The 57,671-nt window shown below is 67.5% G+C and carries 47 protein-coding genes, 1 other RNA gene, 1 pseudogene and 1 riboswitch (2 of these 50 only partly in view); of the genes and pseudogenes, 16 read left to right on the top strand and 33 right to left on the bottom strand.

The annotated features are described in order from the left end of the window. Together rsmH and mraZ are read right to left on the bottom strand one after the other, a co-directional pair. On the bottom strand, positions 1 to 107 hold the start of the coding sequence (gene rsmH / locus AC5P5W_RS12065) for a 16S rRNA (cytosine(1402)-N(4))-methyltransferase RsmH (RefSeq protein WP_014645936.1). 862 nt of this gene lie to the left of the window's left edge; the window shows 107 of its 969 coding nt (coding positions 1-107); its start codon is at positions 105 to 107; its stop codon lies beyond the left edge, outside the window. Between the two features lie 14 nt (positions 108 to 121). Beyond that, entirely contained in the window at positions 122 to 568 is a 447-nt protein-coding gene (mraZ, locus tag AC5P5W_RS12060) for a division/cell wall cluster transcriptional repressor MraZ (RefSeq protein WP_004143635.1), read from the bottom strand. Positions 569 to 892: 324 nt separating this feature from the next. Between mraZ and AC5P5W_RS12055 the strand changes: the two genes are divergently transcribed. Next, positions 893 to 1,681 (top strand): NRDE family protein, encoded by a 789-nt coding sequence (locus AC5P5W_RS12055; protein WP_014645935.1) that lies wholly within the window; start codon positions 893 to 895, stop codon positions 1,679 to 1,681. 357 nt (positions 1,682 to 2,038) lie between these two features. Beyond that, entirely contained in the window at positions 2,039 to 2,518 is a 480-nt protein-coding gene (locus AC5P5W_RS12050) for a DM13 domain-containing protein (protein WP_049405822.1), read from the top strand. Between the two features lie 88 nt (positions 2,519 to 2,606). Here AC5P5W_RS12050 and rnpB read toward each other — a convergent pair. Both rnpB and rsmI read right to left on the bottom strand, forming a co-directional pair. Continuing rightward, positions 2,607 to 2,958, bottom strand: an RNA gene (rnpB, locus tag AC5P5W_RS12045) — RNase P RNA component class A. Positions 2,959 to 3,084: 126 nt separating this feature from the next. Continuing rightward, a complete protein-coding gene (gene rsmI, locus AC5P5W_RS12040; protein ID WP_014645933.1) occupies positions 3,085 to 3,903 on the bottom strand; it encodes a 16S rRNA (cytidine(1402)-2'-O)-methyltransferase in 819 nt (272 codons plus the stop codon). 81 nt (positions 3,904 to 3,984) lie between these two features. Here rsmI and AC5P5W_RS12035 point away from each other — a divergent pair, with 81 nt between their 5' ends. The 4 genes from AC5P5W_RS12035 (at position 3,985) to AC5P5W_RS12020 (ending at position 8,201) form a co-directional block, all read left to right on the top strand. Further along, positions 3,985 to 5,706 (top strand): penicillin-binding protein activator, encoded by a 1,722-nt coding sequence (locus AC5P5W_RS12035; RefSeq protein WP_032956659.1) that lies wholly within the window; start codon positions 3,985 to 3,987, stop codon positions 5,704 to 5,706. After that, the gene (locus tag AC5P5W_RS12030; protein ID WP_041864068.1) at positions 5,696 to 6,064 is read left to right on the top strand and encodes a YraN family protein; all 369 of its coding nucleotides are present in this window, start codon (positions 5,696 to 5,698) and stop codon (positions 6,062 to 6,064) included. Before AC5P5W_RS12035 ends, AC5P5W_RS12030 begins: the two co-directional genes overlap by 11 nt. A 110-nt stretch (positions 6,065 to 6,174) precedes the next feature. Continuing rightward, positions 6,175 to 6,819, top strand: a complete 645-nt coding sequence (locus AC5P5W_RS12025) for a metal-dependent hydrolase (protein WP_197574520.1) — start codon at positions 6,175 to 6,177, stop codon at positions 6,817 to 6,819. Further along, positions 6,816 to 8,201 (top strand): FAD-binding oxidoreductase, encoded by a 1,386-nt coding sequence (locus AC5P5W_RS12020; protein WP_197574521.1) that lies wholly within the window; start codon positions 6,816 to 6,818, stop codon positions 8,199 to 8,201. The genes AC5P5W_RS12025 and AC5P5W_RS12020 overlap by 4 nt, the downstream gene beginning before the upstream one ends. Positions 8,202 to 8,526: 325 nt before the next feature. On the opposite strand, the gene AC5P5W_RS12015 is transcribed toward AC5P5W_RS12020, so the two are convergent. Further along, positions 8,527 to 10,548, bottom strand: coding sequence for an acyltransferase family protein (locus AC5P5W_RS12015; RefSeq protein ID WP_197574522.1), 2,022 nt, complete (start codon positions 10,546 to 10,548; stop codon positions 8,527 to 8,529). Between the two features lie 192 nt (positions 10,549 to 10,740). Then, the gene (locus AC5P5W_RS12010) at positions 10,741 to 13,989 is read right to left on the bottom strand and encodes an autotransporter family protein (protein WP_495221164.1); all 3,249 of its coding nucleotides are present in this window, start codon (positions 13,987 to 13,989) and stop codon (positions 10,741 to 10,743) included. Between the two features lie 319 nt (positions 13,990 to 14,308). On the opposite strand from AC5P5W_RS12010, the gene AC5P5W_RS12005 reads away from it, so the two are divergent. The 3 genes from AC5P5W_RS12005 to AC5P5W_RS11995 all read left to right on the top strand — a co-directional run bounded on the left by AC5P5W_RS12005 (position 14,309) and on the right by AC5P5W_RS11995 (position 18,105). Further along, positions 14,309 to 16,738, top strand: coding sequence for an autotransporter outer membrane beta-barrel domain-containing protein (locus AC5P5W_RS12005; protein WP_197574524.1), 2,430 nt, complete (start codon positions 14,309 to 14,311; stop codon positions 16,736 to 16,738). A 456-nt stretch (positions 16,739 to 17,194) separates the two neighbouring features. Continuing rightward, the gene (locus AC5P5W_RS12000) at positions 17,195 to 17,605 is read left to right on the top strand and encodes a hypothetical protein (protein WP_197574525.1); all 411 of its coding nucleotides are present in this window, start codon (positions 17,195 to 17,197) and stop codon (positions 17,603 to 17,605) included. Positions 17,606 to 17,733: 128 nt separating this feature from the next. After that, positions 17,734 to 18,105, top strand: a complete 372-nt coding sequence (locus AC5P5W_RS11995; protein WP_142235433.1) for a DUF805 domain-containing protein — start codon at positions 17,734 to 17,736, stop codon at positions 18,103 to 18,105. A gap of 885 nt (positions 18,106 to 18,990) precedes the next feature. On the opposite strand, the gene thiL is transcribed toward AC5P5W_RS11995, so the two are convergent. The 5 genes from thiL to AC5P5W_RS11970 form a co-directional block, all read right to left on the bottom strand. Then, positions 18,991 to 19,953 carry a thiamine-phosphate kinase gene (gene thiL, locus AC5P5W_RS11990; protein ID WP_197574526.1) on the bottom strand — a complete coding sequence of 321 codons (963 nt, stop codon included), beginning with the start codon at positions 19,951 to 19,953 and terminating at the stop codon, positions 18,991 to 18,993. 125 nt (positions 19,954 to 20,078) lie between these two features. Continuing rightward, positions 20,079 to 20,558 (bottom strand): transcription antitermination factor NusB, encoded by a 480-nt coding sequence (gene nusB / locus AC5P5W_RS11985; protein ID WP_005408062.1) that lies wholly within the window; start codon positions 20,556 to 20,558, stop codon positions 20,079 to 20,081. Further along, the gene (ribH, locus tag AC5P5W_RS11980) at positions 20,555 to 21,022 is read right to left on the bottom strand and encodes a 6,7-dimethyl-8-ribityllumazine synthase (RefSeq protein ID WP_005415267.1); all 468 of its coding nucleotides are present in this window, start codon (positions 21,020 to 21,022) and stop codon (positions 20,555 to 20,557) included. Before ribH ends, nusB begins: the two co-directional genes overlap by 4 nt. A gap of 160 nt (positions 21,023 to 21,182) precedes the next feature. Further along, positions 21,183 to 22,283, bottom strand: a complete 1,101-nt coding sequence (gene ribB, locus AC5P5W_RS11975; protein WP_014645922.1) for a 3,4-dihydroxy-2-butanone-4-phosphate synthase — start codon at positions 22,281 to 22,283, stop codon at positions 21,183 to 21,185. Then, positions 22,280 to 22,906 (bottom strand): riboflavin synthase, encoded by a 627-nt coding sequence (locus AC5P5W_RS11970; protein WP_014645921.1) that lies wholly within the window; start codon positions 22,904 to 22,906, stop codon positions 22,280 to 22,282. Before AC5P5W_RS11970 ends, ribB begins: the two co-directional genes overlap by 4 nt. A gap of 77 nt (positions 22,907 to 22,983) precedes the next feature. Then, positions 22,984 to 23,129: riboswitch (FMN riboswitch) on the bottom strand. 301 nt (positions 23,130 to 23,430) lie between these two features. On the opposite strand from AC5P5W_RS11970, the gene AC5P5W_RS11965 reads away from it, so the two are divergent. The 3 genes from AC5P5W_RS11965 to AC5P5W_RS11955 all read left to right on the top strand — a co-directional run bounded on the left by AC5P5W_RS11965 (position 23,431) and on the right by AC5P5W_RS11955 (position 25,614). Continuing rightward, positions 23,431 to 24,051, top strand: a complete 621-nt coding sequence (locus AC5P5W_RS11965; protein ID WP_014645920.1) for a hypothetical protein — start codon at positions 23,431 to 23,433, stop codon at positions 24,049 to 24,051. A gap of 154 nt (positions 24,052 to 24,205) precedes the next feature. Next, positions 24,206 to 25,090, top strand: coding sequence for a hypothetical protein (locus tag AC5P5W_RS11960; RefSeq protein ID WP_197574527.1), 885 nt, complete (start codon positions 24,206 to 24,208; stop codon positions 25,088 to 25,090). A 146-nt stretch (positions 25,091 to 25,236) separates the two neighbouring features. After that, positions 25,237 to 25,614 carry a hypothetical protein gene (locus tag AC5P5W_RS11955; RefSeq protein ID WP_289213861.1) on the top strand — a complete coding sequence of 126 codons (378 nt, stop codon included), beginning with the start codon at positions 25,237 to 25,239 and terminating at the stop codon, positions 25,612 to 25,614. A gap of 36 nt (positions 25,615 to 25,650) precedes the next feature. Here the strand turns inward: AC5P5W_RS11955 and ribD are convergent, their stop codons facing one another. The 7 genes from ribD to AC5P5W_RS11920 all read right to left on the bottom strand — a co-directional run bounded on the left by ribD (position 25,651) and on the right by AC5P5W_RS11920 (position 30,945). Continuing rightward, entirely contained in the window at positions 25,651 to 26,736 is a 1,086-nt protein-coding gene (gene ribD / locus AC5P5W_RS11950) for a bifunctional diaminohydroxyphosphoribosylaminopyrimidine deaminase/5-amino-6-(5-phosphoribosylamino)uracil reductase RibD (RefSeq protein ID WP_197574531.1), read from the bottom strand. Between the two features lie 120 nt (positions 26,737 to 26,856). Continuing rightward, positions 26,857 to 27,378, bottom strand: a complete 522-nt coding sequence (nrdR, locus tag AC5P5W_RS11945) for a transcriptional regulator NrdR (protein ID WP_010481984.1) — start codon at positions 27,376 to 27,378, stop codon at positions 26,857 to 26,859. Positions 27,379 to 27,530: 152 nt separating this feature from the next. Further along, on the bottom strand, positions 27,531 to 27,980 hold the full coding sequence (locus tag AC5P5W_RS11940; RefSeq protein WP_014645916.1) for a hypothetical protein: 450 nt from the start codon (positions 27,978 to 27,980) through the stop codon (positions 27,531 to 27,533). Positions 27,981 to 28,007: 27 nt separating this feature from the next. Next, entirely contained in the window at positions 28,008 to 28,427 is a 420-nt protein-coding gene (locus AC5P5W_RS11935) for a hypothetical protein (RefSeq protein ID WP_046428774.1), read from the bottom strand. A 6-nt stretch (positions 28,428 to 28,433) separates the two neighbouring features. Further along, complete coding sequence (locus tag AC5P5W_RS11930; protein WP_142235430.1) at positions 28,434 to 28,907, bottom strand: hypothetical protein; 474 nt, start codon at positions 28,905 to 28,907, stop codon at positions 28,434 to 28,436. A gap of 125 nt (positions 28,908 to 29,032) precedes the next feature. After that, positions 29,033 to 30,286: a serine hydroxymethyltransferase gene (glyA, locus tag AC5P5W_RS11925; RefSeq protein ID WP_014645914.1), complete on the bottom strand. Its 1,254-nt coding sequence runs from the start codon at positions 30,284 to 30,286 to the stop codon at positions 29,033 to 29,035. A gap of 188 nt (positions 30,287 to 30,474) precedes the next feature. Further along, positions 30,475 to 30,945 (bottom strand): RcnB family protein, encoded by a 471-nt coding sequence (locus AC5P5W_RS11920; protein WP_049408719.1) that lies wholly within the window; start codon positions 30,943 to 30,945, stop codon positions 30,475 to 30,477. A gap of 254 nt (positions 30,946 to 31,199) precedes the next feature. On the opposite strand from AC5P5W_RS11920, the gene ettA reads away from it, so the two are divergent. The 3 genes from ettA to AC5P5W_RS11905 all read left to right on the top strand — a co-directional run bounded on the left by ettA (position 31,200) and on the right by AC5P5W_RS11905 (position 35,361). Then, entirely contained in the window at positions 31,200 to 32,864 is a 1,665-nt protein-coding gene (ettA, locus tag AC5P5W_RS11915) for an energy-dependent translational throttle protein EttA (protein ID WP_005415249.1), read from the top strand. Between the two features lie 92 nt (positions 32,865 to 32,956). Continuing rightward, a complete protein-coding gene (locus AC5P5W_RS11910; protein WP_014645912.1) occupies positions 32,957 to 34,273 on the top strand; it encodes an NCS2 family permease in 1,317 nt (438 codons plus the stop codon). Between the two features lie 83 nt (positions 34,274 to 34,356). Further along, a complete protein-coding gene (locus tag AC5P5W_RS11905) occupies positions 34,357 to 35,361 on the top strand; it encodes a DUF4434 domain-containing protein (protein ID WP_414611731.1) in 1,005 nt (334 codons plus the stop codon). On the opposite strand, the gene AC5P5W_RS11900 is transcribed toward AC5P5W_RS11905, so the two are convergent. From AC5P5W_RS11900 to AC5P5W_RS11865, 8 genes and pseudogenes are all read right to left on the bottom strand, one after another. Beyond that, on the bottom strand, positions 35,355 to 38,189 hold the full coding sequence (locus AC5P5W_RS11900; protein WP_197574529.1) for an NfrA family protein: 2,835 nt from the start codon (positions 38,187 to 38,189) through the stop codon (positions 35,355 to 35,357). The two genes, AC5P5W_RS11905 and AC5P5W_RS11900, sit on opposite strands and share 7 nt — an antisense overlap. Beyond that, positions 38,186 to 40,333 (bottom strand): glycosyl transferase family protein, encoded by a 2,148-nt coding sequence (locus AC5P5W_RS11895; RefSeq protein WP_197574530.1) that lies wholly within the window; start codon positions 40,331 to 40,333, stop codon positions 38,186 to 38,188. Before AC5P5W_RS11895 ends, AC5P5W_RS11900 begins: the two co-directional genes overlap by 4 nt. Before the next feature lie 6 nt (positions 40,334 to 40,339). After that, the gene (locus AC5P5W_RS11890; protein WP_049442175.1) at positions 40,340 to 42,541 is read right to left on the bottom strand and encodes a membrane protein; all 2,202 of its coding nucleotides are present in this window, start codon (positions 42,539 to 42,541) and stop codon (positions 40,340 to 40,342) included. Further along, positions 42,538 to 43,721 (bottom strand): annotated as a pseudogene (gene wecB / locus AC5P5W_RS11885) (non-hydrolyzing UDP-N-acetylglucosamine 2-epimerase). Before wecB ends, AC5P5W_RS11890 begins: the two are co-directional and overlap by 4 nt. A 266-nt stretch (positions 43,722 to 43,987) precedes the next feature. Then, the gene (locus tag AC5P5W_RS11880) at positions 43,988 to 45,025 is read right to left on the bottom strand and encodes a fimbrial protein (RefSeq protein ID WP_049442171.1); all 1,038 of its coding nucleotides are present in this window, start codon (positions 45,023 to 45,025) and stop codon (positions 43,988 to 43,990) included. Further along, positions 45,016 to 47,580: a fimbria/pilus outer membrane usher protein gene (locus tag AC5P5W_RS11875; protein WP_197574533.1), complete on the bottom strand. Its 2,565-nt coding sequence runs from the start codon at positions 47,578 to 47,580 to the stop codon at positions 45,016 to 45,018. Before AC5P5W_RS11875 ends, AC5P5W_RS11880 begins: the two co-directional genes overlap by 10 nt. Before the next feature lie 92 nt (positions 47,581 to 47,672). Then, entirely contained in the window at positions 47,673 to 48,401 is a 729-nt protein-coding gene (locus tag AC5P5W_RS11870) for a fimbrial biogenesis chaperone (RefSeq protein ID WP_014645904.1), read from the bottom strand. Between the two features lie 85 nt (positions 48,402 to 48,486). Further along, the gene (locus tag AC5P5W_RS11865) at positions 48,487 to 49,026 is read right to left on the bottom strand and encodes a fimbrial protein (protein WP_014645903.1); all 540 of its coding nucleotides are present in this window, start codon (positions 49,024 to 49,026) and stop codon (positions 48,487 to 48,489) included. A gap of 459 nt (positions 49,027 to 49,485) precedes the next feature. On the opposite strand from AC5P5W_RS11865, the gene AC5P5W_RS11860 reads away from it, so the two are divergent. Then, the gene (locus AC5P5W_RS11860; protein ID WP_014645902.1) at positions 49,486 to 49,851 is read left to right on the top strand and encodes a hypothetical protein; all 366 of its coding nucleotides are present in this window, start codon (positions 49,486 to 49,488) and stop codon (positions 49,849 to 49,851) included. 16 nt (positions 49,852 to 49,867) lie between these two features. Here AC5P5W_RS11860 and pncB read toward each other — a convergent pair whose 3' ends face one another. The 7 genes from pncB to AC5P5W_RS11825 form a co-directional block, all read right to left on the bottom strand. After that, complete coding sequence (gene pncB / locus AC5P5W_RS11855; RefSeq protein WP_014645901.1) at positions 49,868 to 51,049, bottom strand: nicotinate phosphoribosyltransferase; 1,182 nt, start codon at positions 51,047 to 51,049, stop codon at positions 49,868 to 49,870. A 101-nt stretch (positions 51,050 to 51,150) separates the two neighbouring features. Continuing rightward, positions 51,151 to 51,990 carry a glycosyltransferase family 2 protein gene (locus AC5P5W_RS11850; RefSeq protein ID WP_032962463.1) on the bottom strand — a complete coding sequence of 280 codons (840 nt, stop codon included), beginning with the start codon at positions 51,988 to 51,990 and terminating at the stop codon, positions 51,151 to 51,153. Continuing rightward, on the bottom strand, positions 51,987 to 52,838 hold the full coding sequence (locus AC5P5W_RS11845) for a glycosyltransferase family 2 protein (protein ID WP_046428748.1): 852 nt from the start codon (positions 52,836 to 52,838) through the stop codon (positions 51,987 to 51,989). Before AC5P5W_RS11845 ends, AC5P5W_RS11850 begins: the two co-directional genes overlap by 4 nt. Before the next feature lie 624 nt (positions 52,839 to 53,462). Next, a complete protein-coding gene (gene gspD, locus AC5P5W_RS11840) occupies positions 53,463 to 55,670 on the bottom strand; it encodes a type II secretion system secretin GspD (protein ID WP_014645898.1) in 2,208 nt (735 codons plus the stop codon). Between the two features lie 9 nt (positions 55,671 to 55,679). Then, on the bottom strand, positions 55,680 to 56,468 hold the full coding sequence (locus AC5P5W_RS11835; RefSeq protein ID WP_014645897.1) for a type II secretion system protein, XpsN-like: 789 nt from the start codon (positions 56,466 to 56,468) through the stop codon (positions 55,680 to 55,682). Beyond that, the gene (gene gspM / locus AC5P5W_RS11830; RefSeq protein WP_197574947.1) at positions 56,458 to 57,171 is read right to left on the bottom strand and encodes a type II secretion system protein GspM; all 714 of its coding nucleotides are present in this window, start codon (positions 57,169 to 57,171) and stop codon (positions 56,458 to 56,460) included. Before gspM ends, AC5P5W_RS11835 begins: the two co-directional genes overlap by 11 nt. After that, on the bottom strand, positions 57,146 to 57,671 hold the 3' portion of the coding sequence (locus AC5P5W_RS11825) for a PilN domain-containing protein (protein ID WP_197574949.1). It continues 620 nt past the right edge of the window; only the last 526 of its 1,146 coding nucleotides appear in the window; its start codon lies off the right edge, out of view; its stop codon occupies positions 57,146 to 57,148. Before AC5P5W_RS11825 ends, gspM begins: the two co-directional genes overlap by 26 nt.

Raw genomic sequence — 57,671 nt, 5'->3', positions numbered from 1 at the left:
TTTTCGATCACCCTCAGGCCTTCAAGGACCTGGGTGTACAGGACCGGCAGGTGCACCGCCGGCGACTGCGACACCGGAAGGTGACCGGCCTGCGCTTCTGGGCGCATCCGGGCACCCCGGCTCACAACTTCAGGTCGAGCAACCCATCACCCAGATCCTCGTCAGACAACGTCTGCTGGATCAGGGCCCGATGCGCCTGCTCGCTCCACAATTCGAACTTGTCGCCCATACCGAGCAATACCGCCTTCTTCTCAATGCCCACCGCACCGCGGTGGCTGGCGGGGATGCTGATGCGACCGTTGCCGTCCAGTTCCAGATGGGCGGCCGAGCCGACCAGCTTCTGCTGCAACAGGCGCACGACGCGCTGGGTGTTGGGCTTGGACATCACATCGTCGCGGACCCGCTCCCATTCCGACTCTGCATACAGCCAAAGGCAGCCGGCTTCGAACGGGTTGTAGGTCAGCACGAGACGGTTGTTGCTGGCGCGCGCGACGAGGTCGCGGTAAGCGGTGGGAACCGCCATGCGCCCTTTGTCGTCAACTGTGATGGCCGTCTCGCCCTGGAACACGACGCCTGCACCTTGTCCTTCGCCCGGTGAAACATTGAACCACGAAAACCCACAAAACACCCGGATTTCCCTCTGATGCCCACCTTAGCAGCGGGCCGAGGGTTGTCAACAACTTTTCAGCGGGGAAATCGCCAGCCGCATCAATGGCTTGCAACAACCTTTAGAGAATTGTTCAAGGCTTATCCACAAGTTGCTGATCCGTCTCAATTTTTGAGATTGAACGGAAGTTCAGGGGCGTGGAGAGGGCGTGAAACATCGGCCGCGCATTCATCCGGAACGGGCCGGAAACGGCGCCGGACTGCGCAAACCGTGCACAATGAGGCCATGTGCCTGCTCGCTCTTGGCTGGATGCACCACCCGCGCTGGCGGCTGGTGATGACCGGCAACCGTGATGAGTTCCACGCCCGCCCGACGGCGGCGCTGGCCCCCTGGCAGGATGAGACGTCCGTCATCGGCGGGCGCGATCTGCGCTCCGGCGGTGGCTGGGCCGGGGTTGGCGCCTCGGGCCGGATGGCGGTGGTCACCAACGTCCGCGACCCGCTGGCGGCCCAGACCGGCCCGTCGCGGGGCGCGCTGGTGGCCGACTTCCTGCGCGGCCGCGACCCGGCCGCTGTGCATATCGACCGATTGGCGACCGTGGCTGGCGCCTATGCCCCGTTCAATCTGTTGCTGGCCGATAGCGACAGCCTGGAGTACCTCGGCAACCATCCCGCCGAACGGCAGACCCTCGGCCCGGGCGTGCACGGCATGTCCAACGGCGCGCTGGACGCGCCCTGGCCGAAGACCCGGCGGCTGATGGCGGCCCTTGAAGCCTGGCTTCAGAATGACGGGGTCAGATCCCTTTCGCACAGCGAAAGGGATCTGACCCCGGACCTGACCCCACTCTGGAATGCTCTGGCCGACGAACACCGCCCTGCCGACAGCGACCTGCCCGACACCGGCATCGGCCTGGAACGCGAGCGCTGGCTGAGCCCGGCCTTCATCCGTGGCGATGACTACGGCACCCGCGCCAGCACCGTGCTGCTGATCGACGCCGACGGCCATGGCGAGATCCACGAACGCCGCTTCGGCCCGCAGGGCGCTCCCAGCGGCCAGAGCCACGTCATTTTCTGACCCGGTCATGACGGCCCTTGGCCGGATGCTCTTGGCGGGGGGGTAGTGCCGGCCGCTGGCCGGCAACCTCTGGATCTTCGGATGCAGCATGAAGTTGCCGGCCAGCGGCCGGCACTACCCGCAGCGTGCTGTCGCGATCCACGCGACGGCAGTCGTCATCGCAGCGGGCCTGAAACGTCATTCAGCTTCCAGCCGCGACCGCGATCCGTCCGCGCCACAGCGGTTTCAGCATCACAGCCAGCCGACTGTGCCCTTTTCGCAATCGGCACTGTGTCTATAAATGTCGCCCCTGACCTCCCAGGGTGGTCGCGCCCGGCATCGCGCCGCGCAATCGACCACAACCCCCAAGGAGGCCCCATGCGTCGCATTCTCATCCTGTTCGCCACCCACCTGCTTGCTCTCGGCCTGGGCTTCGGCCTGGGCATCTATCTGCTGCCGATCCTGATCGCCCCCGATGACCCGCCGGTCACGCAGGTGCAGGCCGCGATGAACGACGCCACCTATCGCACCACCTTCCGTCGCGACCTCAAAGGCAGCGACGCGGTGCACTGGGCCGAAGGCAAGGTCAGCGTCAGCGCCACCCAGGTTGCCTTCGACGGCAAGATGGGACCGGGCCCGGACTACAAGGTCTACCTGGTCCGCGACTTCGTCGACAACAAGGCCGACTTCCTGAAGATCAAGGCGCAGGCCCAGCGCATCGGCGAGGTGAAGACCTTCAACCGCTTCCTGGTGGATGTGCCCGCGAACGTGGACGTGGACGACTACACCACGGTGGTGGTGTGGTGCGAGCGCTTCTCGCAGTTCATTTCCGCCGGCCAATACCGCACGCCGGGCTGAGGACAGCATGGGGTCGGATCCCTTTCCTCCGGAAAGGGATCCGACCCCGCAATCACGGTAGCTCCACGCCATGCGTGGAAGAAGAAGGAGGCGGAGCCGGCCGATAAGCCGGGTTCTGTCGTGGACAGTCATTCCTCTAGGCGTTACGTCACCGCAACGCTCAAGCAACCTACCCGGATCCAACGCGGGCCGCGCCAAAGGATCCCTATTTGGTCTTGCTCCAGGTGGGGTTTGCCGTGCCGGTCTGTTGCCAGACTCGCGGTGCGCTCTTACCGCACCATTTCACCCTTACCGGCCTTCCGAAGAAGACGTAGGCGGTATCTTTCTGTTGCACTTTCCGTCGGCTTGCGCCGCCCAGGCGTTACCTGGCACCTTGCCCTATGGAGCCCGGACTTTCCTCGGCACCCCCGAAGGGATGACGCGACTGTCTGGCCGGCTCCGCCAGCGCGTATTCTAGCGTACGCAGGTCCTTCCTGCCGTGCTGATCGCGGCGTCCGGTTCATCCATCCACGCATGGCGTGGATCTACTGCAGTAGCGCCACGCCATGCGTGGCTGCAGCAATCCATCAACTACCGTACAACGCCTTGCGCGGCGCGCCGGTCAGTTCCGCGGCCAGTTTGGCGGCGGTGGACGGTGGCAGGTGCTCGCTCAGCTTCGCGTAGACGCGGCGGCCATGTGCCAGCTGCGCTTGTTCGTCATCACCCGCGCCCTGCACCATCACCACGAACTCGCCCTTGCGCTGGTTGTCGTCGGCCTCGACCTTGGCCAGCAGGCCCGCCAGGTCACCATCGAGCACGGTCTCGAACAGCTTGGTCAGCTCGCGGGCCAGCACCGCCGGGCGTTCGCCACCGAAGATCGCCGCCATGTCGGCCAGCGATTCGGCGATGCGGTGCGACGATTCGTAGAACACCATCGTGCGCACTTCGCCGGCCAGCGCCTGCAGGCGGTCGCGGCGGCCGCTGGCCTTGGCCGGCAGGAAGCCCTCGAAACTGAAACGGTCGCTGGGCAGGCCGGCCACGCTCAGCGCGGCGATGGCGGCACAGGCACCGGGCACCGGGCTGACCTTGATGCCCGCCGCGCGCGCGGCACGCACCAGGCGGAACCCGGGATCACTGACCAGCGGGGTACCGGCATCGCTGACCAGCGCCAGCGACTCGCCGGCCTGCAGGCGCGAGACCAGCCGCTGCGCCAAGGCCTCCTCGTTGTGTTCGTGCAGGGCGACCAGCGGTTGCTGGATGCCAAAATGGGACAGCAGCTGGCCACTGCGGCGGGTGTCCTCGGCACAGATGGCCGCCACCGAACGCAGCACCTCCTGCGCGCGCGGGCTCAGATCGGCCAGGTTGCCGATCGGGGTGGCGACGACGTACAGGGTTGGGACACTCATTTCAGCGGTACTCACGGGGCAAGGGTAGAATCGTAGCGTGTACCCGGCCAAGGCCGCTGCCCTCATCGCATGGACCCGATCATGAACAAGCCCGCCGCACGGTTCTCCGCCCTGTCGTTGTCGCTGATGCTGCTGGCCGGTTGTGCCACCACCAGCCTGACCAGCACCCCCGATTCGCCGGCCCAGGGCCAGGCGCTGGCGCTGATCGAACAGGGCAAGCCGCGCGACGCCGCACTGCAGCTGGAAGGCCTGGCCGCCACGCTGCGTGGCGGTGCCCGCAGCAACGCACTGGCCGATGCGGCCTGGGCCTGGCATCTGGCCGGTGACAGTGCCCGCGCGCGCAGCCTGCTGGGCCAGCTCACCGCCCGCCAGCTGTCCGGCGCCAGCCTGCAGCGCTACCAGCTGACCGGTGCCGAGCTGGCGCTGGCCGACAAGCAGCCGGCGCAGGCGCTGGCCCTGCTGAAGGATCATGCCGACAGCGTTGCGGTCGGCCTGCGCACCCGCTGGCTGCTGGCCCGCGCCCAGGCCCTGCAGGGCACCGGCGATGCCTTCGGTGCCGCCAACGAGCGCGCCCGTGCCCATGCCGGCCTGACCGGCAGCGCGCGCAGCGAGAACCAGGCCGCCATCGCCGGCCTGCTCGGCACCCTCGACGACGCCACCCTGCGCAGCCGTGCCGCCGCGCTGCCGGCCAACGACCCGCTGTACAACTTCGCCGGCCGTGCGCTGATCGCGCGCGGCCTGCCGCTGCCGCGCCCGTTCGACCGCGATGGCGCGGCCCAGTTCGACACCAGCAAGCGCCCGCCGGCGATGAGCGACGGTTACCGCCCGCCGGCCAAGCTGGCCGTGCTGCTGCCGCTCAGCGGCCGCCTGGCCACCGCCGCGCAGCCGGTGCGCGATGGCCTGTTGAGCGCCTACTACGGTGAAAGCCGCCGCCGTCCGGACATCAACTTCTTCGACACCGCCGGCACCCCGGCCGGTGCCCTCGCCGCCTATGACAAGGCGGTCGCCTCCGGTGCCGACTTCGTGGTCGGACCGCTGGGCCGCGACGAAGTGGACGCCGTGTACGGCCGCCAGCAGCTGCAGGTGCCGGTGCTGGCCCTGAACCGTGGCAAGGACGCACCGCCGGCCGGCAGCGCCGGTTTCTCGCTGGCACCGGAAGACGACGGCATCGTCGCCGCCGAATACCTGCGTGGCCGCGAACGCAACCGCGCACTGGTGATCAGCAGCAATGACGACACCGGCCGCCGTTCCGCCGCCGCCTTCGCGCAGCGCTTCGCACAGCGCGGTGGGCAGGTGGTGGCCACCTTCAACGTCAGCGATGCCGTTGGCGATGTCGGCGCGCAGGTGCGCAATGCCGGCCAGGTCGATGCGGTGTTCCTCGCCGTGCGTGCACCGCAGGCCCGCCTGCTGGCGCCGCAGCTGGCGCTGGCCGGTGCCGGTGGCGCCACCCGCGTCGGCACCTCGCAGCTGACCGTCGGCAGCGGCAAGGTGGAAGAAGACGTGGCCCTGGACGGCATCGTCTACCCGAATGAAGCCTGGAACGTGCGCAGCGTGTCCGGCCTGCCCTCGGCCAGCCAGGTGGCCAGCACCCTGCCGAGCGCACGCGGTGCGGCCGGCCGCCTGTTCGCGTTCGGCGCCGACGCCTGGAAGATCACCGCCTATCTGGACAAGCTGTCCAACGAAGGCGGCCTGGACGGTGCCACCGGCACCCTGTTCCTGGACAGCAACGGCAACATCCTGCGCCAGCCGGCATGGTCGACCTTCAATGGCGGCCGGCCGATGCCGATCGTCGGTGGTCGCTGAGCGCAGCCAACGTGGCTCGGCGGTGGAAGCCGCCGCCGAGCAGCATCTGCAACAGGCCGGACTGCAGCCGCGCGCGCGCAACGTGCGTTATCGCGGCGGTGAACTGGACCTGGTGATGGACGATGCCGGCATCGTGGTGTTCGTGGAGGTGCGCTATCGCGCGCGATCAGAGTACGGTGGCGGTGCCGCTTCAGTCGATGCGCGCAAATGCCGGCGCCTGGCGCATGCCGCGCAGCTGTACCTGCAGGACCACCCCGCGCTGGCCAATGCGCCCTGCCGCTTCGACGTGGTGGAAGCCAGTGGCGAACCGCCGCAGCTGCATTGGCTGCGTGACGCATTCCGGCTGGATGATTGCTGATGTGTACTGTCCGCCTTGGTAGAAGCCGACCTTGGTCGGCGCGTCTGTGCCAACCAAGGTTGGCCCCCGCCAGAGCGCAGCCTGGCCGGCGCTACCATGGTGCGTGACTGATGCCTTCGATCATCACCCATGCCGCCGTGCCGCTGGCGCTGTGGTGCGCCGCTGATCGTGGCCGCATCCCGCCGCGCCTGCTGGTTGCAGGCGTGATCGCCGCGATGCTGCCCGATGCCGATGTACTGGCCTTTGCGCTGCACATTCCCTATGCGGATGCCTTCGGCCATCGCGGTGCCAGCCATTCGCTGCTGTTTGCCGGCGTGCTGGCGGCATTGGCGGCGGCGTTGGCATTCTTTGGTAGCGGCCGACCTTGGTCGGAGCAGCACAGCTCCGGTAGTCGCCGACCTTGGTCGGCGGTTTCGTGCCAACCAAGGTTGGCACCTACCAAGGCAGGGCCAACGGTGGCATCGACCGTACAAGCCGCTGTATTCGTCTTCGTCTGTGCCGCCAGCCATCCGCTGCTGGATGCGATGACCTCCGGCGGCCTCGGCGTCGCACTGGCCTGGCCGTGGAGCGAACACCGCTTCTTCGCGCCGTGGCGACCGATCCGCGTTTCACCCTTCGCCCCACAGTTCTTCAGCGCACGCGGCGTGGCTACCCTGCTCTCCGAACTGCGCTGGGTGTGGCTGCCACTGGCCGGCGCCGTTGTCGCCTGGAAACTGATCCAACCCGCTCCTGCTGCCTCTCGAGATCCGTCATGAGTCCTGCCCTGCCTGCTGCCCTGGTCGCCGAACTGTCCACCCTGCTGGGCGCGGAGGGCTGGCGCATGGATGACAGCGCGCTGGAGGCCAACGCGCAGGACAATTCATGGCGCCGCCAGCGTCCGGCAGCCGTGGCGCTGCCCGCCGACGTCGAACAGGTTCAGGCACTGGTACGTGCCTGTCGCGCGCATGGCGTGGCGCTGGTCGCGCGCGGCGCCGGCACCGGCACGACCGGTGCAGCCGTCCCGCAGCCGGGCAGCATCGTGCTGTCGTTCACCCGCATGGACCGCATCGTCGAGATCCGCGCCGGTGATCGCTGCGCGGTCGTGCAGCCCGGCGTGCTCAATGGCACCCTGCAGCAGGCACTGGCCCCGCATGGCCTGTTCTGGGCGCCGGATCCTTCCAGCGCCGAGATCTGCAGCATCGGCGGCAACCTCGCTTGCAATGCCGGCGGCCCGCGCGCGGTGAAGTACGGCACCAGCCGCGACAACGTGCTGGGCCTGGTGGCGGTGACCGGCACCGGCGAGGTGATCCGCTGCGGTGGTGCCTACACCAAGGACGCCACCGGCTACGACCTCACCCATCTGCTGGTGGGCAGCGAAGGCACGCTGGCACTGATCGTGGAAGCCACGCTGAAGCTGACCCCGTTGCCGGTCAGCCAGGCCGGGCTGCGCGTGCTGTACCGCGATGCCGATGCGGCTGCGGCCGCCGTGTCGCGGTTGATGTCGCAGCCGGTGGTACCCACCCGCCTGGAATTCATGGACGCGCGCAGCCTGGAGCTGCTGCGGCTCAATGGTGCTGACGTGCCGGAGGCCGGTGCGATGCTGCTGGTCGAGGCCGATGGTGACCACGACACCCTGCCCTATCTGCTGCAGGCCCTGGCCAGCGCCGCCGAAGGCGACGGCATGATCGAACTGGACGTGGCGATGGAAGGCCGCGCACGCGACCAGCTATGGGCGGCGCGCAAGGCGCTGTCGCCTGCGCTGCGCAGTGTGGCGCCGGGCAAGATCAATGAAGATGTAGTGGTCCCGGTGTCGCGCATTCCGGAGCTGGTGGCCGGCGTGCAGGCGCTGGCACGTGACTACACGCTGACCATCGTCACCTTCGGCCATGCCGGCAACGGCAACCTGCACGTCAACATCCTCTACCACCCGGAGGATGCCGACGAGAACGCACGCGCACATGCCGCGCTGCCAAGGATCTTCGAGCTGACGCTGGCATTGGGCGGCACGTTGTCGGGCGAACACGGCATCGGCCTGGCCAAGCGCGATTTCATGGCGCAGGCCTTCACCCCGGAAACGCTGGCAACGATGCGCGCGATCAAGGCTGCGCTGGACCCGGACGGCATCCTCAACCCGGGCAAGGTGCTGCCGCCGGCATAGACTGCGCGCACTCCTTCGCGCTCCTGTAGAGCCGAGCCATGCTCGGCTGCTCTTCGACCAGATCGCGATGACGCCCGCGCTGTGTGCGCAAGCCGAGCGTGGGCTCGGCTCTACAACGACGTGTCGTTCACCTTCGCGCTCCTGTAGAGCCGAGCCATGCTCGGCTCCTCTTCGACCAGATCGCGATGACGCCCGCGCTGTGCGCGCAAGCCGAGCGTGGGCTCGGCTCTACAACAACGTGTCGTTCACCTTCGCGCTCCTGTGGAGCCGAGCCATGCTCGGCTGCTCTTCGACCAGATCGCGCAAGCCGAGCGTGGGCTCGGCTCTACACCGTCTTGTCGGCTGCGATATCGATCAGGGTCTGCCGGAAGCTGGGCAGCAGCACGCGGTTGCCATGGCCGCTCAGGTGATCGTTGTCGAAGAACAACGGTTCGCCCTCTTCCACCGCCGAACAGGTCTGCGGCCCGCACAGCAGCGGCAGCGGATCCCACACGGTCATTGACGGGTAACGTGCCGCCAGGTCATCCAGCAGTGCCATCTGCGGCGCCCGCAGCATTTCCAGATCCGCACGCGGCATGCTCAGACCGCCGGCACACGCCGGATTGCGGCGGTTGAACCAGTCTGAACAGCGGTACGCACCGGCCTTGAACAGCGGCAGCGGTGCGTCGATCACCACCTGTACGCCCAGCTTCTGCAAACGCCCCAGCACGCGTTCGGCTTCGTCGCGTGCAGCCTGTGCATGCGCGGGCGTGCGCTCGGCCAGCAGCTGTTGATAGATCTGCTGTGCATCCTGCCGCTGCCAGTCGAACCCACGCAGTTCCGGCATGCGCAAGGCCGCCAGCAGCACGATGTCACCCGGGCGCGCCTCGCGTTCGATGGTCGACAGCGTGTCTTCAATGAAGTCCTGGCAGTCGGCCGGGCTGGCCCGCAGCAGGTTGACGAAGCTGCAGCCGCCGCGATCCTGCTGGCGCACCTCCATGCCGGTCTGCCGCGCGACCATGCTGGTCATGGTGCGATACGCCGCCGCATGCGAGTCGCCGGCCACGAACAGGCGCCGCCCTTCAAGCGCCGGCGCACTCACCGGTTCCAGCGGGCGCCACGCCGGGTAGCGACGCGCCTGCCATGCGTAGCCGTTGCGGGTGACGCTGAGCGAGACCTGCTCGTGGTACTCGACCGTGGCCCAGGCGCCGGCACCGCACAGCGCCACCAGCGGAAACGCCATCGCCAGCACCTTGGCCGGTGCCAGCCGCAGCAGCGGCGCCGCACTGCGCAGCGGGCGCTCGATGAAGTGGTAGGACGCGGCCGACACCGCCAGCAGCAGCACCGGATACAGCCACAGCGCGACGCCATGCAGACCATACGTCCAGCGCAGCAGTACCAGCAGCGGCCAATGCCACAGGTACAGCGAATAGGACAGCCGACCCAGGTAGGCCAGCGGTGCGCAGCCCAGCGCACGGGCGATGCGCGATGTCCCCGCTGTCGACACGCCCGCCAACAGCAGCAGGGTACCGGCCACGGTCGCCAGCACGCCCGGCACCGGCATCGCCAACTGCGGGGCGATCAGCACACCCGCGGCCAGCAGCGCCAGGCCCGCCACGGCAGCCGCGTCGCTGCCCTGGCGTGGCGTACGTTTATGCATCCACTGGTAGAGCAGCGCACCCGCGGCCAGCTCCCAGAACCGCGCCGGCAGCAGATAGAACGCCGACGCCGGCGCCGATTGCGCCTGCCAGCCCGCCCACGCCAGCGACAGCACGGTGAGCACCGGCAACAGCCAACGCGACCCCGGCCAGCGCTCGCGCCCGCGCAACCACACGAAGAACAACAGCGGGAAGACCAGGTAGAACTGCTCTTCCACACCCAGCGTCCAGGTATGCAGGAACGGATTGAGTTCAGCGCCGGGCGAGAAGTAATCGTCCTGCTGGCCGGCCAGCACGATGTTGCTGAAACCGACCAGCGCGGCCCAGCCGGTCTGGTCGAACTGTTCATTGCGCCACGCGCGGGGAATGAACAGTGCCGACAGTACGAAGGTGGCCAGCAGCATCACCAGCAGCGCCGGCAACAGGCGCAGCACGCGACGCCGGTAGAAATCGAGCAGCATCGCACCCAGCGATGCTTGGGCGCGCGAGGCCAGCGACTGGCTGATCACGAAGCCGGACACCACGAAGAACAGGTCCACACCGGTGAAGCCGCCGGGCAGCCACGTCGCGTTGGTGTGGAAAAGGACGACGGCCAGCACCGCCAGTGCACGCAGGCCATCGATGGCGGCGTTGTGGGAACGTTCGGGAGAGGACACGCGGGCAACCGGCAGAAGACAGGGCGGCAGCATCGCCACCGTTTGCGCAGTCATTCAATGGACAATCGCGACAGACGTGGACAACGTTCAGGTCCAGTCCCGGATCGGCGCGATTGTAGAGCCGAGCCCTGCTCGGCTGACCTTCGTCCAGATCGCAGTGAGCCGAGCATAGGCTTGGCTCTACAGCAGCAACTGGGGGTCAGAGCCCATTGCCTTGGCAATGGGATCCGACCCCGCTTCATGCGCTTACCAGGCCATGCGCAGACCCAGCTGGCCGCCTACGTTGCGGTAGCCATGATCGCCGCGCTGCACGCTCACGCCACCCCACGCACCCCAACGCTGGCCCAGCCTCAGCTCGGCACCGGCCTGCACTTCATAGCGGTTGCGCGGCACGTCCGCACCCAGCGTGCCGCCGTTGAACTGCAACGTACTGGTGCCGCTGCCACGCAGCCAGTTCACGCCCAGGTACGGCTGCACGGTGTTGCCGGCGGCCGTGCCATGGCCGAACACACGCACGCCCAGGCGCCCGCTAAGGCCACCGGCGTCGGCATGGTCGACCACCGTACCGTTGCTCTCCACGTGGCGATCGGCGCGGAAATCGACATGGCTCAGCTGCAGTTGTGGCTGCACATACAGTGCGCTGGCGGTGTCCTGCCACACATTGAATGTGTAGCCGGACTCCAGTGACGCAGTGGCCATGCGCGAGTCGTAGTGCTCCGGCGCCAGGCCGATGCCCTGCACGCGGTTATCGAAGCGGCCGTACTGCAGGGCTGCATCCACATACGCGCCCCGCGTGCCGTCCGCTTCCTGCATCCAGGTGCCGTACCCACCCACGGCGCTGCCACGCACCCGGCCCTTGGCGCTGTAACCGGTCAGATCGGACACTACGCTGCTGTCGGCGCGGCCGCTGCCCAGCATCACACCGGCAACCGCGTTGCCACGCTGCAGCAGGTCAGTGCCGATCTGCAACATCGAGGTGTTGCCATCAATCGACAGCTGGCCGCCGACCGCGCTGAAATCCGCCTGCTGCCGACCCACGCGTGCCCAGGCCTGGCGCTCGCCGTCCATCGAACGTGCGCCATTGCGCTCGTGCATGCGGTGCGCGAACAGGTTGATCGCCGCCGACTGGTTGGCCAGGTAAGCCCCCGCTTCCGGGCGCAGCACCGGTGGCGGCAGGATCGGATCGCCCGGATCAGTCGGATCAGTCGGATCAGTCGGATCAGTCGGATCAGTCGGATCGGTTGGATCCGGATCCGGATCCGGGCCCGGATCGACCACGCACCCCGGTGCGGCCGGGTCGTCCTGGCAGATATCGAACCACTGCGAACGCAGATACCAGTTGCCATCGGAAGGATCGGCCAGGCCGCCCTGGAACAGGAAGTACTCGTACGATCCGCCCACCGCGCGGCCGCTCAGCGTGTAACTCGCCAGCGATGCACCGTCGATCTCGATCAGCGCGATGCCATCCACTGTAGGTGCGCCTACGCCACCGATGTTCTTCACCGCGATCAGCGCGTCGCCGGAGCTGTCGCCGCGGACGTGCAGGCGGTCCATCGCGCTGTCATCGCCGGCCAGCGTGCCCTGGAACAGGAACGTCGCCCCTGCGCTGTGCAGGTCGCCGTCCACGGTGAGCGTATTGAAACGGCCGCTGCCGTCGGACAAGGCCACGCCACTGTTGAGTACCTGCAACTCGCCCACCGTGGCATCACCGGTCAGCGTCCACTGGCTGCCGTTCTCGATCGCCATCGTTTGCACCAGATCCGACGAACCCTGCCACAGCGAACCATCGGCCAGCCGTACATGCACGTCCGACTGTGGCGGCAGCCCAGCGTCCTCGTCCTCCGGGGTGATGGCGATGTCACCGTCCATCCGCGAGCGGCCCTCCAGCACCACATCGAAGCGCCCGGCCACTGCGGCATCCAGTGCCAAGGCGATGCCATTGCCGCCCGATACCACCGCACCATTGGACAGGGTCAGGCCCGGGTCGCGGCTGCTACGCAGCCATACGCCACCATGCTGGACGCTCACCAGCGAGCCGCCGTCGATACGCATCCGACCGTTGTCATTGATCACCGCCGCCCACGCGCCCTCGCCTTCGGTGCGTACATGGGTGTTGTTCAAAGCGATCTGCCCAGCACCACCGGCAATGACACCGTGCGAGGATCGGCCGACGGTCTGCAAGCGGCTGTCGACCAGCGTGACGGTCCCGCCGGTGCGCGCAATCGCCGCAGCAGACCCATCTCCTTCGGTCAGCACCTGGGTATCGACCGCCTCGATCACGGGCGGCCGCCCCGCGCCGCCCTGCGCATACAGACCATGGGCAGAACGCCCCCCTGTGCGCAGGTTGGTACTGAAAAGCTGCGCGCTGCCGCCTCGTGCATCAAGGCCGAACCCACCGTCTCCCTGGGCCACCACTGAAGACTCACTCAGCACCAGCGTGGAATCGTTCGGCATCCAGATGGCGGTACCTGCAGACGTTGCAAGCGAGCTGCGTTCCACTGTCACGACGTTGCCTCGGCCATTGATATCCAATGCGACCAGCTCGCTGCGGACACTGCTGTCACGCAGGTTCACGCTGCCATTGTCCATCAGCCTCAGTCCCGTATTGCCGGACAGCTCGCTGCTCTGCACGTCCAGCGCACCACCTGACTGATCGACGGCGCGACCATGGGTGCCCTGCACGCTGATGCGGCTGTCGGAAACGTTTACGCTGCCTCCCATCGCCAGACCGACGGCGGCGTCACCGCGCATGTCGATGTCCACACCCTTCATCACCAGGCGCGCGCCGCGATGCGCCGTTGCGGCCACACCCGAATGACCCACGCGTCCAATGCTCGCGTCCTGCAGGACGACCTCGGCCGTGCCGGTCGCCAGGACACCATTGCCCGCGTCACCCGCCATGTCGATGTGGACCCCATCCAGCGTTGCTGTGCCCGCATTCGCATACAGACCGTAAGTACCGTAGCGGTTCACCTGCAACTGAGCGCCCTGAACCTGCAGCGTGCCCCCCATCAACCGCAGCGCATCGCCGCCAGTGCTGCGGACCTGCACGTTTCTCAGCACGGCATCCGCGCCCTGCACCTGTACCCCGTGGGCGCTGTTGCCGCGTGTCTCGATCACTGCATCGGCGGCCTCCAGTCGGGCGCCTGCGGCAACTGACGCGCCTGCTGCGGAGATGCCGGTGGTGCTCACCGATGCACCCTGCAACAAGATCAGACTGCCGGCGCCCTCGGCGTGCGCAGCGTGCGCTCCGCGTCCTTCGGTAGAGAGATTGACCGGCCCTGTCGGAAGAATGCGGCCGCCGTTGATTGCGTAGAAGGCATGCCCCGACGGGTCGCCCGGCAGCACCGGCTCAGTGGTGTGGTAATCGCCTTCGGCAGGCATCTGGTCGTCGCCGTCGGCCACGATCTGCTGGGCCGAGGCGGGAATGCTGGCAAGCAGTGCAATGGCGAGGGCGGCGGCCAGCGCATGGTGGCGTGGGGTGAGTGTATGCATGGGGTTGCTCCTGAAAGGAGGCGCCATGCTCGTCATCTCCTGTCACTGCCTCCATCGAATCACTTGCAACCCGCCTGCGACAGGCTGTCGCAGTGCTGGCTGAAAGCTGAAGGCGCTACCGGTGTTCAGTGTGCTTTACAACTTTTTGCATGGGTTCGGCCGGGCTGCGCACAGAGACTGGCGCCAGTAGAGACACGTGACTTCGCAATTGCCCACCCTTCACGCCATCATCACGGAGATGAAGGATATACGGCACTTCGTCTGAATGCGGTTGCGTCGTGTCGCGTCTCTCCCCCTTCTCCGACACAAGGATTCCCCCATGAAGCGCACCGCCACCGCATCCCATCCTCCGACGCCGCGCCCGCTGTTCCGCAGCCTGTTGCTGGCGCTGGCGTCCCTTCCCGCCGGGGTCGTTTTGGCCGGCGATCTCGATGGCCAGACTGCGGAGGTCGGTGCTGGCGATCCGGTCGAAGCGTGGACGTTGAAGAACGGCTCGCTGCTGACCGTGAACGGAGGAGCGGCCCAGACCATTCTGGCCGATGACTCCCGCGTAACGCTGGTTGCTTCGACGGTCTCGCGCAAGCCATCGGGCGACTACGCCGAACATGCCGTAAAGCTGGATGGAAATTCGCTGCTGGACGCGCGTGACAGTACTTTCGTGGGGAACCTGCGAGTACAAGATCAAGCGCAGGTTACGCTTTCCGGCTCTCACGTTGTGGTCTCGCCCGGTGCAGGCCAGCAACCTAGTGACAGGCAGTCCGTAGGCCTGGACTTTTCCGGGATGAGCGTTGGCAGTGGGCGCATCCTGCTCGACGCAAGTACCGTCAGGGTTGATGCCCTGCTCACGAGCAGTGGCTATCCTCTCTCGGACGGCGTGGGGGCACTCATGACCCATGGCAGTCTCGTGCTGCACAACCGCTCCCGTATCGATGCCGAGAATCATGGTGTTGTCATCTCGCCAGTCGCAAACGGACAGAATTTCGAGGTGCATTTGGACCGTTCAACCCTGTCGGCCAAGAGCGCGGCAGCCATCTGGGTCCATGGCCGTGCCAGTGATGCTCACATCGATGTCGCCGTTGCCAACGGCAGCCAACTGCATGGAGGGGATGGAATTCTCATCCAACTGAAAGGGCGGACCGCTGTCGCAGCTGGCCGCACCACAGTCGATTTCACTGTCGATGACTCGCGCATCGCTGGCGATGTGGTGCTGGACACGACAACGGTCCCCAACGGCATGATCAACGTGGAACTGCGCAACAAGGCACAGATCGACGGCCGCTTCTTCAACGTCACCTCGGCCAGCATCGACGGCGACAGCACCTGGCTGATGTCCGGCGACAGCACTGTCGGTCATCTCGCGCTGGGTAGCACCGGCACGGTGGCGCTGGGCAATGGCAGTACGTTCAACACGCTCACCGTGGATACCTTCGACGGGGCCGGTGGCACCCTGCTGTTCAACACCCAGCTGGGCGACGACAGTTCGGCCACCGACAAGCTGATCATCAAGGGCGACGCCAACGGCCAGGCCAACGTGCGTGTGCTCAATGCCGGCGGCGCAGGCGCCAAGACCGACAAGGGCATCGAGCTGATCCGTGTGGGCGGTGCGTCCAATGCGCAGTTCGACCTGCAGGGCCGCGCGGTGGGTGGGCAGTACGAGTACTTCCTGTTCAAGGACGCGACCAACGGCGGCTGGTACCTGCGCTCGGAACTTGCCGGGGTGCCGGATCCGTGTGTGATCGACCCGACGCTGCCGGAGTGTAAGCCGGTCGATCCGGTGGACCCGGTGGATCCGGTGGATCCGGTCGATCCGGTCGATCCGATCGACCCCACGCCGGTGCTGCGCCCGGAAGCCGGCGCGTACCTGGCCAACCAATTCGCGATGGACCAGCTGCTGCGCCATGGCTGGCGCGACCGCCAGGGCGGCAACACCTCCGCCATTGATGGCGTGCGTGGCTGGGCCCGCGTGGACGCTACACAGATCAAGCTGTCGGCGGTGGAAGACCAGCTGGACCTGCGCGTGGACCGCTCGCGCCTGCAGCTGGGTGCGGACATCGGCGTGTTCGACAACGGCCAGGGCCGCGTGGGCGTGATGGGTACGCTGGCCAAGTCCGACGCCACTTCACGTTCACAGCTGACCGGCTACAGCGCACGCGGCAAGCTCAACGGCGGCGCGCTCGGCGTGTACGGCAATTGGAGCAACGATGCACTGTATGTGGATGCCAGCGTGCAGCGCGGCCACTTCCGCAACCGCGTGCAGGGCGAAGGCCTGGCCGAGGAACGCTACGACTCGGACATCTGGCAGAGCTCGCTGGAAGCCGGCTACCGCTTCGGCATCGGCCAGATCGGCAGCACCGCGCTGAGCCTGCAGCCGGAACTGCAGCTGGTCTACACCGACGCCAACACCGATCGCCACGAGGAAGCCAACGGCACGGTGGTGCGCAGCCTGGGCGACAGCGGTCTGTCCGGCCGCGTGGGCCTGCGCCTGCAGGGCGAAGGCCGCAGTGCCGCCGGCGCGTCGGTCAGCCCGTATGTGGTGGCCAACTGGTACCGCGATGGCGCCAGCAACGGCATGGCGTTCGACGATGAAGCGCTGAAGGCCAGCGTGCCGCGCAACCGCTACGAGTTGAATGCCGGCGCGCGCGTGGACTTCCGTTCCGGGCTGAGTGCGTGGGGTGGCTTCGGCGTGATGCGCGGTGACCACGGGTACCGCGAAGCGACGGCCAATCTGAGCATGTCGTACAAGTGGTGAGGTAGAAGCGCGTTCTACTTTCTGTAGAGCCGAGCCATGGTCGGCTGCTTCTCGATGAGATTGTGATGAGCCGAGCGTCGGCTCGGCTCTACACGAATGTCGCGATCGCCACGCTGTGGCGTGCGCCGCACGATTGCAACGCTTTCGAACTTTCCAACAATTCTCATTGGCGGCACTGGCGCTTCATGCAAATCATGTAGCGCCACCGACAATGGGTGGCACGGGCTTCCAATCCCGTTCGGTTAATGTCGTTTACGCTTGCCTGCCGGCGTCGCCCTTTCCTTGTTGGGTGGCGTCGGCAGGCATTCTGTCCGCGCACCTATGGCGGGCGGTGCGTGGGGGCCTCGTGCCCGCCGGCGTTTGACGACGTTAGCCACCGGTATTGGAACCACGCACCGTCCGCCACCCTCGCTGTTAAGCAGGGTGGCCCCTTGCCGCTTGCACAAGGACGCCGCCATGACCGCTTCCCCTTACCCGCACCTGTTCGCCACCCTGGGCGAGGCCGCCACGCGCCTGCCCGATGACCTGGCCCGCACGCTGGAAGACACCTTCGTTGCGCTGCAGAGCGGCAACAGCGCCGGGGCCATCACCCTGCAGGCGTGCCTGCAGTACATCCGCCAGGGCGATGCCGCCGATGGCCAGCCGTGGCCCGGCAGCAACCGCACACCCGGACAGCGTTTGGCCTTGGCGCGCATCGACCGCGCCAATGCAGGGCTGAGTTTCCTGCTGGAACTGCTGCACGCCACCGAACGTGTGCGCGTGGACGGGGATATCGACCAGCAGATGGGTGACGGCGCGCGCGAAGGGCTGTTGCTGGCCTGCCGTGGGCTGGCCGAGTATGTGGATGTGCAGTTGCGGGCGGTGTAAGCATCCAACGACGAGAAGTGCGGGGAAGCGCTCAGTTCAGTTGCACGCTGCGCGCAATTGCAACGATTCCGATGGCTCATCATCACAGGAGCACCAATAGTGCGCACTTCTTTTCAGGGAGTGCCCGGATGCACAAGATGATGATTCCGCTTGTCCGCTATGCACAGTTCAATGGCCGCGCCAGCCGCGGTGAGTTCTGGTGGTTCCAGTTGTTCATCATGATCCTGTTGATACCGTCGAATGTGCTGGGCTTCATTGCTGGCTACACCGGTTCAAGCACGCTGGCACTGATATCGACGGGCGTGGGCGCGTTGGTGTGGCTGGCGATCATCGTGCCGATGATTGCAGTGACCGTGCGCCGCCTGCATGACACCGACCGTTCCGGCTGGTGGTGCCTGCTGATGCTGGTGCCGATCGTGGGCCTGGTGGTGCTGGTGTTCCTGCTGCTACCCGGCACGCCGGGCAACAACCGCTTCGATACAGCGGTTCCGCACGTGTAACCCGCCCGCGTTGGTGGGTGTCGACCTTGGTCGACACGCTGTTGGCACGGGCGGCTGACGCATTCGTGCCAACCAAGGTTGGCACCTACCAGAGCGCACCGATGCGCCTCCGCTTTGGTAGGTGTCGACCTTGGTCGACACGCTGTTGGCACGCGCGACTGACACATCCGTGCCAACCGAGGTTGGCACCTACCAAAGCAACACCGAGGTGTTCCCGCCTGGGTAGGTGCCGACCTTGGTCGACACCATGTTGGCACGGGCGGCTGACACATCCGTGCCAACCAAGGTTGGCACCTACCAGAGCAACACCGAGGTGTTCCCGCCTGGGCAGGTGTCGACCTTGGTCGACACGGTGTTGGCACGCGCGGCTGGCACATCCCTGCCAACCAAGGTTGGCACCTACCAGAGCAACACCGAGGTATTCCCGCCTGGGTAGGTGTCGACCTTGGTCGACACGGAGTTGCCACGCGCGGCTGACACATCCGTGCCAACCAGGGTTGGCACCTACCAGTGCAACACCGAGGTGTTCCCGCCTGGGTAGGTGTCGACCTTGGTCGACACGCTGTTGGCACGGGCGGCTGACACATTCGTGCCAACCGAGGTTGGCACCTGCCAGAGCAACACCGAGGTGTTCCCGCCTGGGTAGGTGTCGACCTTGGTCGACACGCTGTTGGCACGGGCGGCTGACACATCCGTGCCAACCGAGGTTGGCACCTACCAGAGCGCACCGATGCGCCTCCGCTTTGGTAGGTGTCGACCTTGGTCGACACGCTGTTGGCACGCGCGGCTGACACATCCGTGCCAACCAAGGTTGGCACCTACCAGAGCAACATCGATCTGACCCCACCCCGAAGCTTGGCACCCAGCAGGGCGGTACCGCTGCGGCTACGCGAAGTGCTGGTAACCGCCGTCGGCGGCTTCGCCATCCACATGCACGCCCTGCCCTTCGGCAATCCGACCGATGCGGGTGAGCGGCACGTCCAGCGATTCGGCGAGGTAGTGCAGTGCGTCGCGCTGGTCGGCGGCGGCGGTGAAGCACAGTTCGTAGTCGTCGCCCCCGCGCAGTGCGCAGTCGCGCGCAGTGTCGCGGCCGAGCAGCTCACGCAGCGCGTGCGAGATCGGCAGCGAATCGGCGTCCACATGCGCGGCCACGGTGCTACGCGTGGCGATATGACCGAGGTCGGCCAGCAGGCCGTCGGACACATCCACCGCCGCGTGCGCGAAGGCCCGCAGGCGCAGGCCCAGGGTCACGCGCGGCGTCGGCCGCAGCAGGCGCAGGCGCAGGCTTTCGTAGTCGGCCAGCAGCGTGGCGGTGGCGATGCTCAACGCACCTTGTTGCCACAGGCGCAGCGCGCCGGCGGCATCGCCCAGCGTGCCACTCACCCAGACATCATCACCCACCTGCGCGCGGTCGCGCCGCAGGGCCTGGCCACGCCCGACCTGGCCCATCGCGGTCACCGACAGCGACAGCGGACCACGCGTGGTGTCGCCACCGATCAGCGCGATGTCGTGCTGGTCGGCCAGGGCGAAGAAGCCATCGGCAAAGGCCTCGATCCAATCTTCAGACGCTTCCGGCAGGGACAGTGCCAGCGTGCACCACGCCGGGCGCGCGCCCATCGCGGCCAGGTCCGACAGGTTGACCGCCAGGGTCTTCCAGCCGATGTCGAAGGCAGGCGTCTCAACCGGGAAGTGCACGCCGCTGTTGAGCGTATCGGCGGTGACCACCAGTTGCTCGTTGGCACGCGGCTGCAGCAGCGCGGCGTCGTCACCGATGCCGAGCAGGATGTCGTCGCGCTCGAGGGTGCGGGCGCGGATGCGGTCGATGAGGGCGAATTCGGCCAGGGACATGGGGCGTTCTGCTTTTTTGTAGAGCCGAGCCATGCTCGGCTGCAGTTCGATCACGCGCCGCATTGCCGAACGCAACCGTGCGCTGCACGGTGAGCCGAGCATGGCTCGGCTCTACAGAAATCGGGTCAGTGACCCGATTCGACCTTGCGCCATTCCACGGCGGCACGATCCAGCACGCCGTTGACGTAGGTGTGGCCGTGTTCGGAACCGAAGCGCTTGGCCGATTCGATCGCTTCGTTGATCACCACGCGGTATGGCACGTCCAGGCGGTAGCGCAGCTCGTAGGCGGCCAGGCGCAGCACCGCGCGTTCGATCGCGTCCACTTCCTCGATGCCACGGTCCAGGTACGGGCCGAGCGCTTCGTCGATGTCACGACGGTTGTCGAGCACGCCGTGCAGCAGCGCCTCGAAGTACGCCAGGTCAGCAATTTCACGGGCCTGCTCGTGGGCGAACTGGGCGATCAGCGACTGTGCGTTGCCGCCGGAGATCTGCCAGGCGTAGATGGCCTGCACGGCACGACGGCGGGCGCGCGAGCGCAGCACCGGATCGACGCCATCGCGGCGGACGGGTTTACCGGAGGGCTTGCCCTGGGTGTTCTTGTTCATGGCAGTTGCTCCAGCAGATTGACCATTTCCAGTGCGGCGAGTGCGACTTCCTCGCCCTTGTTGCCGTGGCTGCCGCCTGCGCGGGCCTCGGCGTCTTCAACGCGTTCCACCGCCAGCACGCCGTTCAGCACCGGCACGCCGAAATCCAGCTGCACGCGCATCAGGCCTTCGGCGCAGCGGTCGGCCACGTGTTCGTAGTGGCGGGTGTCGCCACGGATCACGCAGCCCAGGGTGAGGATGGCGGCGTGTTCATGGGCGGCGGCCAGGCGCGCGGCCACCAGCGGCAGTTCCCAGGCACCCGGCACGCGGATCACGTCGATGTTGGCTTCGGTGATGCCGTTGCCGGCCAGGCTCAGGCGCGCGCCTGCGACCAGCGCGTCGGTGATGCGGGCGTTCCAGCGGCTGGCCAGGATGGCGAAGCGCGCCGACTCGGGAGTGCGAAGATCGCCTTCGTAGTGGCTCATATGCGGCTTGGGGACTCGATAAGGGGGTAATTCTAGCGTGGATGGGCCCCGGCCGTGGCTGGCGGGGGCCCGCAGGGTGTGCCGACCAACGGTCGGCACCCACCGGTGGCATGGGGTCGGCACCCACCGGTAGTGCCGGCCGCTGGCCGGCAATCCCCCATTACAGGGTGACCGTCTCCACCACTTCCAGGCCGTAACCGGCCAGGCCAACCTGGCGGCGCGGGGTGCCCAGCACCCGCAGCTTGCCCAGGCCCAGGTCAGACAGGATCTGTGCGCCGGCACCGTTGCGGCGCCACTGGCCCACATCCTTGTCCTTGCCCGGCACCACCGGCGCCGGCTGCTGGCGCAGGCGGGCCAGCAGGGCTTCACCGTCGCGCGGGGCCGACAGCACCACCATCACGCCGGCGCCCTCGGCATCGATCGCGCGCAGGGCATCGGTGGCCGCCACGCCGAAGTCGTCGCGGCGCCAGTGCAGCAGGTCGGCCAGCGGGTTTTCCACCTGCACGCGCACCAGGGTCGGGGTGTCCGCATCCGGCGTGCCACGAACCAGCGCGAAGTGCAGGTCGTGGGCGATGCGGTCGCGGTAGGTCACCAGCTTGAACGGACCGAATTCGGTGTCGATCTCGCGCTCGTCCACGCGCTCGACGGTCTTTTCGGTGGCCAGGCGGTAGGCGATCAGATCGGCGATGGAGCCCATCTTCAGGCCGTGCTCGCGGGCGAACACTTCAAGCTCCGGGCGGCGCGCCATGCTGCCATCCGGGTTCAGGATTTCCACCAGCACGCCGGCCGGTTCCAGCCCGGCGAGCATGGCCAGGTCGACGCCGGCTTCGGTGTGGCCGGCGCGGGTCAGCACGCCGCCCGGCTGGGCGATCAGCGGGAAGATGTGGCCCGGCTGGTGCAGGTCCGACGGCTTGGCATTGGGCTTTACCGCGGTGCGGATGGTATGCGCGCGGTCATGCGCCGAAATGCCGGTGGTGACGCCCTCGGCGGCCTCGATGCTGACCGTGAAGTTGGTCTGGAACTGGGCGGTATTGGCCTGCACCATCGGCGCCAGGCCGAGGTCGGCGGCGCGGCTGCGGGTCAGCGGCAGGCACACCAGGCCGCGGCCGTGGGTGACCATGAAGTTGATGTCCGACGGCTTGACCAGCTCGGCGGCCATGATCAAATCGCCTTCGTTCTCGCGGTCTTCGTCATCGACGATGACCACCATGCGGCCCAGGCGGATGTCTTCCAGGATTTCCGGAATCGGGGCGAAGTTCATGCTGCGTCTCCCTGTGGGTGCTGACCGTTGCTCGGCACACCCATCAATCGCTCGACGTAACGGGCCACCAGATCGATTTCCAGATTGACCGCGCTGCCCACGCCGGTGGCGGAGAAGGCGGTGTTGGCCACGGTGTGCGGGATCAGGGCGACTTCAAAACCGTCGTCGTCCACTTCGTTGACGGTGAGGCTGACGCCGTCAACGCAGATCGAGCCCTTCTTGGCGATATAGCGGCGCAGCGAGGCCGGCGCGGCGAAACGCCAGCGCTGGGCCCGCGCGTCGTCATGGATGGACAGCACCTGGCCGAGGCCGTCGACGTGGCCGCTGACCAGATGGCCGCCCAGGCGGTCGGTCGGGCGCATGGCGCGCTCCAGGTTGATGACCGCCCCTTCGCCCAACTGGCCCAGCGTGGTCAGGCCCAGGGTCTCGGTGGAGGCATCGGCCTGGAAGCTGCTGGCGTCGAACGCGATGACGGTGAGGCAGACGCCGTTGATGGCGATGCTCTCGCCCATCTGCACGTGGTCGAACGGCAGATTCCCGACGTGGAAGGTGAAGCGGACATCGCCGCCGATGGATTCGCGTGCGGCCAGACGGCCGACGCCTTCGATGATTCCAGTAAACAAGTAACGTTCTCCGCGAAAAGTGAGCGAAAAACGCCGCAAGGCAAACAGGCGGGCGCAGGGCCGCGAAGGCCCTGTGGCACCGTCTTCTTTCATCCGGACTATGACCGTCGGCTCCGGCATTGGACCGGATCTGCTGACCCCCGGCCGTGGGCCGGGGCGCTCGCGGGCTCGTGCTTGCGCACCTACCGCCGGTGGGGAATTGCACCCCGCCCTGAAGACGTTTGTGTACCGGCGAACCGGCGCGGCTAGTGTACCAGCCCGTGCTGAACGGGGTGGGATGCCCGGGGTCGGATCCCTTTCCGCTGGACGGGGCTCTGATCCCGGCCCTCTCGAAATCGCTACGGGTCAGAGCCGTTTTCCGACGGAAAACGGATCCGACCCCGTTGCAGGCCGGCTCCAGCCTGTGACGGCCGTCTCTCGCATTTTGTAAAACTTTCATTAAAATCCGCAGCGGGCGACATGAGGTCGCCACGGGCAGCCGCGAGGGCAGGCCCGCCAATGGACTGAAATTCACAGGAATTCCCATGCGCAAGATCCTGATCGTGGCCGCCCTGCTGGCCGCTGCTCCGTTCTCGGCTTCGGCCGACGCCCTGAGCTACACCTACGTGGAAGGCGGCTGGACCCAGGTCCAGGTTGACGACAACGTGCTGGACGACCCGAAGGTCGACGGCGGCTACCTGCGCGGCTCGGTCGCGCTGGCCGAGCAGGTCTACGTGTTCGGTGGCTGGTCGCGCACCAGCAAGACCCGCCACTACGGCGAAGACTCGCTGAAGCTGGAACTGAACCAGCCGGAGCTGGGTATCGGCTACCACATGCCGTGGACCGACCGCCTGGACTTCACCGCCGATGCCGCCTGGGTGCGCCAGAACGCCGAATCGACCCTGCGCTACGACGGCGTGCGTTACCACGGCAAGGACCACACCAACCTGGGCCGCGTCACCATGGGTATCCGCGGCAAGCCGTCGCGCATGACCGAAGCCTGGGCCAAGGCCGGCTACATGGATGGCGGCAACAACTACAAGGGCACCTGGGTCGGCACCGTTGGCGGCCAGGTCAACTTCACCAAGACCTGGGGTGTAGTGGGCGAGATCGCCGGCTACCGCGACGTCACCCAGTACTCGGTCGGCGTCCGCGCCAGCTTCTGATTTACCGATCGCTCCTCGTCGTGCGATCGAACGGGCCCCGCAAGGGGCCCGTTTTTTTTTGGGCCCGCGCGCGCCGGCAGGCGGCCACAGGGCACCATCGGGCCTGCGCAAAGATGCGCTACGCTTGCGCGCCTCTGGAACAGGAAACACCGTCATGAAGACTCCCTTGCGTACCCTGCTGGCCAGCGCCCTGCTGGCGGCCCCGCTGCTGGCCGGCGCCGCCCCGGCCACACTGACGCCCGAACAGGCTTTCGACCTGTACGCACGCGTGCTGCTGGAAGATGACGCCGTGGCGACCCGCGCGCTCAACGATGCACTGAAGCCGGCGTTCGAAGGCCAGGACGCGGTGACCCCGAACCCGGGTGCGCTGGCCAAGGCGCTGGCCGAACCGTGGCAGGTCGTACTAGCCAGCACCGGCGCAAAGGCCGACGCGGCCGCCAGCGAAGCGCTGTATGCCAAGGCCCTGCGTGATTCGAAGTGCCGCGCCAGCAAGAGCGTGATTGAAGACAACGAGTACGTGGAAGACCAGAAGCTGGCGCGCATCACTTTCAGCTGCCAGGTGCCCGACCTCGGCAAGGTGCGCCCGCTGTTCGCCGCCAGCCTTGCAGCCGACGCCAGCCCGGCCGCGCGCAGGCAGTTCACCGACGCCTACACCCAGGCGCTGCAGAGCGGTGCGCGCGTGCCGGTCAGCGGCACCTTCACCCTGTACCCGGCCAAGGACAACGGCTACTGGTACAGCGGCAACTTCGACGATCTGGTGGGTACCGTGACCGGCGCGCTGGCACCGTTCGAGGACTGGATGCAGGACGCGCAGGCGGCCAGCGCACCGAGGGTGACCGGCGTACCCGGCTGTGACCTGCTGTTGCAGCAGCACCGCGCCTGCGTGACGAAGATCGCGCCGGACCAGATCAGTGGCGTGGATGCCATGACCGAAGAACTGAAGGCCAAGGCCAAGGTGAAGTCAGCCGAAGACATGACGCAGGAATGCAAGGCACTGCGCCCGATCGCCGAGATGATGTGGACCGACGAATGCGCGTAAGTGCGATGTAACGCCGAGCCTACGCGCTGCCCAGCGTTGCCGACGGCAAGGGCAACTGCATTTTCAGAACCCTTGCATGGCCCTGCGCGGCCTGCATGGTCAATGCTGTTGCCCTCTTCCACCAGGGCAACCGCATGAAACACCGTATGACGTCGACCGCGCTCATGTTGCTGGCGCTGATGGTGTGCTGGCAGGCCGAAGCGTCCAGGTTCAAAGCCACGAAGATCATCGTCGTCCAACCCTCAGTCGCCTTCGAGTCAGCGCAGCTGAGCGACAGGCACCTGGATGCGTGGATGAGTGAGGATGATCACTGCCGCGACTTCCTGATGTACCACGACCAGTGTGCCGTGCTGGTACTGCCGGATGAGTACGACGACGGTTTTACGCGTCGCCAGTTGCGGTTCAAGGCGAGGCAACTGCCGGGCGAGGCGCTCGGCGCGTACTGCCGCGACCTGCATGTGCTGTGGAAGCAGCAATGGAAAGGCCAATGCCCCGTTGGCGAAGAAGACGACGAAGCGGCCTGACGCCATGGGCGTAGCCCCCTGCCCTGCGTCATTCCTTCATGGGCGCAGCAGCAGCCTGTTGTCCTCGCCGACCTGGCGCTGGTCAACCACGCGCAGGCGACGCTGCTGGTCCATGGCATCAATGCCGAGGCCAGCCAGCAGCGGGCGGCCGTTGTCGCCCAGCAGCGTGGGCGCCTGATAGAGCAGAAGCTCATCGACCCAGCCACCGCGCAGCAGCGCACCGGCCAGTGTCGCGCCGGCTTCGGTGTGCACTTCGTTGATGCCGCGCTCGGCCAGCAGCGCCAGCACCGCGCCCAGGTCCAACCGCCCCTCTGCGCTGGGCACGCTGGCGAATTCGGCGTCGGCCGCGTCCGGTGCGCTCACCGCCGCAGCGTGCAGGTACAGCGTCGGTGCCCCGCCCTCGCGCACGCGGCTGCATTCGAGCGAGCGCAGGCGCGAATCCAGCACCACACGCAGTGGCGCCATCACTTCGGTATCGGCCAGGCGCACGGTCAGCATCGGGTCGTCGGCCAGCACCGTGTCGGCGCCGGTCAGGATCGCACCGGCGCGCGCGCGCCAGTGCTGCACGTCCTCGCGCGCGGCCGGCCCGGTGATCCACTTGGAACTGCCATCGGCCATCGCGGTACGGCCATCCAGGCTGGCGGCCAGCTTCACCCGCAACCACGGCCGATTGCGCTCCACGCGCGACAGGAAGCCCTTGTTGAGCTCGCGCGCCTGCGCCGCCATCAGCCCTTCGGCGACGTCGATGCCGGCATTGCGCAGCAGATCGAACCCACCGCCATCGACCTTCGGGAATGGATCACCCATCGCCGCGACCACGCGCGACACGCCGGCTTCGATCAAGGCCAGCGCACACGGTGGCGTGCGCCCGTAGTGGGCGCAGGGTTCCAGGGTGACGTAGGCGGTGGCACCGCGTGCTTCGGTGCCCGCCTCGCGCAGGGCGAACACTTCCGCATGCGGGCCACCGGCGCGCTGGTGCCAGCCCTGCCCGACCACGCGTTCGCCATGGGCGATCACGCAGCCGACCATCGGGTTGGGGCGGGTGGTATAGGCAGCGCGCTCGGCCAGGCGCAGCGCGTTGGCCATGTGCAGGTGGTCGAGGACGGAGAACGGGGTGGTCATGCGGCCATGGTAACGCTGCCGGTGTTGATCCATGCCGTCAGTGCCAACCAACGGTTGGCACCCACCAGTGAATGCGGCCACCGGTGCCCACCAAGGTTGGCACCCCCAAGGCAGAGGCAGTCAGCCCTTCTTCTTCTTGGTCAGGGCGATCACATCGCCCAGCAGCTGCAGCTGTTCGGTACTGGACGGCAGGTCGCGCTCGAGCTTCTCGATCTCCTCGCGGAAATCGGCCACGTCCTCGAAGCTGCGGTAGACCGAAGCGAAGCGCACGTAGCCGACATGATCGAGCTTGCGCAGTTCGTTCATCACGAACTCGCCGACCTTGATCGAGGGCACTTCGCGCTCGCCGCTGATGCGCAGCTGGTGAACCACCGCACGCACCGCTGCTTCGATCTTGTCTTCGGCCACCGCACGCTTCTGCAGCGCGCGGTCGAAGCCAGCGCGGACCTTGCGCTGGTCGAACGCCTCGCGGGTGCCATCGCTCTTGACGATGGCCGGCAGCTTCAGTTCGACCGTTTCCAGGGTGCTGAAGCGCTCGCCGCAGGCTTCACATTCACGCCGACGACGGATCGTCGCGCCGTCTTCAGAGACGCGCGAGTCGATGACCCGGGTATCGGCATGTTGGCAGAAGGGGCAGTGCATGGAACGCCTGGCTCAGGAAAGTACCTATTGCCACGGTCATGGCAGCGTCGCAAAGGTACCTGAGAAAGGGCGCAGCGGCAAATGCTGTCTGCGCGGAAGTACCTGCATTTCGGCCAACCAGAGCGTCCAGTGAGGTCAGCAGGACCAGACGTTCAACCAGGTGCCGACGGCACCGGGGCCGCGCGTGCCCAGCGCAGCCACGCCAGGTGCCCGGCCATCACCAGCAGCGGCGGGCCGAACCCAAGGAAGGCCAGGGTCGAGATTTCCCCATGCTTGAAGGTGAAGTACAACGCGGCGGCGACCACGGCCAACGCGGCCAGCACCCCCAGCGCAAGGCCGACCCAGGCGACAACCGGTGATTGGCGCAGGCCGGCAACACCGCGCCACAGGAACAGGCCGCTCAGCCACAACCACGACAGCAGGCCGATGATTCCAGCCGACGACCACAGCAGCAACCACGTGTGCTCGTCGCCCGTCAGGTACTTGCCGTCCCATACGACCATCAGCCCCAGCACGGCACCCGTGCCGCCTGCCGCCACGGCGGGCAGGCCCACCAGCAGGCCGGCGATCGCCATCCAGCGTTTGTGCAGACGCTCATCCATGCGTTCGATCTCCTTCCATGGGCCACGTCATGCGCGGCGTTTGATCCACACCAGCATCGCAGCCGGCACCAGCATCGACGGGCCCAGCAGCAACAAGCCGATGCCTTCGGCATGCACGGCGATGCCCCACCACAGCGCCAGCCCCAGCGGGGGCAAGGCGGCGAGACCGCCCGCCAGCAGCATCCACCACCAGAGGCGGTGCACGTGCAGCCCGGCACGCCCCTGCAGCAGAAAACCCGCGCTGAGCCACAACCAGGCCAGGCAGCCGGCAATGCCGGCCAGGCCCCACAGCGGCATCACCGTCACCGAGGCCAGCGTGCCATGACCGAACTGGCCCAGCCCCATCAGCAGCAGCATCGTCGCTACAGCACCGCCCACCACCAGGCTGGGCAGGCCGAAGACCACCGCCAGGATGGCATACAGATACCGGGCGCGGCGCTCATCCACGCGGGCCTACTCCTTTGACCGTGCCGGGCCGGATGGCTCGCCCATGGCGTCGGCACGCAGCCGCAGGAGGATCAACATACCGGTGGGCACCAGCAGGGACGGCCCGGCGAACAGCCCGCTGAGCACGGACGGACCCAGCTCGGCGAAGTAGTACAGCGCCATCGCCAGCAGGGGCAGGCCCGCCAGCACGCCCAGGCCCAGCAGCAGCCACCAGCGGCGTGATGCCATGTGCAGCCCGCGTGCGCCATCGCGCAGCCAGACGATGCTGAGTGCGACCCAGGCCACGAGGCCGGCGATCGCGCACGATCCCCACGCGAACATGCCGGCGGCAAACCACAGTTTGTCCGCGTCCAGCGATACGAGCCCGATCACGCCCATGACCACGGCGATGCAGGCGCCGGCACCGCCGAAGAACAGGCTGGGCAGGCCGAACAGCACCGCCAGTGCGATGTACAGGTACTTGAGGCGGCGCTCATCCATGCGCGGGATTCCTGATGACGGGGTCAGAGCCCTTCCCTGCGGGAAGGGATCCGACCCCTGCGTCGATCCGGAAGGCGGGGTCGGATCCCTTTCCGCCAGGAAAGGGCTCCGACCCCACTCTCCGATCAGCCGTAGACCGGGTACTTGCGGCACTGCGCGCTGACGGCGTCGCGCACGCGGGCGATGACCGCGTCATCGTTCGGTGCGTCGAGCACGTCGGCGATCCAGTTGGCCAGATCCACGCAGTCCTGTTCGACGTAGCCACGGGTGGTCACCGCCGGGGTACCCAGGCGCAGGCCCGAGGTCACGAACGGCGAACGCGGGTCGTTCGGCACCGAGTTCTTGTTGACGGTGATGTGGGCCTTGCCCAGCGCGGCTTCCGCGTCCTTGCCGGACACGTCCTTGCCGATCATGTCCACCAGCATCAGGTGGTTCTGGGTGCCGCCGGAGACGATCTTGTAGCCACGCGCGATCAGCGTATTGGCCATCGCCTGGGCGTTCTTCACCACCTGCTGCTGGTAGGCCTTGAAGCCCGGCTCCAGCGCTTCCTTGAAGGCCACGGCCTTGCCGGCGATGACGTGCATCAGCGGACCGCCCTGGATGCCCGGGAACACGATCGACTGCAGCTTCTTGACCAGGTCTTCGTCGGCGCCCTTGGCGATGATGATGCCGCCGCGCGGGCCGCGCAGGGTCTTGTGGGTGGTCGAGGTGACCACGTGGGCGTGTTCCAGGGGGCTCGGGTAGACGCCTGCGGCGACCAGGCCGGCGACGTGGGCCATGTCGACGAACAGGTAGGCGCCGACCTTGTCGGCGATGGCGCGGAAGCGCGCCCAGTCGATCACCTGCGAGTAGGCCGAGAAGCCGGCCACGACCATCTTCGGCTTGTGCTCCAGGGCCAGGCGCTCGACTTCGTCGTAATCGATCAGGCCCTGGTCGTTGACGCCGTACTGCACGGCGTTGAACAGCTTGCCCGAGGCATTGACCTTGGCGCCGTGGGTGAGGTGGCCACCGTGGGCCAGGCTCATGCCGAGGATGGTGTCACCCGGCTGCAGCAGGGCGAAGTACACGGCCTGGTTGGCCTGCGAACCGCTGTGCGGCTGCACGTTGGCATAGTCCGCATCGAACAGCTGCTTCAGGCGGTCGATCGCCAGCTGCTCGGCGATGTCCACGTATTCGCAGCCACCGTAGTAGCGCTTGCCCGGGTAGCCTTCGGCGTACTTGTTGGTCAGCTGGCTGCCCTGGGCTTCCATCACCGCCGGGCTGGTGTAGTTCTCGCTGGCGATCAGCTCGACGTGGTCTTCCTGGCGCTGGGTCTCAGCGGCGATGGCCTTGGCCAGTTCGGGATCGTAGGATTCGATGCGGACGTCACGCGGGAACATCGGGTACTCCAGCAGGCAGGGAAAAGGGGTACGGCTCAGCCCTCGATTGTAGCTCCGCACTGGCCCGCTGGGGCCGAAACGGACGGGGCCGGCATCCCCGAAGGAATCCGGCCCCGTATGGTTTCGATCGATAGTTGTGGGGTCAGAGCCCTTTCCGTTGGAATGGGATCCGACCCCGGCCGCGATCCTCAGCGACTGAGCACGTACTGGGCGATCACACCGGTGGCGATGGCCACCAGCAGCATGTTGCCGCGATCATCCCGGATCCACTGATGGCCGTACGGTGGGCGGCGCAGGTTGTAGCGCGGGTAGTCGTTCACCACGTAGACCGGGCCGCGGTAGTAGTCGCGGTAGCGGTGGCCGACCTTCCAGCCATAGCCCGGGCCATAGGCCGGGCGATAGACCACGCGCGGCGGTGCCGGGCGGTAGTAGCGATCATGGTCACGGTGCCAGTCGCGGCGGTCGCGTTCCCAGTCGCGCCGGGCCTCGCGGCGGTCGCGCTCCCAGTCGCGGCGGTCCTGGCGCCACTCACGGCGATCCTCGCGCCACTCGCGGCGGTCGTGGTCGCGGCGATGGTCGTTGTCGGCGAAGGCCGGGGTCACGGCGCCCAGCGCCAGCACAGAGGCCACGGCGCCGGCCATTACTCGATTGATGCGCATGTCAGACCTCTGCTTGGGTGGGTGGTGAGCCCATATTGCGCAACCGATCTGAACCGTTTCCGGCTGGAAACGCTTCCCGCTGCAGGACTGTGACGGAGTATTCAGGCCACGGCCAGCCTGCGCGGCTCCGGCCGGGCGCGGGCCGGAACCGGTTCCGGCTATAATTGGCGGTATTCCATTCCAGTCTGTGCCCGCTGCCGCAACGGGATGTTCCCGTGACGGGTCGGGCGCAGGGCCGCGCCTACGGAGACCGCATGTCCTCGCAATACATCTACACCATGAACCGCGTGTCCAAGGTGGTCCCGCCCAAGCGGCAGATCATCAAGGACATTTCCCTGTCCTTCTTCCCGGGCGCGAAGATCGGCCTGCTGGGCCTGAACGGCGCCGGCAAGTCCACCGTGCTGAAGATCATGGCCGGCGTGGACACCGATTTCGAGGGTGAAGCCCGCCCGCAGCCCGGCATCAAGGTCGGTTACCTGGCGCAGGAACCGGAACTGGACCCGAACAAGACCGTGCGCGAGTCGGTCGAGGAAGGCGTGGGCGAAGTGCTGCAGGCCCAGGCCGCGCTGGAGGCGGTGTACGCCGCCTACGCCGAGGAAGGCGCCGACTTCGACGCGCTGGCCAAGGAACAGGAGCGCCTGGAGGCGATCCTGGCCGCCGGCGACGCGCATACCCTGGAAAACCAGCTGGACGTGGCTGCCGATGCGCTGCGCCTGCCGCCGTGGGATGCCAAGATCGCCAACCTGTCCGGCGGTGAAAAGCGCCGCGTCGCACTGTGCCGCCTGCTGCTGCAGAAGCCGGACATGCTGCTGCTCGACGAACCGACCAACCACCTCGACGCCGAGTCGGTGGAATGGCTGGAACAGTTCCTGGCGCGCTATACCGGCACCGTGGTGGCGGTCACCCACGATCGCTACTTCCTGGACAACGCCGCCGAGTGGATCCTGGAACTGGACCGCGGCCGCGGCATTCCGTGGAAGGGCAACTACACCGAATGGCTGGTGCAGAAGGATGAGCGCCTGAAGCAGGAAGAGAACCAGGAAAAGGCCCGCCAGAAGGCGATCCAGAAGGAACTGGAGTGGTCGCGCCAGAACGCCAAGGGCGGCCGCTCCAAGGGCAAGGCCCGTCTGGCCCGCCTGGAAGAGCTGCAGTCGCAGGATTACCAGAAGCGCAACGAGACCAACGAAATCTTCATCCCGCCGGGCGAGCGCCTGGGCAACATGGTGATGGAGTTCAAGAACGTCTCCAAGAAGTTCGGCGACCGCCTGCTGATCGACAACCTGTCGATGCTGATTCCGCCGGGCGCGATCGTCGGCATCATCGGCCCGAACGGCGCCGGCAAGTCGACGCTGTTCAAGATGATCACCGGCCAGGAGAAGCCGGATTCGGGCGAGATCGTGATCGGCCCGACCGTGCAGCTGTCCTACGTGGACCAGAGCCGCGACAAGCTGGAAGGCAACCACAACGTCTTCCAGGAAATCGCCGGTGGCCTGGACATCCTCAACATCAACGGCATCGAGATCCAGTCGCGCGCCTACATCGGCCGCTTCAACTTCAAGGGCCAGGACCAGCAGAAGATGGTCGGCTCGCTGTCCGGTGGTGAGCGTGGCCGCCTGCACATGGCCAAGACCCTGCTGCAGGGCGGCAACGTGCTGCTGCTCGACGAACCGTCCAACGACCTGGACATCGAAACGCTGCGTGCGCTGGAAGACGCGCTGCTGGAGTTCCCGGGCAACACCTTCGTGATCTCGCACGACCGCTGGTTCCTGGACCGCATCGCCACGCACATCATCGCTTTCGAAGGCGACTCGCACGTGGAGTTCTTCCAGGGCAACTACCGCGAGTACGAGGAAGACAAGAAGCGTCGCATGGGCGACGATGCCGCGCCGAAGCGCCTGCGCTTCAAGGCGCTGAAGTAAGAAAGGAAGAACGGCCGCGCTCTGCGCGGCCGTTCTGCATTCGGGTAGGTCACGACCGTTGGTCGTGACACCTTATTGTTGCGAGACGCCCCATGTCCCTGTTCGAACGCCTGTTCCAGCTGCAGCAGCACGGCACCACCGTGCGCACCGAGCTGCTGGCCGGTGTCACCACCTTCCTGACGATGTCCTACATCGTCTTCGTCAACCCGGAAATCCTCGGCACCACCGGCATGGATGCGGGTGCGGTGTTCGTGGCCACCTGCCTGGCCGCTGCGCTGGGTTCGGCGGTGATGGCGCTGGCGGCCAACTTCCCGGTCGGCATGGCACCGGGCATGGGCCTGAACGCGTTCTTCGCCTTCACCGTGGTCGGTGCCGCCGGCCTGCCGTGGCAGCAGGCACTGGGCGCGGTATTCATCTCCGGCCTGGTGTTCCTGGTGCTGTCGCTGACCGGTGTGCGGGCGTGGCTGGTGTCGGGCATCCCGGCCTCGCTGCGTTCGGCGATCGTGGCCGGCATCGGCCTGTTCCTGGCGATCATCGCGCTGCAGAAGTCCGGCGTGATCGTCGGCAATGAAGACACGCTGGTGGCGCTGGGCCCGTTGAATACGGCGCCGCCGCTGCTGGCACTGGCCGGCTTCCTGCTGATCGCGGTGCTGGAAGCGCGCCGTATCCGTGGCGCGATCCTGATCGGGATCCTGGCGGTGACCGGCGCGGGCTGGGCATTGGGCGACGTGCAGTACCAGGGCCTGGTCTCGCTGCCGCCGAGCCTGGCGCCGACCTTCCTGCAGCTGGACCTGCCGGGCCTGCTGCACCACAACGGTGGCGCGCCGATCGCCGTGTTGCTGCAGGTGGTGCTGGTGTTCGTGCTGGTGGAAGTGTTCGATGCCACCGGCACCCTGTATGGCGTGGTCGGTCGCGCCGGACTGCTGAAACTGCCGGGCGCGCAGAAGCGTTTCGGCCGCGCGCTGCTGGCCGACAGCACGGCGATCGTGGCCGGTTCGCTGCTGGGCACCAGCAGCACTACCGCGTTCGCTGAAAGCGCCTCGGGCGTGCAGGTGGGCGGCCGCACCGGCCTGACTGCACTGGTGGTGTCGGCACTGTTCCTGGCCGCACTGCTGTTCTCGCCGCTGGCGGCGATGGTGCCCGGCTATGCCACCGCACCAGCGCTGCTGTTCGTGGCCGGCCTGATGCTGCGCGAACTGGTGGACGTGGACTGGAGCGACCTGACCGAATCGGTGCCGGCCGCACTGTGTGCCCTGGCGATGCCGTTCACCTACTCCATCGCGAATGGCCTGGCGTTTGGCTTCATCGCGTATGCGGCGCTGAAGGCCGGCACCGGCCGCTGGCGCGAAGTGCATCCGGCGGTGTGGCTGGTGGCGGTGCTGTTCGCGCTGCGCTACGCCTTGGAATAATCGGGGCGCGATGCCGGCCAGCGGCCGGCACCACCCGGCGCGGGGTTCACCTCCCACCCACGGTGCTCTGGGATGATGCGGGCATGGTTCGGCCCGACCTTCCCACGGATCCGTCTTCGCCGTTGCGCCGCCGGTTGCTGCGCGCGGCAGTGCTGGCGCCGTTGGCCGCTACGCTCGCCACCCTGCCCGGCTGTTCGCTGCCGGTGCAGGTGGATGGCACCTTCCTGCAGCCCTGGCGCAGCCATCTGCAGTGGGGGCCAGCCGACTGGCAACGTTCCTTGAAGCTTGCCCATGCGCTGGGCTGCCGGCAGCTGGTGCTGCAGTGGACCGGCATCGTCGGTGGCAGCGATGGCGACTGGTCGCTGCCGGACAGCAGCCTGCAGCAGCTGTTCACCGCGGCCAGCGAGAACGACATCCGCATCCGCGTTGGGCTGCCCTTCCAGCAACGCTGGTGGCAGGCCATCGGCGCCGACGACGCGACGCTGCAGGCGTTCCTGGCCGACAGCCTGGCGCACGCGCGCAGCTGGTTGGCACAGGCGCCGTGGGCGCAGCAGCCCGCCTTCGGCGGCTGGTACCTGCCCTACGAACTGGAGCAGTTCCACTGGGCCGATCCGGCCCGCCAGCAATGGCTGGCGCAGTGGCTGCACGGGCTGGCGCAGGCCGCCAGCGCGCGCGGCGGTGACTGTGCGATCTCCTGCTACTTCAGCCGCCTGCAGACCGACGGCGACCTTGTCGCGCTGTGGCAGGCGGTGCTGGCACGGGCCGCGCTGCGGCCGATGGTGCAGGACGGCGTGGGGGTGGCCGGCGCCGGCAACGTGCAGCAGCTGCAACCGCTGCTCGGCCATTTCCGGGCACAGGGCATCGGGTTCGATGCGATCGTCGAACTGTTCCGCGAACTGCCGGGCAGCCCCGCCGACGGCAGCGCGTTCAAGGGCGAAACCGCAGATGCCGCGCGCATCCAGCGGCAGCTGGCGTGGGCGCACGACAGCGGTGCGCAGCACGTGCTGGTCTATGCACTGGAGCCGTGGCTGACCCAGGACACGCCGCAGGCGGCGGCGCTGCGGCGACGCTGGGGGCTGGCTCAGTAGGAGAGGATGGCGGTGGCGAACAGGCCCTTGGCGCGCTGCGTATCACCGCCGCCGATCGCGAAGCGGTACTGCACGGTCAGGTCCAGGTAGGAACGCGGCGTGTTGTAGTGGTCTTCGCGGAACCAGTAGCGCACGCCCACGCCCGGCCCTGCGCCGAGTGACCAGCTGCGCTGCGTATCGTTGAGTGCGAACGACTGCGCCGGGAACAGCGGGTAGCGGATGTCGCGCACGCGCGAGCGCTGGTCCAGCCAGTCCGCCCCCACCACCACATACGGCGTGACCACCCAGTGGGTCTGCCCGGCACCAAAGCGGAAGCTGCGGCCGGCACGCAGTTCACCGGCAGCGAACCACTGTTCGCGATGCAGGCGCCCGTTGGCATCGCCCACCCGGCGCACCGGCGTGCCATTGGCATCGAGTGCGTCGAGGGTGAAATGCGCGCTGTTGTCATCCCACGTGTAACCGCCCTGCGCGTAGCCACTGACCATCCACCACTGATTCACGTCGGTGCGCAGGTCGGTGCCGTGGTAATAGCCGTAGGTCAGGTAGGACATCCAGCCACCGGAACCGCTGGCCAGGCGGTAGCGGGCCAGTGTGCTGGCTTCCAGTGGCGGGTTGCGGGCCAGCTGCAGGCTGCATTGCACGGCCGCCGAAGCGGGGTAGACATCGCCCGTGCGGGTGGCGCTGCCGAGGAACTGGCGACGCTCGATGCCGGCGCTCAGGCCGGTCTGGCCGAAGGCGTAGCGCAGGCCGAACGAGGCGATGGTGGACGGCCAGCCGGTGGTGGAACGCGAGCGGCTGAGCCGTTCGGCGCGCGCGCGTGCATCGGGCGTCGATTCGCCGGTGCACGGGTCCACGGCGCGGATCGACTCGTAGGTGCCACCCTGGTCGTACAGGGTGTTGAGCAGCCGCGCGTAAAGCTCCAGCGTGCCGTGCTGGTCATTGAAAGCCGGCGGGCGCCAGAACGCTTCAAGCGTGCTGAACACCGAATCACCCGGCGTACTGATCGCCGCGCCGCCGACATTGGTCGCCGCCTGGCGCGCGCCACGGAAGCCGGCCGAGGCGATCACGCCCCACTCGCGCGAATAGTTGGCGATGGCATTGCGCACGTTGTAGCGCTGGTGCGCATCCAGTGGCAGCTCGCCGGCATCGGCACGATCAATGGCCGTCCGCAGCAGGGTCACCGCCTGCGGGTGATCGCCGTTGGCCGCGCTGGCGTAGGCCTGGTCAAGCACCACGCCCTTTGGTGCCCTGCCGGTGGCCTCGGCGGCACGGAAGTCGGCCAGTGCGCGCGCCGGCTCGTGCGCCTTCTGGTTGAGGTAGCCGCGCTGCATCAGCGCCTCCGCATCGTCAGGGCGCTGTGCCAGCGCCGCATTCAGGCGCTGCCGTGCTTCGTCCTGCTGGCTGCGGTTGCCTGCCGCCAGCGTGGTGGTCAGCAGCCCCTGCAGGCTCGCGTCCTCCGGTGCGAGCTGCACGGCCTGCCGCGCCTCGCCGATGGCCTCGGCATAGTCCCGGCGCGCGTAGGCCGCGTAGGCACGCTGTGCGGCACCACCGTCGCCCTGCAGGTCGGCCGGCATCAACTCGCAACGGTTGCCGCTGTCGCCAGACTGGCAGTGCTGGAACGGCGCCGGATAGGTCTGCGCGCTCATGCGCGGACGCTCGCGACTGGAACGGACCGCCTTGGCGCGCTGCTCGATGCCCTGCTGCAGCAGCTGCTGCGCGCGTGCATCGCTGGCATCTGCTGGCAATGCCGCGCGCAGCGGCGCCAGCAGTGCACCCGCACGTGTGCGGTCCCCAGCGGCCAGGGCCGCATCCACGGCCAGCAGGCGCACGTTGCGCTGCTGCATGGTTGACCCCGGCGCGGCGAGTGCGGCGTCGAAGTCTTCATTGGCCAGCAGGCTGTTGCCCTGGCGCTGGCGCAGGTAGCCGCGCATCACCCGCGCATTGAGATCCTGGCCGTCGGCCTGCAACGCCTGGTCGGCACTGCGCTCGGCGTCGGCCAGCTGCCCCTGCTGCAGCTGCGCGGTAATCAGCAGCAACCGGTACGTCGCCACCTCCGGTGCCAGCTCGACAGCGGCACGTGCCTGCGCAACGGCCGCGGCATCATCCTGCGTGGACAGCGACCGGTACGCCTGCTGGGCCTGCAGCAGCGCGCGCTGTCGATCCAGCGCCACGCGCCGTGCGCGCAATGCCTCGACATTCGGCGCGCCCAGCTGCAGCGCGGTGGCAATGGCGGCGTCGGCCTGTTCGGGCTGCTGCTGTGCCTCCAGCGCGGCCACCCACAGCATCGCCCAGGCGCCCTGCGTTGGCTGCTGCCGGAAGGCCTGCTCGGCCTTGCTGGCTGCCTCTCCCATCCGCCCGGCGTCATAAGCGGCGTAGGCCTCGGTGGCCAGCGCGTAGGCCTGCTGCCTGGCGCGGTCTGCGCCGCTGCCAGCCACGCGCGGTGGGGAGGGTGCACGCCCGCTCCTGGCATCCGGGGGCGTGCTGCGCGCAGCGGTGGCAGCGGCCAGCGCCGGCAACGCCGGATCCTTCAACCCCGCATCCAGTGCACGACGTGCCTGCTGCTGGGCCTCGGCACCCCGCCCCAGTTTCTGCAGCGCATAGATCTGCAACAGGCGCAGCCGCACCACGTCCGGGCGCAGCCGGATCGCTTCGGTGGACTGCTGGTAAGCCGCTTGATAGTCGCCGCGCTCGTAAGCGGTGAAGGCCTGCTCGGCGACGCGATATGCAGCGCCGGACAGCGGCAGGGCCGCATCGGCCTGTGCCAGTACCGGCGTGGCGGCCGTGGCCAGTGCCACGGCAATGACGGTGGACAGCAGCGTGGTCTTCATGCCGGCAAGGCTCCGGGAGGCGGCGACTGCAGCACGGCCGCACGCCGGCGCTGCTCCTGCATGGCCTGGGCGACGGCGTCCTCGGTGGTGACGCCCTGCTTGACCAAGTAATCGCCGATGCGGCCATCGCGCTGCGGCTTGTAGGCATCCAGTGCGATCTCGAAGCGCGCGTGGTCGATCAGGCGCATCTCCACCAGCAGGTCGCCCAGCAGGGGCACGTTGTCCAGCTGCCAGTGCCGGTCGCCGCCGATCAGGCGCAGGCCTGCGTTGATTTCGCTTTCGCGGGCAATGCTCTGTTCGATGTGCTCGCTGCGGGTTTCCTGCTTCAGCAGTGCCAACGCTTCTTCGGGCAATGGGCTGGCCACGGCCAGCCGCAGGGTGCCCTGCTGGCGCGGTGGCAGGGGCAACATGCGCCATTGCACGCAGGCATCGGCACTGACCGGGAAGTGGCAGGCGCGCAGGTAGTCCACGTCGATCACCGCACGAGGCAGGTCGCCCTGGAAGGCGATCGCCTCGGCCAGCGTTTCATCATCCAGCCACCCCTGGGTGAGCAGGATGCGGCCCAGTGGCTGCTGCCGGCCGGCGTGCTGCTGGTCCAGCGCCTGCTGCAGGCGCTCCGGCTCCACCGCCTGCCAGGTGGTCAACAGCTCGCCGAGCTGCTTGCGCGTCTGCACCAGCTGCGCCGCATCCGGGAAGTCGTGCATGGTCTTGTCCCAGACCATGCGCTTGCCGAACAGCAGGTAAGCCAGGAACACCTTCCACGCACGCGCGGTGGCCATGAAATTGATCATGTTGCCGACCACCATCCGCGGGATCGACATCAAGGCATGCTCCCAGCCGTACAGCCGGTTGACGAAGTAGAAGCGCTGCACGACGCGGGTGGCCAGCGCTGCGGTGGTCAGCAGCGCGACGTTCATCTGCCAGGTACCGGCCTGGAACACGCTGGGAAACTGCATCGTCCACACCCCGGACATCTTCAGCAGCCAGAACAACAGCAGCTGCAGGAAGATGAGGTAGGCAATGATGCTGACGAACGAGGTGATGATGCCCTTGCGGTCGCGCGCCAGCAGGTACTTGGTGGCCAGCGAGCCACGCCAGCCCAGCGACTCCCAGCTCTGCAGGCCGATGCCCAGCACCCAGCGCGCCTTCTGCCGGTACGAGGCACGGAAGTTGTCGGGGAAGTACTCGCGCACGCACAGCGCCATCTGCTGGGTGCGCTCGCGCACCGGCCCCCAGCCGAACCAGGACGGGCGACGCACGCGGAACTGCACCGGGAAGCGGGCGAAGATCGACTGCATGCCCATCGCCGCCAACCGCGCACCGACGTCATAGTCCTCGGTGAGGCTGTCGGTGTTGAAGGGCTGGTTGCCGGTCTGCGCGCTCAGCGCCAGCAGCGCGCGCCGCGAGAAGCAGGTACCGACGCCCGCCGATGGCACCATGCCGGAAACACTTTCACGCACGACCAGATCCTTGGCGTGCCATTCGGCGAATTCGTCCATGTAGACACCGGCAACCAGCTCATACCACTCGCGGTCCAGCGAGGTGACCGGCAGCTGGATCATGTCCTTGCGCGGCAGCAGGTAGTTGTAGAAGCGCAGTTCCATCGGATGCAGCACGTCCTCGCTATCGTGCAGGATCACCCCGGCGAACTCGATGTCGTGGCGCTTCTCGTAGTCGAAGATCGCCAGGATCAGCCAGTTCAGGCAGTCGGCCTTGCTGGTCGGCCCGTCGTGCGGCACTTCCACGCGGCGCAGGCGCTTGTAGCGGCGACGCATGCGCTCGACCTCATCGATGGTCTGCTGGTCGTTGGGATAGGTGCCGACGAACACGACGTACTCGCGGTAATCGAGCACGTTGATCATGTTCTCCACCATCTGCGCGATGACGTCGTACTCCATCCACGCCGGCACCATGATCGCCAGCGGCTGCTGCGGGCGCTGCAGCAGGTCGTCCTGGGTCAGCGGCCGGTAGGCATCGCGGCGCTTGATCGTGAGCGCGCGCCAGCTCTCGCGTACCCAGTACCAGACATCGATGAACAGGTCATCGAGGCTGGAGATCAGGATCAGCACGGCCACCGCCGCCGCCGTGGTTTCCAGGGCGGCGTAGTAGTTGGCCAGCTGGATGTTCCAGAACAGACCGTCCACGGTGGATCAGTGCCCTGTGTTGGCGGACTTGCGGCGACGCACCTGGGTGACGCGGGCGGCCAGCAGCGCGAACACGATCACGCCGACCAGCAGCAGCAGCCAGACCATGTGCCGTTCCCACTTCGATTGCGGGTTGCCGTCCTGCGCGATACGCGTGCCGTAGGGATCCTGGCGGTCGAATTCGCGCACGGCATCACTGCCGTCGAGCACGGCGAGATCGCCCCGCAGCAAACGGAATGGGGCGCCGAACGGCGGTGACTGCGCACCGAGGTCGCTGTAAACAACGCCCAGCTGGCCACCGGACGACCCCACCTGCACCACCGCGGCACGATCCAGCCCGCTCACATCCAACAGCGGTTGCGGCTTGCCGCCGATCAGCAGGTGGCCATCCTTCAGGCCGGCCACATCGACACCGGATGGCGCCACGCCGAACGCCAGCCACGGCGCGCCCGGGCTGACCACGGCACCGGCTTCGACCACCTTCAGTTCCGATGCCTCCGGCGATGCGCCCACTGCGCTGGTCACCGCGATGACCTTGCCCAGCGAGGCCGGCGCATCCTGCAGCCAGGTGCCGGGCACGAACACCTGGTTGCCGCGCGACAGCTGGCTGCTGGCACCCACGAAGTCACTGCCCAGCGAACGCTTGGCCAAGGTCAGGTGGCTGCTGGGCAGGATCGAGACCGGATAGCCCGTGGCCGGATCGTGGCAGTAGGGACGCGCCGGCTGGCGCAGGAAGCTGACACGGATCTCGTTGCGTGCCGACAGCGCGTAGGCCGGCACCTTGGCCACCAGCCGTTGCGGCTGGCCGTTGGCCGACAGCACCTTGCCACCCAGCAGGTAATCGTTGAGGTAGATCGTGGCGACCGCGCCCTGCCCGGCCGCGTTGGGGGCCGCCGAGACATCGATCACCACCTGCTCGGGCAGGCGGCCATCGGCCGACAGTGCGCCGAGGTCGAAGCTGGCGCTGCGGTCGGCGCGGGTCACCACATCCATGGTGCCAGCGATGTTGCCGAGCCGGCTCAGCAGTACCTGGTCACCGTCCAGTCTGGGCGTGCCCGCTGCGCTGACCTGCAGGCTGCGGCCCAGTGCATAGCTGCGCCACTGCTCGGCGAGCAGCCCGGCGACCTTGCCCGCCGCCGCCGGGTCGACCACCAGCGTCGGACGCCCGGCCACGGCCACCACGCTGACCGACGCGTTGGCGGCGGGCTTTTCCAGGCCGCCCATGTCGGTACCGCGCCACGCGGCGAACGCGGTGCCCGCATCGGCCCCCGCCGCGCCGACCTGTACGGCCAGCGCATCCAGCGCCGCACGCACGCCGGCGCGCAGTGCATCGCTGCCGATCATCACATCGGCGGCCAACGGCCCGCTGTCGCGCAATGACAGCAGCGCGCCGACTTCGGCCAGATCCCTGATCGCATGCGCGCGCTCACCCGTGGCCAGCGCGGCGTAGGCCGGCACGCCCTGCAGGCTGGCCGGGATGCTGATACCGGCCAGGTCAACGCTGTCACCGACCTTGGGCAGGGCCACCACCTGCACCTGTTTGCCCCCGGCCTGCAACGCGGTACCGATGCGCCAGGCCGCATCGTAGGCCGTTGCCTGCAGCGCCTTGCCATCCACCAGCAGGCGCACCCGCGGTGGCAGCGCCCCCCACGCCTTGGCAACGGTATCCACGGCGCGGCCGTCGAAGCGGTAGCTGAAACGCGAGTCCGGCGACAGCCGCAGCACATTGGCCGGCGCGCTCTGGTCGGCGCACTGGTAATCGGACACGATCGACCACCAGCCGACGCCGACCCGTACGAAGCCGCTCTGGCGGGGTTCGCCATCGATGGCCAGCAGCTGGCTGGCATCGCCCTGGGCATCGGTGATCGAACGCGCCGCGATCGGGTCGCCATCGACCGACCACAGGCCCGAGGTGCGCCCGGCGTGGCCGCGCACATAGCGCCCATCCAGCTGCAGCTGCGCGTCGCGGGTGGCCACACCGGCCGGCACCGGCAGGTAGACCTCGCGCTGGCTCTCCTGCCCGCTCAGCACCAGTGGCTGGCGGAAACCGAGTTCGCGCAGGGTCATCTGCCGGTTCACCGTGCTGTCGCTGCTCCATTCGGTGAACTGGCCGGCGACGCTGTCGGCGGCATGGGCGCTGCCAACCACGCCCGACAGGACGAACGCAGCGGCGGATGCAAACAGGGAAGAGCGGCCGGTCTGGGTCATGGCGTCACTTCGCGTGGATGGGGTGGACGGCGCCGCTGCTGCGGACGCCGGGCGAGAATTCGGGAAGGGGCGCACCGCGCAGGGCGGCGACGATGCGGGCGCTGGCGCGGCCATCCCCGTACGGGCTGGCATCGGGGTCGAAGCGGGCCGGCTGCGGCGGGCGTGCCAACACCGCGTTGACCGCATCGACGATGCGCGAGGGCGTGGTGCCGACCAGCGTGACCACACCGGCTTCGACCGCCTCCGGCCGTTCGGTGACATCGCGCATCACCAGCACCGGTTTGGCCAGCGCCGGGGCTTCTTCCTGCACGCCACCGGAGTCGGTGAGGATGACGTCGGCGCGCTGCATCAGGCGCACGAAGCGCAGGTAATCCTGCGGCGGCACCAGGTGCACGTTGTCGAGGTTGCCGAGGTGGGCATTGACCGGGCCCTGCACGTTCGGGTTGAGGTGCACCGGGTACAGCACCTGCAGGTCCGGCCGCCGTGCCAGCTCGGCCAGCGCACGGCAGATGTCCTCGAAGCCCTGGCCGAAACTCTCGCGGCGATGGCCGGTGACCAGCAGCAGCCGGCGGCCGGGTTCGAGCATATGGAAGGGTTCGTCGGCCTGCGCACGCAGTGCCGGATCGGCATCCAGCCGCTGCACGGTCTGCTGCAGGGCATCGATGACGGTGTTGCCGGTGACCAGGATCTGCCCGCCCAGGTGCTCACGGGCCAGGTTGGCGCGCGAGCCGGGAGTGGGTGCATACAACTGATGGCCGACCACATCGATCACCCGCCGGTTCATCTCCTCCGGCCACGGCCGGTGGATGTCGCCGGTGCGCAGGCCGGCCTCGACATGGCCGATCGGGATGCGGTGATGGAACGCGGCCAGGGCCGCGGTCATCGCCGTGGTGGTATCGCCATGCACCAGCACGTAGTCGGGGCGGACCTGCGTGTAGAGCGCGTCAAGCCGTTCGAACAGCCTGGAACACAGGCCATTGAGGGTCTGGTTGGGCACCATGACATCGAGGTCATGGTCGGCGGTGATCTCGAACAGCGCCATCACCTGGTCGAGCATCGCCCGGTGCTGCCCGGTGATGCAGACCACCGATTCGATATCCGCAGCGTGTGCCAGGGCGCGCACCAGCGGCCCCATCTTGATGGCTTCCGGTCGCGTGCCGAACACCGACAGGACCTTCACCGGAGCGCTCCCGAAAGCCGGCGCGGAAGGGGGCAAGCAGCAGTAGCCACGTCTGGATCCTTTCGGCGTTGCCGTCCAGCACCCGCAGGCAGGAGACGGTCACCTCATGAGGAAACTCCAAATTCGCGACATACATCACACTAAGACGTCTGTATGCGCGTCGTGGCATCGATCTTCATCGTTGCAGGATCAAGACGCAGTCAACGCCGCCCGTGAGCCGGGCGACGTTGCGGCGGAACGCAGCAGGGGCAGCCGCCGGGGCGGCCTTACTCGTACTGGATGGTGAACGTGGCCTGGCCGTTTGCGACACCCGCGCCCACCGTACCGGCCTGGGTCTGCACGTAGCGCGCGCGCAGCGGCAGCGCCATGACGCTGGTACCCGGCGCGGTGGTGCCAACGCTGATGGTCTGGCCGAAGCGCACTTCACGCTCGGTGCTGCCATCGCGCTGGACCATCTGGATGCCGATGCGGGTGGCACTGTTGCTGGCCGCGCTCAGCTTCAGCACGCCCGGCATGTTCGAGCTGTCCTGGTCGGCATCGAGGCGGATGCCGATCTTGCTCTGGTAGGCGGCAACGTTGCTGCCCTGGCAGTTCAGGCGGATCTCGAAGTCGCGATCAACGGCCTTGGAGCCGACACCAGTGAAGGTGGTGTTGGGCACACTGCCGAAATCGACGGCAATGTTGCGGCTGCCGGCCTGCACTTCACAGGTCGGGCTGACCACGGTGGTGCCCGAGCCCTTGAACGTCGAGGTCAGTACCGGGCGCCCGGGGCCATCGCCGTCGAAGTAGTAGTTGGTGAAGCGGCCGTTCGGCGCGATCACGCCCGAACCGGTCTGCGCAGCGGTCTTGATCAGCTGGATGCGGAACTGGCCACCGATGAGGCTGACCACGGAACCGCCACCGAAGTTGATCGAGTGCGGGTAGTAGGTCTGGATCGCACCCGAATCGCGGTACAGGCGGATGCCGACGCCTGCCACATCGGTTTCATAGACGTTCGAGAAGCCGGCCACGGGGCGCTTCTGCGCTGCGTTGACGTACTCACCGATCGAACGACCGCCGGTCCAGGAATCGCAGCGGGCAACGCTGTTCTGCTGGGTGATCGGTTCACTGATTTCCTTGATCACGCCGCCGACCGGGGTGCTGGGCAGGATCACGATCTGGCCCATGTCCATGGTCACGTCCTGGGCGATGAACCAGCTGTTCTGGATGCGGCAGGCGGCGCTGGCCTGCTGCGCCAGCAGCACGCCGCCCAGTACGGCCAGCGCGGCCAGCGCCTTGCGGCCACGGGAAGAAATCATCGGCATGCTGCCTCCAGCGGGATGAAGCCGGTCTTGGACGCATCGGCGCCCGCCGGTACCTGGTAATCAATGGTGCAGCGCTGGTCGGCACCGGCGCCCCACTCGACCTGCAACTGGCCCTGGTTCTTCTCGCTGCGCACGTACAGGCGGCCGCCCTGGCTGACCATGCCGACCGGCTGGCCCTGTTCGTCCTTGACCTGCGCACCGAACGGCATGCTGCGGCCATCGGCGTTGCGCACCTGGATCAGCAGCGCGTTGCCCTTGCGGGTGTCGAAGCGCAGGTAGCTGATGGCACCGGCGAACGGCGCGATGGACTGGCTGGTGCTTTCCAGTTCGACGTCGTGGGCCATGCCCTGCGGATCGAGGGTGACGGTGTTGAGGCGGTACGGCGACACGTACGGCACCACGGCGTAGCCGCGGCCATCGACGCGCAGGCCCGGCGCGTTGCTGACGATCGCATCGCGCGCGCCCGGCGCTTCGACCAGCACCATGGTGTCGCCGCGCTGCGGGGTGAAGGTGAAGCCGCCCGGATGCACGACCACGCTGCCGTTGGCACCGACCGACGCCTGGCGGAAATCACGCGAGTGGCTGTAGGTGGCGTTCAACGCCGAGTAGCGGCTGCGGTACTCGGCATTGCCGACCGCGGTGGTGCCACCCTCGCGGGAATCGGACAGGGCCACGCCGTAGCTGAAGTTGTTGTCGACGCCGGCCGAACCGGTGATGCCGACGCGGCTGTTGTCGTAGCCACCGCGGTCGCGCGCGCCAAGGTCGGCGCTGAACGACACCGGGTGGGCGCCCCGGCCCAGCGGCACGCTCATCGACAGCAGGTACTGGGTATCGGAGCGGCCGAGCACGCCTTCTTCGGTGCGCAGCGCCGAGAAGCCGTAGTTCACCGAGCGCCAGGCGTTGTTGTAGCCCACCTGGTACTGCTTGGAGGTGCCGGAACGGTCGTAGAAGTCACGCACCGAGCCGGTCACGTACAGCGCACCGCCACGTCGGCCCAGCGGCTGGTTCAGCGTTACCTGGAACTGGCTGCGCTGACGGCCACGGGTGGTCGGATCGATGCCGCGCTTGTCCGAATCACGGCCATACAGCGCGTCCTGCAGGCTGTAGAAGCCTTCAGTGGAGTAGCGGTAGGCGGCCAGGGTCAGGTTGGTCCCGGTCTCGCCGATCATGTTGCTGTAGCTCAGCCGCACACTGGCGCCGGTATGGCTGCCGTAGTGGTCGAACGAGGTCCGTGCATGGGTGACGTCGGCAGCGAAGGCACCGACGCGCGTGGACAGGCCGACACCGTACAGCAGCGACAGGTAGCCTTCGCTCAGCGCGCTGCCGCCGTACAGGGTCAACTGGTTGCCGATGCCACGCTGGTAGGTACCCTGCACCAGCCACGGCTCATCGGCCAGCAGCTTGTTGCGCACCTGGCCGGCGGTCAGCGAGTAGCGCGACACGCCTTCGCGCAGCATCTGCGGCACAGAACCGAACGGCACCTTGAATTCGCGGCGGCGGCCGTCGGCCTCGATCACGCTCACTTCCAGGTCGCCGCCGTAGCCGGTCGGGTACAGGTCGTCGATGACGAAGCTGCCCGGCGATACGGTGGAGGAGTAGATCAGCTGCTGGTTCTGGCGCACTTCGATGCGCGCGTTGGTTTCGGCAATGCCGCGCACGACCGGCGCGTAACCGCGCAGCGAATCGGGCAGCATGCGGTCGTCGCTGGCCAGGCTGGCACCCCGGTAGCCGATCGAATCGAACAGCTCGCCCGTGGTGTAGGCCTCACCAATGGTGAGCATGCCGCGCACCTGCGGGATGCCGCGCTGCGCATAGGTGGCAATGCTCTGCCAGTGGCGGCCGTTGCCTTCGGACCAGGTCAGGTTGGAATCGTGGCGGAACTGCCAGCCTCCCAGGTTCAGGCCGGCGTTGAGGCCGAGGTAGGCGCTGCGATTGCGCTGCCCCCCTTCAACACGGCTGTCGCTGTCGATGGCGTTGAAGCTGTAGCCGACGAAGCCAGCGTTGATGCCGCGGTCCCACAGCGACGGATTGACGTAGCCGCGCGCCTCGCGGCGCAGGAACACCTGCGGGATGCTGAGGTCGTAGCGCAGGTTGCCGCTGTCATAGATGCCATAGGCATTGGCCATGCGCCGCTGTACCGGCACGCAGCTGGTCGTGTCGGTCGGCAGCGTCGGGTCCTGCTGCAGCAGCACGGCCTCGCTGTCCACACCCATTTCTTCCAGCATCGGCAGCGGCAGGCAGGCGTCGACGCGGCCCTGCTCATCGGCCTTGAACTGCAGATCGCGACGGCCCTGCCAGCCACCGTTGACGTAGACGTCGACACGGTAGGTGCCAGCCACCATCGGGTTGCCATTGGTGAAGGAGGCCAGGTCGACCTGCTTGGCCTGGCCGGAGAGGAAGCTGGAGTTGAACTGGGCCGACTCGGGTGCACGCGCATTGGCCGCACCGCTCTGCGCCATCAGCGCCTGTTCGCCGAGATTGGCCGGCGCAGCCAGCGCCCATCCTGGGCAGGCCACGCCAGCAACCAGCAGGCAGATCGCCTGGTGGATCGACAATGTCAATCTGTTTCCGATCACACTGACATTCCTTCAATTCGCCGCACGGCGGCGGTGGCGGGATGCGCAGGCCCATGGCCGGCGCGGCGCGTTCAGCCCCCGGTACTGCCGAGGCGGACCGTGTGCTCCACCCGACCGCCGTAATCGTTGATGGTGATGAAGCGCACCTGGTCGGAGCCCGCCGGTGCGGTGAACTCCAGGCTCTGCTTCGGCGCGACCATGGCGCCCTTGTCCTCGACGGTCTTCTCGCTGCTGCCGGTCACGGCATGCACTTCGGCCAGCGTAACGTGGAAGGGGCTGGGGTTTTCCACCCGCAGGCGATCGCCCGTGCGGGTCCAGCGCAACGCTGCCGGCGCGTCGTTGGCGACGCCCTTCAGGCCCTGCGGCCGGTAGAACAGTTTCAGGCGCGAACGGAACGCGACCTGCAGGTAATTCTGGTCGCCGCTGTCGGCGTTGTCGGGCGACGGCGGCACATCCAGCACGTTGAGCCAGAACACCGACTCACGGTCGGTCGGCAGCTGCGCACCGGAGAAGATCACGCGCAGCGCCTGGCTGCGGCCCGGCTCGACACGCGCGATCGGCGGCGTCAGTACAAACGGGGCGTCGCTGTTGTCGGCGGTCTGGTTGGCGTCGCCGCTGTCGATCCAGGCCTGGACCAGCGCCGGCGAATCGCCCACGTTGTCGACCTGCACGGTCACTTCGCGCGCCTGCGCCGGATAGATCACTCGCGTGCCGTTGACCACCACGCCGGCCAGAGCGTTCTGGCAGAAGGGCAGCGTGAACGCTGCCAGCAGCAGCGCCCGGGGAAAGATTGCTTTCATCGGAAGTACTACGCTCGAGGGGTGTGGCCAAGGGCCGCGAAGCACTGGCCGGCGCTTACGCCGGCCAATGCGGGTACGACGACGATCAGTTGTAGATGATCGTGTACTTGACGCTGCTGGTGACGTCGCCCGGGGTGGCGGCGGCAGTGGCGTAGTACTCAGCGTAGTAGTTCAGATCGGCCGAGCCGTCGGTGCCGACGGTGACCCACTGCGAGTTGGTCTGCGCCAGGCCAGCGCCGGCAGCCTTGATCGGCAGGAACTGGTTGTTCGAGCCCAGCAGCTGCAGCTGCACGTTGGTGGCAGCGTTGGCCGAGGCCTGGTTGACCAGGCGGCCGCTGTTGAAGTCGACGGTCGAACCCGGCTCGAAGTAGGTGGCGACGTTGCCGGCGCTGCACTTGGTCAGGTTGATGGCGAACGGGGTACGGCCCGCAACGGCACCGGCGGTGGCCAGGGTGTTCTTGGACACGGTCGGCAGGGTCACGGCGAAGTCCTTGCCGCCCGGGGTCGAGATGGTGCAGGTCTTGTCGGTCACCTTGCCATTGAAGGTGATGGTGCCGTCGGCGGCGTTGGCGGCCAGCGGAGCGGCGGCCAGCATCAGAGCGGCAATGAGGTTCATCTTGTGCATTCGCTTTTACCTAACCCTACTGAAGAGATGAGAAGTAGAGGAGGAAGCAAGGAGCACTGCCGGGCTAACAAGACCCATCCTTGCGTCTCACCTGTGGCCGGACTCGGACATACCTCTCCCTGAATCCGTGACGCAAGTATAGGCACAACTGTGATGAAAGTCTCATTATTTTTCTGAACGCCAATTCATTGACGCTTTAAATGTGACGTGTTAGGCGAAATCACAGCCTCGGGGTGCGGGGGATTTGACGCGGGGCCCGGTCACGCTACAAACGACTGGGGATGTCGCATTGCGCGACGCGTTCGGCACGCGCGGAAACAGGCATTTTTCAGGGGGAATTTGGCTTCTTTGATGCGCATCACTCTTTCTTGGTGATGGCCCTAGCAGATTCGGAATCGTCCTATTAAAGGTTGATCGATCCTGTCGCTAACTAGGACACACCGAACCAGAGAACGTGTCATGAGGAACTCCATTCTGCTGTGCGTGGCCCTGATGTCCGTCAGTGCGCTGGCCCAGGCCAGCAGCGGCAGCATCCGTTTCAGCGGCCGTATCGCCGAGCCGGGCTGCACGACGAACCTGTCCCAGGGTGAGCTGAGCCTGGCGGCCTGCCCGCCGTCGGCCAAGGGTTCGACGGTGGCCGTGACGGCACTGGCCGATGGCCAGGCGGCGACGCTGCGTGACGGCAAGCGCCAGGGCCAGAAGCTGTCGGTGTCGGCCAGCGCGATGCGCGCCGGCGATATCGCCTTCTCCGAGCGCTACAGCGTGCAGGCTTCGAAGCAGCAGCCGCTGCAGGGCGCCTACCTGGTGGTCGTCGACTACCTGTAAGCCCTGCAGGCCGGTATTACTCCGGCTGCGGCAATTCGAACACCTGGCGCAGGTAGGCCAGGTAACCCGGGTCGTCGCACATGCTCTTGCCCGGCGAATCGCTGAGCTTGGCCACCGGCTGGCCGTTGCAGCGGACCATCTTGATGACGATGTTGAGCGGCGTCGGGCCCAGGTCATTGGTCAGGTGGGTGCCAACGCCGAACGCGACCTGGCAGCGACCGCGGAAGTAGTCGTACAGCCGCATCACCTTGGCGATGTCGAGCCCATCGCTGAACACCAGCACCTTGCTGCGCGGATCGACCCGGCGCTGCTGGAAATGCGCCAGCATGCGGTCGCCCCAGTCGAACGGATCGCCGGAGTCATGGCGCACACCGTCGAACAGCTTGCAGAAATACATGTCGAAGTCGCGCAGGAACGCGTCCAGGCCGACCACGTCGGACAGCGCGATGCCAAGATCGCCGCGGTACTCGCGCGCCCACGATTCCAGTGCTGCCACCTGCGAATCACGCAGGCGCGGGCCGAGCGCCTGGAACGCCTGCAGGTACTCGTGGGCCATGGTGCCGTGCGGGGTCATGCCATACAGGCGCGCGAAGTGGACGTTGCTGGTACCGACCAGCTGCGGGCCGAGCGCGTCGCGCAGCAGCGGCAGCAGGCGGGCATGCCAGTCACGCGAGTAGCGGCGACGGCTGCCGTAGTCGGCGATGCGGCAGTGCTCGAAACCGGGGGTATCGCGCAGCAGCGCGGCCTTGGCCTGCAGGCGGCGCTCGCCTTCGGCGAAGTCGGCCGTGGTGGTGTTGCGGAACCAGACTTCGTTGATGATCGCCAGCAGCGGCACTTCGAACAGGATGGTGTGCAGCCACGGGCCGGTGATGTCCAGCTCGATCTCGCCGGGCACGGCCGTCGACGCACGCAGCTGGATGTACTTGCGGTCCAGATGGAACAGGCCTAGGAAATCGGCGAAGTCCGGCTTCACGAAGCGCAGGCCTCGCATGTAGTCCAGTTCCGCGTCGCTGAAACGCAGGCTGCACAGGTGGTCGATTTCCTCATCGATCTGGGCGATGTAGCTTGCCAGGTCGATGCCGGGGGTGCGGCACTTGAACCGGTACTGCACCTGGGCGCCGGGGTGCTGGTGGAGCACCGCCTGCATCATGGTGAACTTGTACAGGTCGGTGTCGAGCAGGGACTGGATGATAGGCATGGGGCGGATTATGCGCCCGGCGGAGTGAACCGTGGGCGCGGCGAGTGGAGCCACACCATGCGTGGATGACCCTTTCCATGCAGCCGAGCGTGGGCTCGGCTCTACAACGACCTGCGCAGCAGGCGCGGCACCAGCATCAGCGCATGCACCCAGATCGCAGCCCATACCGCCGCGCGCACCGGCAGCGAACGCTGCCTGGCCTCGAACTTCTGGAAGTAGCGCCACAGCCCCCTGTGCTTGTGCCATTCCACGAAGAACGGCCGCGAGCGGCTGGAGACACCGCGCACATGGGTAACCTGCAGGTCGTTGGCGATCGCTACCACCGCGCCGGCTTCGCGCGCGCGCCGGCACAGGTCCAGGTCCTCGGCGTGCAGGCGATAGCCCGCGTCCCAGCCACCGATACGGTCGAACAGCGCGCGCGGCATCATCAGCAGTGCGCCGGATAGTGCCGGCACCCGCTGCAGTGCCTGGTGCGGCTCACGCGGAACCGCCAGCTTCGAGCCCTTGCCGGGCGAACGCAGCATCCTCAGGAAATCCGGGTCGCGGCGGCGCACCGCCTCGTCGGCATGGCCATGCTCGTCCACCTGTTCAACGCCCAGCAGGCAGTCGCCCAGCGCTTCGGCGCGGGAGCGCAGTTCGGCCAGCGTGTCCGGCTCGACCATCAGGTCCGGGTTGATGAAGGCCAGCCACGGGCTGTGCGAGTCGGCCACGCCCTGGTTGTTGGCGGCGGCGAAGCCGGGATTGTCCGGGTTGCCGACGAAGCGCACGCGTGGATCGTGGCTGGCATGCCGCTGCACGATGTCCAGGGTGCCATCCAGCGAACCATTGTCGATCACCCGGATCTCGGCCACATCCTGCGCCTGGCGCAGGCGCGAGAGGCAGGCATCGATGGTGCTCCCACTCTGGTAAGTGACGACGATGGCGGCGATGGCAACATTCAAACGGGTGGCTCCGGCACTGACGGGACGAACAGGTCGCCCTGTTCCTTCGGCATTATCGCCTGCCGCATGCGCTGCTGCAGGTCGGCGCGCAGCCCGTGCAGCGGGTCGTGCATCAGGAAATCGGCCAGCCGCGGTACCCAGGCCGGCCAGCGCGCGGCCAGGGCCTCCAGATCGCCATCGCGGCTGACCGCCTCCCCTGCCCGGCTGACGAAGGCGGTCTCGCACAGCACGTTGCGCCAGCCAAGGCCGGCCATGCGCAGGCTGAGGTCGACCAGTGCCGCGTTCCAGCCAGCGTAGCTGTCCACGTCCAGGCCGCCAGCGCGACGGCGCGCGTTGCCGCGCACCAGCACCGCGTGGGTGACCGCCGATGGCAGCTCCGGGTGAAGCGTCGGCAGCGTCGCGCAGGTGTGCGCCAGCAGGACCGGGTCCTGCGGCTCGGGATTGATCTCGCCCAGCCGTGGCCACGCGGCGGTCTCGCCGGCATTGCACCAGGGGGTTGCGGTGGCGATCGCGGCATCGCGGGCGAAGGCATCCTGCAACTGCTGCAACCAGCCGGGTGATGGCACGCTGTCCGGCGCCAGCACGGCCACGTCCAGGCCATCGCAGGCGCGCAGCATCTCGTCCAGATGGGCGACTTCGCCCAGTGGCCGCGCGCGCCGGGTGTACTCGGCCTGCAGCGGCGTATGCGCCAGCCAGTGTTCCACCACCGCCTGCGCGCGTGGCCCGGTCTGTGCGTCATCGGCCAACCAGACCGCGGTCCCTGGCGCCGTGCCGGCATCCAGCGCGGCCAGGCAGCGGTCGAGTGCGGCATCGTCCACGCACAGCGGCAACAACACGATCGCCCCCATCCCGCCTCCGTGGTTGTCGGTGGCCACAGCGTAGCACCGGGAGGGTATCGGCCGGGTTGCACCCGGCACCCGCGGAGGCTGGAGCTGGAGCCGAAGCCGAAGCAACAGCAGAAGCCGGCCATCCGTGGGATGGCGGGGTGGGTCCGGTTGCGGGGGACGCTGCAAGTACGTCCATGTAAGCTCGGTCGCCGCATCCATGCGGCTCACGCCCCCGCAACCAGACCCACCCCGCCTTCGACAGATTTCTGCGATCTGTCGGCAAAGCCTGGGGTCAGATCCGTTTTCCAGAGGAAAACGGATCTGACCCCATTTTCTGATTTCGAAATCTGACAGACAGTCATCCACGCATGGCGCGGATCTACCGTGTCGACCAAGGTCGACACCTACCAACAGCCGCGGGACTCTGTCAGAGGTGGGTCGGCGTGGGGTGGCAGGACCGTTGGCGCCATGGATGGCGCCATCGAGCCCCCAGGGACGGGTTTACGGCGTGTCCTGCCACCCCACGCCGACCCACCCTCCCTCAGTAAACCCGCTGTTGCTGTTGCTGTTGCTGTTGCTTTCGCTTTGGCCGTTGCCGTTGCTCCGGCCTCGGCGGGTGCCGGGGCGCCGCCCGGCCGAAACCCCTTACTTCTTCGCGCGCGGCTGGTTCAGCGGCTCCATCGCGCGGAAGCGCTTGCTGTACTCGTCGGTCAGGTTGCGCGATTCCTGGCTGTTGCGCACGATGGTCGGGGTCAGCAGCACGATCACTTCCGAACGACGGCTGGTGCGGGTCTTCTGCCCGAACAACGCACCGACCACCGGAATCCTGCTCAACCCCGGGATGCCGCTGCTGCCGTCGGTGGCCGAATCGGTGATCAGGCCCGCCAGCATGATGGTGTCACCGCTCTGCACCGCCGCTTCGGTGGACAGCTTCTTGGTCGAGATGCGCGGGTTGCAGTTGCGCTCGGTCGGGTTGCAGGCCTCCGGCACGTCCGAGGCGCTGCTGACTTCCTGCACGATGTCCAGGAACACGGTGCCGTCGCGGGTCACGCGCGGGCGCACCTTGAGGATCACGCCGGTGTCGATGTACTGCACCGAGCTGTAGGTGCTGGTGCCCACGCCGGTGTTCACCGTGGTGGTGTTGATCGGCACCTTGTCGCCGACGTTGAGCGTGGCCTCGGCGTTGTTGCGGACGAACACCGACGGCGTCTGCAGCAGGCGCAGGTCGGTCACCTTGTCCAGTGCACTGACCACCGCGGCCGCGTTGTGGCCGGTGAAGGCCCAGCCCACACCGTCATTGCCGGTGACGCCGCCGGCGAAAGTGTTCCACGAACCACCTGCAGCCGGCGGCAGGGTCAGGCCCGCCAGGGCTCCGGTGAGCGCGCGACCAGCCACGGCATTGTCGAAGAACCAGTTCACGCCGTACTTCAGGTCACCGGTCAGCGCGACTTCGGCCACCTGTGCCTCGATGTGTACCTGCAGCGGCATCACGTCCAGCTTCTCGATCACCTCGCGGATCGAGCGCCACGCCTGCGGCGTCGAGCGCACCAGCAGGGTGTTGGTTTCCTCCACCGCCGACACGCCGACGCGGTCGCCCTCCACTTCCAGGCTGACACTGACGTTGCCGGGCTGGCGCTGCGGCAGGTTCAGGCTGCCATTGCTGCTGCCACTGCCACTACCACTGGTTCCGCCCAGCGTCGAACCCAGGTTGCTGCTGCTGTTGTCCATGCCACGGTCGCCGTCGCCGCCCAGCTGCGACGGAATGGCGCCCGGTGCCAGCGAGGCCGGGCTGGAGCCGCCGCGGTTGCCACTGCTGGCGAAGGCCTCGCTGAGGCGCTCGGCCAGGTCGCGCGCCTTGATGTAGCGCAGCTCGTAGGAGAACAGGCGGGCGCTGCCACCAGCGGTGTCGATGCGATCCAGCCACTGCTGGATCTGGTCCAGGTAGCGCACCTGCGGCGTGATCACCAACACGGCGTTGGCATTCTCCAGCGGCAGGAAACGGAACATGCCGGCGCTGGGCGTCTTGCTCTCTTCGCCGAACACCTTTTCCAGGTCGGCCGCGACCTGCTCGGCCTTGCCCGACTGGATCGGGAACACGCCCACCGACATGCCCGACAACCAGTCGACGTCGAAGATCTCGACGGTGCGCAGGTAGTTTTCCAGTTCCGCGCGGGTACCCCCCAGGGTGATCACGTTGCGGCCACTGTCCACGTTGACGATGGCGTTGGGGCGCGCGTACGGCTCCAGCACCTTCTTCATTTCGGTGGCGGAGATGAACTGCAGCGGGACCACACGGACTTCGAAGCCGCGCGCGCTGGCCGCGGGTGCCGTGCTTGGCGCGACCGTGCCGGCCAGCGCCTGGTCGGCGGCGACGATGTTGTAGCGCCCACCGCTGTAGACCATCCGCGCGTTGTTCCAGCCCAGCACCATCTCCAGCAGGTTCAGTGCCTGCGCCGGCGATACCGGCTTGGGCGTGGCCAGGGTGACCGTGCCCTGCACGCCTGGCGCGATCACGTAGTTCTGGCCAAGCATGTCACCAAGGATGGCCTTGACCACCGCATGCAGCGATTCGCCTTCGAAGTTGAAGGTCGCCTCGCCGGTACTGGCACCGTGCAGCGCCGGTGCCGGCGCACGCGCGGCCTCGCGGTTGATCATGGTGCCGGTGCCGCGGCGGATCACCGCCTGCGGTGCCCCCTGGCTTTCACGGGCGGCATCGGCAGCGACATCGGCTGCCTGGCCGGCGTCGGCGCTGGGCGACAGATTGCCGTTGCGCTGCACGTGCGGCGCGGACACCGTACTGCAGCCGACCAGCAGCGCGAGGGCAAAGGACCAGGGAAGAAAACGCAGGTTCATGCATTCACTCTATCGGTTGGTGCCATCGCCCGGGGGCGGCGACGGTTGTTGCTGCTGTTGCTGCAGCTGGCGGCGGCGGGCCTGGATGCGCTCGCGGATGGCCTGCATCTGCGCTTCACTGGGACCGTTGTTGTTGGCCGGTGGGGTTGTTGCAGCGGCCGCCGCAGGCGCTGGTGCATTGCCAGCGGGCGACGGCGATGGGATTGCCGCGGGCGGTGGCGGCGCCGGCGGAGCGCCCGCCGAGGGCGGCACCACGATCGCACCTGCAGGCGGTGCGCCGTTGGCACCGCGCAGCACCGTCGGCGGCTCACCGCCCTGGCCGTTGAACACCGCCAGTTCCAGGACCTGGTTGCCACCAGGGCCGATCACCGTCGCCTGGCGCGGCTGCAGCGCCACCAGCTGCCAGCCATCCACGGCTTCGCCGTTGAGGCGCAGGCGCAGCGAGCGGTTCTGTTCGGTGGTGAACGTGGCCATGCCGAAATCGCCGGTCAGCAGCACACCGGTGAGGCGCAACGCGGCGCTGGCCGCCGGTTCGCTGCCACCCAGCAGATAAGGCCGCGGCCTGCGGTCTTCGGCGAACAACGGGCGCTCACCGATCGCGCTGTAGCTGTCGGCGCTGGCCATGCGCTCGGCCGCCAGCGGCGGCAGCGATGGCAGCGATGGCGCGGCGTCGGCATCACCGCCGGCACCCGGCAGCTGGCTGCCCAGCCCGAAGCCGGTCGCCAGCCAGACGGCGGCCGCCCAACCGGCCAGCGCCAGCAGGAAGCCGGTACGCAGGCTGATCTGCTCAAGCTTCATCGGCCACCTCCTGCCCTTCGGACGGGGGCGCCGGCTGCGGCGCAGGTGCGGCCTCGGCCGGCGACGCGGACGGTGCCGGTGTCGCAGCGGGCGCCGGAACCGTGCCATCGGCGGCAGCGCCCGGCAGCAGATAGCCGGCCAGCTCGAAGGACACGTCCAGGCCCAGCCCCGATTCGTTCGGTGATTGCTGGAAGCGCTGCGCGATCAGGTTGAGGTTGTCGACGAACAGGCGTGGGCTGCCGGTTTCCAGGCTGTGCAGCACGGTGGCCAGTTCGGCCACCCCGCAGCGCAGGCGCACCTGCATGGCGACGCGCACGAACTCGGCGTCGCGCCGGTTGTCGGTCAGCGGCGTGCGGTTGCTGATGGTGCAGCTGCGGTTGCCCGGGCTGGCCATCGCCACCGCATCCTGCAGCCGGGCGCCCAATGCAGCGGCGGCAGCTTCGGCAGTGGCTTCGCGCAGGAAGCCTGGCCGCTGCTGCAGTGCCTCGCGGGTAGCGCGAAGGCTCTGTTCGATCTGCGGCTGCTGCTGCAGCTGCGCCTGCACGCGCGACTCGCGTTCGCGCAGGGCGGCGACATCGGCATCGATCGCACGCAGCGGCTGGGTGAACCAGGGGTGCACCAGCAGCAGATAGGCCAGGCCCAGCACTGCCAGCAGCAGTGCCAGCGCCAGCCAGCGGTCACGGCGTGCGCTTGGCATAGGCATCGGCCGCCTCCGGGGTTGGTGCGGCGGCCGGCAACGGCTGCAGTTCGGCGGTCATGGTGAAGCGGTCGCGGCCACTGGCCGCGCCATCGGCCTGCAGCACCCCGGTCAGGTTGACCTTGCGCCACTGCGGTGCGTCCTGCAGCAGCTGCACCAGCTGCGACGCCTCGCGGCTCAGGCCGATCAGCTGCAGGTTGTTGTTCTCGATCGCCAGCTTCTCCAGGTAGGTATCTTCCGGCAGGCGCCGGGTCAGTTCGTTCCAGATTTCAACGGTGCCGGCGCGCTGGCTGCGCTGCTTCTCCAGGAATGCGGCGCCATCGATCAGCGCCTGCAGCTGCGCGCGTTCGCTGGCCACACCTCGCGCACTGCGCGCGCTGCGCTCGACCTGTGCACGCAGCTCATCGGCGGCGGCCTGGCGGTTGTCGAGCAGCTGCACCGCGGCCAGTACCAGCATCACGACGGCAGCCACTGCCAGCAGCAGGTTCCAGCGTCGCATCGGGTCT

It is taken from the genome of Stenotrophomonas sp. YJH_SMC_123, assembly GCF_059368215.1.
Note: the sequence above shows the minus strand (reverse complement) of the source record. Positions and strands in the feature narration are given on the sequence as shown.

Coding starts and splice junctions, on each gene's coding strand:
- AC5P5W_RS11890 (WP_049442175.1), bottom strand. CDS start 42,541: ATGACCCAGACCGGCCGCTCTTCCCTGTTTGCATCCGCCGCTGCGTTC.
- AC5P5W_RS12005 (WP_197574524.1), top strand. CDS start 14,309: ATGAAGCGCACCGCCACCGCATCCCATCCTCCGACGCCGCGCCCGCTG.
- nusB (WP_005408062.1), bottom strand. CDS start 20,558: ATGAACAAGAACACCCAGGGCAAGCCCTCCGGTAAACCCGTCCGCCGC.
- AC5P5W_RS11880 (WP_049442171.1), bottom strand. CDS start 45,025: ATGCCGATGATTTCTTCCCGTGGCCGCAAGGCGCTGGCCGCGCTGGCC.
- gspD (WP_014645898.1), bottom strand. CDS start 55,670: ATGAACCTGCGTTTTCTTCCCTGGTCCTTTGCCCTCGCGCTGCTGGTC.
- AC5P5W_RS12055 (WP_014645935.1), top strand. CDS start 893: ATGTGCCTGCTCGCTCTTGGCTGGATGCACCACCCGCGCTGGCGGCTG.
- AC5P5W_RS11960 (WP_197574527.1), top strand. CDS start 24,206: ATGAAGACTCCCTTGCGTACCCTGCTGGCCAGCGCCCTGCTGGCGGCC.
- AC5P5W_RS11905 (WP_414611731.1), top strand. CDS start 34,357: ATGGTTCGGCCCGACCTTCCCACGGATCCGTCTTCGCCGTTGCGCCGC.
- AC5P5W_RS11860 (WP_014645902.1), top strand. CDS start 49,486: ATGAGGAACTCCATTCTGCTGTGCGTGGCCCTGATGTCCGTCAGTGCG.
- ribH (WP_005415267.1), bottom strand. CDS start 21,022: ATGAGCCACTACGAAGGCGATCTTCGCACTCCCGAGTCGGCGCGCTTC.
- pncB (WP_014645901.1), bottom strand. CDS start 51,049: ATGCCTATCATCCAGTCCCTGCTCGACACCGACCTGTACAAGTTCACC.
- AC5P5W_RS11870 (WP_014645904.1), bottom strand. CDS start 48,401: ATGAAAGCAATCTTTCCCCGGGCGCTGCTGCTGGCAGCGTTCACGCTG.
- AC5P5W_RS11835 (WP_014645897.1), bottom strand. CDS start 56,468: ATGAAGCTTGAGCAGATCAGCCTGCGTACCGGCTTCCTGCTGGCGCTG.
- AC5P5W_RS11965 (WP_014645920.1), top strand. CDS start 23,431: ATGCGCAAGATCCTGATCGTGGCCGCCCTGCTGGCCGCTGCTCCGTTC.
- AC5P5W_RS12010 (WP_495221164.1), bottom strand. CDS start 13,989: ATGCATACACTCACCCCACGCCACCATGCGCTGGCCGCCGCCCTCGCC.
- gspM (WP_197574947.1), bottom strand. CDS start 57,171: ATGCCTATGCCAAGCGCACGCCGTGACCGCTGGCTGGCGCTGGCACTG.
- AC5P5W_RS11910 (WP_014645912.1), top strand. CDS start 32,957: ATGTCCCTGTTCGAACGCCTGTTCCAGCTGCAGCAGCACGGCACCACC.
- AC5P5W_RS12015 (WP_197574522.1), bottom strand. CDS start 10,548: ATGACTGCGCAAACGGTGGCGATGCTGCCGCCCTGTCTTCTGCCGGTT.
- AC5P5W_RS11955 (WP_289213861.1), top strand. CDS start 25,237: ATGACGTCGACCGCGCTCATGTTGCTGGCGCTGATGGTGTGCTGGCAG.
- AC5P5W_RS11920 (WP_049408719.1), bottom strand. CDS start 30,945: ATGCGCATCAATCGAGTAATGGCCGGCGCCGTGGCCTCTGTGCTGGCG.
- AC5P5W_RS11995 (WP_142235433.1), top strand. CDS start 17,734: ATGCACAAGATGATGATTCCGCTTGTCCGCTATGCACAGTTCAATGGC.
- AC5P5W_RS11900 (WP_197574529.1), bottom strand. CDS start 38,189: ATGAAGACCACGCTGCTGTCCACCGTCATTGCCGTGGCACTGGCCACG.
- AC5P5W_RS11940 (WP_014645916.1), bottom strand. CDS start 27,980: ATGGATGAGCGTCTGCACAAACGCTGGATGGCGATCGCCGGCCTGCTG.
- nrdR (WP_010481984.1), bottom strand. CDS start 27,378: ATGCACTGCCCCTTCTGCCAACATGCCGATACCCGGGTCATCGACTCG.
- ettA (WP_005415249.1), top strand. CDS start 31,200: ATGTCCTCGCAATACATCTACACCATGAACCGCGTGTCCAAGGTGGTC.
- AC5P5W_RS11845 (WP_046428748.1), bottom strand. CDS start 52,838: ATGGGGGCGATCGTGTTGTTGCCGCTGTGCGTGGACGATGCCGCACTC.
- AC5P5W_RS12020 (WP_197574521.1), top strand. CDS start 6,816: ATGAGTCCTGCCCTGCCTGCTGCCCTGGTCGCCGAACTGTCCACCCTG.
- AC5P5W_RS12025 (WP_197574520.1), top strand. CDS start 6,175: ATGCCTTCGATCATCACCCATGCCGCCGTGCCGCTGGCGCTGTGGTGC.
- glyA (WP_014645914.1), bottom strand. CDS start 30,286: ATGTTCCCGCGTGACGTCCGCATCGAATCCTACGATCCCGAACTGGCC.
- ribD (WP_197574531.1), bottom strand. CDS start 26,736: ATGACCACCCCGTTCTCCGTCCTCGACCACCTGCACATGGCCAACGCG.
- AC5P5W_RS11930 (WP_142235430.1), bottom strand. CDS start 28,907: ATGGATGAGCGCCGCCTCAAGTACCTGTACATCGCACTGGCGGTGCTG.
- AC5P5W_RS11865 (WP_014645903.1), bottom strand. CDS start 49,026: ATGCACAAGATGAACCTCATTGCCGCTCTGATGCTGGCCGCCGCTCCG.
- ribB (WP_014645922.1), bottom strand. CDS start 22,283: ATGAACTTCGCCCCGATTCCGGAAATCCTGGAAGACATCCGCCTGGGC.
- AC5P5W_RS12035 (WP_032956659.1), top strand. CDS start 3,985: ATGAACAAGCCCGCCGCACGGTTCTCCGCCCTGTCGTTGTCGCTGATG.
- AC5P5W_RS12050 (WP_049405822.1), top strand. CDS start 2,039: ATGCGTCGCATTCTCATCCTGTTCGCCACCCACCTGCTTGCTCTCGGC.
- rsmI (WP_014645933.1), bottom strand. CDS start 3,903: ATGAGTGTCCCAACCCTGTACGTCGTCGCCACCCCGATCGGCAACCTG.
- thiL (WP_197574526.1), bottom strand. CDS start 19,953: ATGTCCCTGGCCGAATTCGCCCTCATCGACCGCATCCGCGCCCGCACC.
- AC5P5W_RS12000 (WP_197574525.1), top strand. CDS start 17,195: ATGACCGCTTCCCCTTACCCGCACCTGTTCGCCACCCTGGGCGAGGCC.